Origin of the sequence: Cupriavidus sp. a3, from assembly GCF_051015765.1 — a bacterium.
Lineage (GTDB): Bacteria > Pseudomonadota > Gammaproteobacteria > Burkholderiales > Burkholderiaceae > Cupriavidus > Cupriavidus oxalaticus_A.
The window spans coordinates 2,461,155-2,517,849 of record NZ_CP170643.1; the positions used below are offsets into that span (position 1 = coordinate 2,461,155).

The window sequence follows — 56,695 nt, forward strand, 5'->3', positions numbered from 1 at the left end:
AAACACCTTCCGAAGTGTTCGGCAAACATTTATCATGAGCGCTTAACCGGTGTTGCGACGACCGGTTGAATCCGCCCAATACTGTGCTCACGGCTATCGCAGGTTGCTAGCGCAGTTCGGCATGCTGGCTTCGATGTCACGCAAGGGAAACTGCTACGACAATGCGCCCATGGAAAGCTTCTGGGGCAGCCTGAAAGCAGAGTTGGTGTACCACCATCGGTATGCCACCCGGATGGAAGCCATGGCCTCTGTCCGTGAGTACATTGAGATTTTTTACAATCGCCAACGGCGCCATTCGAAGTTGGGGTACCGAACGCCAGGCGAAGTCGCTGCAAGCTACCTCAGTCGACTAGCTGCAGCATGAACCAGACGTGTCCGCGCTGGACAGAACACCTCACTGAACTCCCTGCTCTCAGTTTGGTGGAACAGCCGGCCAGCCCATGCGCTGCTTGCATCCGGCTTCAAGGATCGCTCCTCCCTAGAGCATGACCTTTCCGGTGGCCTATTCGACTAAGCCGTTGATTTATAAAAATGTAGGGCCGTTGCGATACGCTGCCCCAATGTCGCCGACCCGCCGGTCGTTCATGGCGTCGTCGCGACCGACGCCCCGGGCCCATTCAGGCCTTGTTGCCGAAGCTAAGATCGGCGTCCAAGTCGCAGGCGGTTCGGCGCTGCGCCCGCTCGGCGACCACGAGCCGATCGGCGATCGCCACCGCCTCGGCTTGAGACCGCGCCAAACCGGGGCTGATTAAGCGGCAAAGCGGTGGTTGGCGATGGAGGGATACCACCGTTCAGAATGATCGGGGCTGGTCATTGAGCACGGCCGTACGGATCTGTAGCAGTGCGCTGCAGTTGCCAGGCCATCTGTTGCCGTTTGACGAATCGCTTGCTGATCACCTGGTTGACGGCCGATTCGACGAAACCCGATGCGGTTACGGTTCCGTTCAATATGATTTGCGCACTGCAGCTTAAGCAGTTGAGTAGACGATTCGGGATGACATTCCCGCGCAGGCGGGAATCCAGCATCTTTTTAAAGTCACTGGGTTTTTGCCTTCGCGGGAACGACAGTGGTTATCTGAACGGCATCGCCCCGGGTGGCGCAGTTGCCGTGGGCACTCGTCATTCTTGCCGGATCAGCGTGCGGCGGCCTCTCTCTGGGCCGCCCGCAGGCTTTCATAGACGGCAAATCGCCGTTGATATTCCGCGCTGTTGACATCGGGGCCGCTATCGCCGTGCCAGTACTCGGCCAGGCCTGCGCGTGTCCAGGCTTCAAGGTCGGCACGCACTTCGGCGCGCGTCAGGGGAAGGGCCGCACCGCTGGCGTCGGCGGCATGTGCCGCGACAGCGAGCGTCGAGAAGAGCAGGGCAGCGGCGAGGGAAGAGATCGTGATGGGTTTCATGTTGGTCCAGGTCCTGTTTCCTAGGCATTAAGAGGGGTTGAGCCGGGCCGGCGCAAGCGCACTTCGACATTTTCATGACGGTCCACGACGGGTTTAGACTCGGACAGACTGATTGTCTGTCCTTGGTATGTAGTGTGCGCAACAGAACTCACGCCTTTATCCGTTAAAGATCAAATTTCCGTCACGGCGCACCATTGAGCGCCTATTTGTCCCCCGCTATCGGCTATCCATGCAGAAGCGATGAAGCTAGCCGCGTCACGCTCTGATGGTTAAAGCCGACACCCCATCGAGCAACTGGTCAAGCAGCAAACCGGTTACGCTGTCATGCGACGTAAGAGCGGGACGGTGGCAAGAACAGATTCGTGATTCCTTATGTGGGCATCGCCATGCTCGATCGCGTGCGGATGGAAACGCTGCATCGGGGGGATGTCTGATCTGCTGGCGCCGCGCATCGGACCATGACGCGTCAGGCGGCGACACATGGCGTGGCCCACAAGCGGCGTTCCCGCGCCGCCCGTCGCTGCGCTACCCGGCACCGGGCGCTGCCTGCGCCCGGGTCAGGTGTTCAAGGACGGCTTTGCGCTCGATCTCGGCGGCGGCACTCCGTACGCTCCACTCGGTAGTAACGGTCGAACACACCCTGCACCTGGCTCGTGTCTATGCCCTGGCCGGTATCGCGCACGGTCAGTTCGACGCGTGTCGTTTGTCATCTCATTCGAGAGCGTTGCCAGTCACGTCAGATTCAGATTTGTTTTGAATCAATAACTTACGCGTTGCCTTCCTGCCACGACGCCGGGCAACGGGCCGGAAGAGCCCCCAGTTCACGGGGCGTCGCATCGGTAGGAAAATCTGGGCAGGAACGCCCGGCGACAGCGCTTAGCATGGGGGTTCACTAACTTTCGGATGCGAAAATGCACCCATCTGCTCAAGCCCTGACCCCGGCGCAGCAACAGGAGGTCGATGCAATCAAACGTCAGGCTCGGTTCCAGCTCAACCGTCCACCGCTCGAGATCGCAGGCCCCGGAGGCAGAAGCGCGTGGCAGCCGGCTCTCTCTTCGCATGAGCGTGAGCGCTGGCTCGCTTGGCTGCAGCTGACTGACCGGGAAATCTGGAAGCAGTCGCGGGCCGAAGGGGGAATGATGCCGTAGCGCCTGCCGGCGCTGCGCGCTGCCGATTCATAAGCCGGTGGCCTTGCGCCCAAGGGCCGGCGATGGTTTGGCGCGCGGCAGCGCGCTGGCTATCGCTTAGCCACCGGGGTCGTGCCGGTCTCGTAGCCGTTCCTGCGGCTTCCCTCCCGCAGTAGTGAAGACTGACGTTCGATACGACTGTTTCTGTGCGCAACCAAAAGGCCGTATTGACAGCGGCTCTCCGGTTGCCTCACTTCGCCACAACCGGGAACGCGCGCCCCGTAATGTCCTCCAGATCCGCCTTGGTCAGGAACTCGTTCCCGTCGAGCCACACCTCTTGGATGGTCTTGCCGTTGACTTGGCCTTCCGTCTGCGCCTGGTTGAAGGCGAGCACACCCGCTTCCATGACTGAACGCTGCTCGCTGGGCGTCTCGATAACGGTGGGCCAGCCCGGCATTTCGTAGGTCACCTCCACCGTTGCCACGCGCTCGTGTTGGGCGTCTGGCTGCGGATGCAGGTAGAAGTAGATGATCCCGCCGCCCTTGTAGAGGAAGGTGAGGGTCTGGACCGGCTTCCTGGCGTCGGACGGATAAGTGTTGTTGGCCATGCTGTCGTCTCCCCGTGAAAACCTTCGATGCTACCGGGCCACCGGCAGGAACGCCAACATCCCGGCGTATGTAGTAAACCGGCCGTCGGTCACCTTCTCGGCGCACGCGTCAGCGACGCGACGGGCAACGCCTAACCCCGGGTAGAGGTGGGGGGCCGGAGATTGGGACGTGCATCTAGAAGGATGCGCTCCTCGGGGAGAGCGTCTGGACGCCCGGAGGGATGGGGCATTCCTCTGGTATATTGACAGCGCCAGGCCCGCGAAGCCTGGTTGCGGCTACGCGAAGCCGCTCAAAGGTGAAGTGCTTGTATGGAGTGATCGTGGCGGTGCCCGTTCACCACCCTTAAGGGCACCAGCTGGCCTGCCAATGCGGCATCCCCGTGGACGACTCTATGGGGCCAAGCGGAGGTGGGTGCGCGACGCCATTCTAGATAGGCTAGTGCAGCCGCCATGCAAGGGCGGGATATAAGTTCTCCAGGCTAACTGCCTGTGGCCACAGGCTTTCTCCTGATTGCCAAATCATGAAGAAAGTAACTGTGACGGTGGATGTAAAGGTGGACGTGGCGGCGTGTCTTCGGGCTCTCTGCTGCTTGCTCTGGATCATCGTGACCTGACAATGACGGGCCGGCGCACGCTGGCCCGTTCAGTCGAACCCTCTCAGGGGCGCGCAGCGCGCCGCCTCACCGTTTTGCTGCCGGGTCTACGGATAGCGGCTCGAGTGCCAGCCTGGCCCCATCACACCATCATCGAGGAATCCCAGCTTTTCCCGCTGGCTGCCTCGCGCGACATATACGCAACCGCAGTAGTTGCACCGCATGCCTCCCCCGGCAGACTCTATGACGACCTGCGCGGCAGCAGAAATCCCCTCGAGCTGCCCAGTTGAGAGATCATGTTGGCGACTTGCTTGTTTGCCGTTGCATGCGGCAGGACATTCGCGTTGCACGTTCAGTTCTCCATTTTTCCGCCACCGTGGGGACGCTTCGTCAGGGCCTGTGCAGGCGCTGGTCGCTCAGCTAGCCCGATGCTGGACAACCAGCGCGCCGGCGTTTCGACCATAGAACCATCCTCGCTCAGCCATCTATCCATGATGTTACCGGATCGGATCTGCGACGAGTCGGGCGCCACAGGCCCCAAATGAAGTGGTAAGGGGCGAAGTTAGAGGACGAACATGGCCGCGGCATCGAGGCCAGGAATCTCGTCCTGTCGCATCACCAAGCCGAGGCGTTCTAGCACTGCGTCTGCCATCTCGTCCTTATGGTTCCGCTCCGGCTGCGGATTGAGCCGACGATTAGCCGCGCCGGCGATCAAATCGGCCAACTGCACCAGCGGACTCTTCCGCGACGAAATGGTGGCGATCTCGGAGATGGTTGCCTGCTCCGGGAAGTCTCGCTGGAAGTGTGCAGCGAGGGCATTCTTCATCTCCGCCAGCGCAATACCGTCAAGCGACTGTTCCTCATCAAGCGTCACGCGCACATCGCGGGGTAGGGCAACGCGTCGATTCTCAACTTCATGTCGGAGACCCTGCGACAGCATGTGCTCGTGCAATTTCGCGACCACTTCTTCGATGCTTCGTCTCGTGCGCGCTCGCTCAAAGGCTATGAGTTTGAAGCTGAGGAATTCTCGGTGGGCCTGAATGGTGTCGAGGTATTCGAGAAGCGTGGCCATGTCACCCTTGCCGAACCGGGCAAAGTGGATTTCCCGCGTCGCCCATGCCGAGGTCTTGCGCCACTTCTCAATGGCGTCGGTCACCTCCCAAACCGCGCGCCCATTGAGGACCCAGACCGCGCCAACAATAACGTACGCCGCATTTTTCCCAGTCTCATCGGCATAGACGTTGATCGTCGGCGTTGGAGCCACGTCGTTGATCACCGCCGCGAACATCTCTTCCTCGCGGTTCTTGCGACGTTTTCGCACGCCGTCGTCGGCCTGAAATAAGCCATACTCGTTCTGGATCTTCGCACGTGCGCGGGCGAGGAGCGGGATGCGTTCAAGCTTGAACAAGTCAGCTGGCAGGATGCCGGCTGGGTTGTAGACGTCCGCGTTGAAGGTTTCCCAATACTTTAGTGCCAGTACGACATCGCTGTTTCTTGACTGCGGGTACAGGTTCAGAATCATCGCCACCCGCGTGCGCTGGTCGGAGAAGTCGCCACCAGCCAACGAGGCGAGGAGGCTCTTCTTCTCATTCTCCAGTTTGAGGCGCTTTTTCTCCGCAGGGTCCATCTCTGCAGGGGCGGCGTCCTTTTCTCCGTGGAGGGCATCGACTAGGTGCAGGGTGTTATCGGCCATACCGACATCTTCCAATGGTTTGCAGGGGAAAGACACACTGTATCTGTAAGGAATGGGCGCGCATAGTGTTGCGGCTGTTCATCATCACCTTCGAGCAGCGAGCGCCTGCATCTGCTGCGCAGCAATCCAGCAAAAGCGCACGTAGTCCAGCTAAATCCGGCTTCCTACACTGGGGTGGCGCCATAGGTGCGTTGAAGACGAACCCACGTCGACTTGGAGACTTGAAACGCGTTGTCGGCGCGCATGGTCGCGATCATCCGCAGTTCACCCAATAAGTCCCGCGCTCCGTCCTCGACGACGATCAGCACTTCATTGCTGGCGACAAATCGGATCCAGAGTGAGCCGTCAGGGGTTCTAAAACGCGTCGCGTCTGCAGGCACAGTTCGCACGAGCTGCGCAACGGGAGACCGGGCGACACGTTTCGCCTCTTCACACTCGGCGTATTCGCGCACCTGCTCCTGGAACGCGGTCTCGCACGCCTGCTCGAGTCGCTCGCGCTCCAGATCGAGCTTGCCGTTGACCAGCCACTGCTTTCGGGAATCATCATCGAAAAGGATGGCTGCGAGATCGCCGACGGTCTCAGGCCGGTCCCGTGTCAGGTCAATTTCGACTGCTGCATACCCGCGTGCTGTCAGTTGCGCCCGTTTTTCGCTGCTGACCTTGTTTCGAACGGCGATCTCGACCAACAGGCGGCGCTCTCCGATCCGCAGAACAATGTCCGGGCGATGCTTGAAGAGGATGTTTTCGAGCCCCACTGAATCGGGTCTTACGATTGCGGCGGCGCTCCTCGTCTCTTGGACGATTGGCCGGATGGGGCCTTCGCGACGCACGACTACGTGGCGCGGAGGTACCGCAAACACGCCCCCTTTTTCGATTAGGTGTTTGGCGATGTGATGAAGGATCGCCTCATGCGCCCACCGGCACTCAGCGCCGGAATCATGGGCGAAGGAGTGAGCCAGGATCTGCCCATGCCGCGCTATCAATGGTTCTCTGCACGCCGGGCAGAAGCAGCCGCACGCTTTGCCATTGGGGACGTGGTCGACGTAGCGAAGCCCGCTGCTTCCATCAAGCGCCCACACCAGCATGTCGCCGCGATGCAGGAAGAGTTCGGGCGGGTATGCCAGATTGTCTTGCAATGCAGAGGGTCGGGTCGGTTCGGATTCCATGCGGCAGAGGCTTTGTCAGTGCAAAGATTCTATTGGCTTGCGGGCATGTCTAGCAGCAAGCGCGCTGGCAAACAAGTTGAAGAACTCACCCCACCAAAGTGGGGTAGTCTCCGCCTCTGCCCGGCAGACAGTATGGGGCGAAGACAAAAATGCCTTCTCGGAACCACCAGGGACTGAGGGAGGTGTCAACCACCGCTTATGAGCATTTCGACCCTCTTCGACATCGCCCGTCACTTCTGCGTGAGCGACATCGCCGGCGCGACCATCCCGGCAACCCGCCTCAGCAATATCCTAAACAGCATGCATCATGGGCGACCGCTCACGGAACTGTCCCTGAAGTTCCTGCAGGACCAGAACCTTATCGGGCTGCACCTATTGGCGACCGGCCAGATCACCTATGAGGCCTTCATTGCGGCCTCAAGCCTCGAACTGCAAGCCCGGATGCAAGCCGCCGAAGCAGCGCGCGAGACAAAGGAAGCCGAACTTGTGGCTCGAGAGGCGGAGTGGGCGGCGCGATACAAGCGCCAGTGCGAGGCAGCGGAACTCGCCCGCAAAGTCCGCGAGAGCGATCCCAAATACATAGCTAGGATGGAGAACCAAGCCCTACGGAGAAGGTACGGGATGGACTTCATTGAACAGCCACTGTTCGGACGCATGATGGACATCCTCAAGCGTATCGACTCTGGCAATCGCCTGACCGTCGACGACTTTATCTGGCTCACTACCGCGGCAAAGGAGCACTTTACGGAAGAGTTGCAGTTTGCCCACCACCTGCGCGAGGCCGAGTTCTTCGCTGACGAGTACCGTCGCACCCAAGACCCTTGGAACGCGGTCAATGCCAGCGGCCACTATCGTAAATGTAATCAGACGGATGCGGCGCTCGAACTGCTCGACAGCGTGCCGGCCAACCGTCTCAAAAACCCCAAGACCAAGGCAGCCATGTGCACCACGCGTGGCGGCGTCATGCGCGACATGGGCCGGCTGAACGACGCTTGCCAGCTGGGCGAGCAGGGACATGCGTTACAGCCGCAGGACTTCCGTCCATGCACCCTGCTCGGCGCCGTGCATATGGAAATGGGTAACTTTGGCGAAGCCCGCAACTGGTATGCCCAGGCTGAGGAGCGCGGCGCTAGCGAGCGAACCATCGACTCGGATCTGCGAGGCATCTTCCTAAGAGGGGACAAGGCGAAGCGCGAAGCCATGAAGGCTTTCCTGCTGACGGAAGATCCGAACCGATACCGCTGGGTGAATGACAAACGGTACCGGAGCACTCAGTGATTCGCGGTCAGCTTGAAAGCTGTTGCACTGGCGAGCATCAGCATTACGTAAAAACATGGCGCTTAACCCCGCTCCCTTCTGTCGCTGGACCCTTAGCCGGCAATCCAGCTCGGGCCGGTTATCTCTACGTTGGTCCTCATGATGACTACTGATCCCGTCCTCGCAATTTTGGCGGAGGCAAAGAAACTCGCGCAGCGCTATCGGCTGCTTACGGGCAAGCCGTTGGGCATCACCGGTGAAGTCGCCGAATATGAGGCCGCACGTATTCTCGGTGTAGAACTCACTGCCGCGCGCCAAGCTGGCTACGATGCCATCGAAGTTCGCGATGGTCAGCCGGTCCGGCTTCAAATCAAAGGACGGTGCGTGCTTGAAGGTAGTAAGCCCGGCCAACGAATGGGGGCCATCGACGTCGAGAAAGATTTCGACGCTGTCTTGCTTGTTCTCCTCGATGGGGATTTCGAGGCCACTGCAATTTATGAGGCACCTCGTGACGCCGTAGTCTCCGCGCTCACCGAACCCGGCTCCAAGTCACGCAATGAGAGAGGGGCTCTTGGGGTGTCGAAGTTTAAGTCCATCGGGTCGCTACGCTGGAAACGTCCAGTCGAGGCCCTACCCATCAGTGCACCGGGCCTGTCGCGGCAAGCCGCGCCAGGCCGGTGAATTCAGACGTTGAGTGCCAGCAGCATCGCCTTCCGACACTGCCTCAGGGGCGTTTTCCCAGTCATTGCGCGAGTTGGCCCGGATAGCAGCCGACTAGGCCAAACAGCGCGCTGAATTCATAGTGGCAATCCTCGCACACATACTCCTGGTGCACGGTCAGCGCCCCCACAGCGCAAGCGCCCATGGTCAAATTGTGTGACCGGCACGCCGGGCACAACGTCACGCCGCTCGCCACCACCTGCGCTTTCCACTCTTCTCCGTCGAGCATTCCGACCTCCTGATAGCGGTCCAAGGTGGCCATTGGCTGGCATTGCGCACAGCAATTTTGGCGCTGCCATAGAAAGTCTCTACACGACTTCGTAAACCAGCATAGAGCTTTCTTGTAGTGCAGCATGTACCGTAGGTGTTTCGACTTCCCCGCCGTACCATTCCAACTGGACCGGCATTGGCACGAGCGACTGGATGGAGGCTCGCAGTCCGTCTTTTTCGAAAATGAAGGTTGTCCACGCAGACGTGTCGCCTGGCTGCCTCCGAACCTCAACCGCGATGTCGATATCGCTATCCGGGCGTTCTGTCCCCCGGACACGGCTTCCAAATAGCCAAACCTTGACCACGAGCGGCTGCGTCTCGGCCCAGGCGGCAACTATGCTGCGAATCTCGTCAATGTCCATGGATGTACTTTACCGAAACGGGGAAGAGTTGCGGCAACACCCTCCTCGATGGCCGGACGGACGGCTGAATCAGCAAAGTCGCTATTTGAGCACGGTGCCTGGGGTAACGTAGCGGCTCGGATCGCGGACATTCTTGACATCAATATCTGCCTGGCAAGTACATCGTGCTATTTGCGTCCGCAGCTTCGCAGGATCATTCCAGCCATACTCCCAAGGCTTGAGCTTTTGGCCTTCGACGCTGGCATAACACACGCAGTTTTCCACACGACTGATTGCGGAGTCTCCGGCAAGCTGCGTGTCGACTGGCTGCGTTTGGCATCCCATTAGCCAGAGTATCGAAAGCAATGCTGTGATTCGTTTCATGCGGCTCCCATCCTGAGGTGTAATGTTGTCGACTCTTGCTGCTTGTCAGTCGGCATTCTGATATCAGAACGCCTTGGTTCGGATATCAGAAGCTCACCTCAGCGCGGGTCGCGCAGGATGACGTAGCCCCGGTCGCAGTGGTCCTGCGCCGCCATTTCTGCCTCCTCGCGAGAATCGAAGGCACCGGCCTCGCTCAGCTCGGTGGTGAAGCCGACGTCGCCCCCAGCGGGGTACAGATAGGCATTGCCATCGCGCACGATCCAACCACGTTTCTGGCCCATCGGCTCCGTTTCCTTTCGGCTGCCGGCCGGTGCGGGGCGCGTGGTGCGCCTGGTGCCCATGTGGGCGTTTTCTTTCAAGCTATTTGCCGTTCGGGCTCGCGGCCCTGAAAGCCAACCAGCCACTGGGTGCCGTGATCAAAGAGGTAGGCGACGACCGTTCGATGTTTCTGGATGCCGTCAGCAATCTTGAGCGCCGCGCGGTGATGAGGATAGACCTTGGCAAGGCCCGGGGTGACCGCGTACTCGTAGAACATGACACCGGGCCGTGGCTCGCTGGCACTGGCGACAAATTCGTCGCTGTCGGGAAGGTGCACAACATATCCCACGAACTTGCACGACTCCGGGAAGCCCATGCTGGCCCGTATGGTTTCAGGCGTGGGCTGCGATGACACAGCGGCACCCACACGCTGATCGCGACTACCACGACGTCTGGCTTCACCCATGTTCCCTCCGAAAATGCCATAAGGCGTTTTGCTCTTGGCGGATTTCCGCACGGCTGCGTGCTCCCTGTGCACCCCCCATCGGTAGGGTGCCGGTCATGTGGCTTCGAGCACTCTAGGACGAGTTGGCAAACAATAGGAGAAGTCTGGGACTTTGTGGCGAACGGCTGCCGGGCGAGATGGCGAGAGTTTTGGTAAGTCGTTGAAGCAAAAGGACTTCGACTCTACGTTGTGGTGGCAAACGACAGGGGCCGCCGGGCGCCGTCGTTTGCCAGATGGTCCGAGATGTAGGAAACCGGAATTAGCCGAACTACGCGCGCTTTCGCTAGACCTAGAAATCCGGAATTAGCTGGACTGCCGTGCAGCTGATGTGGGCGCGGCTGCTTCAGGGTGACAGACATAGTCGTTCGCCAGCTGTCTTCTAACGACGCCCCTCAGAGTCGCAGCGTGAGACGCAAGATTCAGTGGGGCTCAGCCGGCATGTTCCACTGCAGCGCAGTGTAGTCGTCGGCGGTCTGTGCGAAGCCCTCTGTTGGCCAACCTCTACCTGCACGAGCTTGACGCAGAAATGCGGCAGGCGGTGCGCTACGCGGATGACGCCGTGGTGTTATGCCGCACGCGCGAGGAGGCAGTAGTTGCGTTACCCGCCTGCGGGCTTGGGTGGAGGCGAACGGATTGATGCGATAGGGGGAGGAAACGGCGAGCGCCGTCTCCTCCCTCCGAACCCGGTGTGCGGTTTTCCCGCGGGCCGGCCCATGGAGGCGGAAGTGCCCTGCTGGCCTGGCGGGACTGCCGCAGGTGTCGCTGCCGTGGATTGGGTGGCAGGGCGCGCAACTCTCAGAGTCGTTGCGTCACGTAAGGATGGCCGTCGCCGCGGGCATTTCGCCTACTGGGGTGAAACGGTCGCGCCCCTACGCGGGCAACCAGCCTATGTCGTCTTCGGAGCTCGCAGGCGACGACCGAGCCTCAACGAGGCATTGACTGTTGCCGACCCTTCCATCAATGGCACATCTCCGCCATTAGCGTGGTCACCTTGCAGTCGCATCTCGCTTCACGGCCACACACTTGATCTCAACCAGCAAGCCCGGATGCGCGAGCTCGGACACGCCAATCGAAGTCCATGCGCACGTGCCGCGTGGGAAAACCCGATTCTTCACTTCACGGAATACGTGCATCTGCGCGCTCATATGCACGTGGTACGTCGTCATATCGACAACGTCCTCAAAAGTGCAGCCAGCTTCTTCTAGCACCACGCGCAGATTTTCCCAGCACGCCAGAAATTGCGCCTCGGGATCCGCGACCACTTCGAGGTCGGCGGTACGCCCGATCTGTCCGGCACAAAATACGGTGGCGCCGACTTTCACTGCCGGTACATAGCCAGTACGTTCGACGATACGTTGCATCGTCGGTGGGACGATCAGTTCGCGGTCTGTCATGTGTTCTTCCGTCACTAAATTGAAGCCCGGATGCAGTCGCGGTAGCGCCAGTGCTGATTCCATCAGCAACTAGCCATTCTGGCTGCCACGCCAGCGCCCGCTCGAATGGCCAGCAGCAGTAATCATCAGCCCAAACGCCGTGAGGCCACAGCCGCTCACAGCAGCTAGCCCCATAGCTGAAGGCGCAGCACGACGAGGTGGTGCAGCTTCGGGCGAACTGGCCTGACTTGTAAGCGCGACGCGGACGCTGTCGGCCGAGCCCGCCAGCGTCCGTTTTTTATGCCACGCCGCCCCGCGGCAGCCTCAATCCAGCGTGATGTTCGCCTTCCGGATCACCTCGCTCCAGCGCTGCGTCTCGACGCGCACCAGCGCGGCATAGTCTGCGCTGGTGCCGGGCTTCGGGATAGCCCCCTGGGCCGCGAGGCTCTCGGCAGTTTTCTTCTCTTTCGCGATCTTGTTGATCTCGATCGACAGCCGGTCGACGATGGCCTTGGGCGTTCCCGCCGGCGCCAGCACGCCGGACCAGGAGTCGACTACCAAGTCAGGGATGCCGGCCTCCGCCATGGTGGGAACGTCCGGCAACGAAGCCACCCGCCGCGAACTCGCGACTGCCAGGGCGCGCATCTTCCCGCCCTGGATTTGCGGCAGGACATTGGGCAGGTTGACGAACATCAGGTCGATCTGCCCCGCCATGAGGTCAACCGCCGCCGGGCCCGCGCCCTTGAACGGCACATGCTCGAAGCTGGTGCCGGTCTTGTGCTGGAACAGCTCGCCGACCATCTGGTTGACGCTGCCGTTGCCGGCGGAGCCCATGAACAGCGGCTTGCCGCCGGATTTGGCATAGGCGACGAAATCCTTGACGGTCTTCGCCGGCACCTTGTTCGAGACCACCAGAACGTTCGGCACGGCGGCAAACAGTGCCACCTGCACAAAGTCCTTGTTCGCGTCGTACGGCAGCCTCTTGTAGATCAGCGGGTGGATGGACTGGTGGCCCGAAGACGCGAGCAGCAGCGTATAGCCGTCAGGCGGCGACTTGGCGACCAGGTCCGCACCCAGCGTGCCGCCCGCACCGGGCTTGTTCTCCACGATGACCTGCTGGCCCAGCGTCTCGGAAAGGCGCTGCGCCAGCACTCGGCCGATCAGGTTGACGGTGCCTCCCGCCGGGAACGGAACGATGAGGCGGACCGGCTTGTCCGGATACGCGGCGGACGCGCCTGGGGCAACGCAAGCAGCGCTAACGGCCGCAATCAGTAACTTGGCGATGAGCTTCATGGTGTTTGGGCAGGAAGAGGATGGATGGATCAGGCCGCTGCCAGCGCGGCGATATCGCGCTTCATCTGGCCCCGCGCCGCATCGAGGCACCGCCGTGTCGACGTCACCGAAGCCAGCACGGCTTCAAGATGAGCGCGTTGGCGCTCGATGGCAAGGGCCACCTCCGCCGGCGCAGGACCGCCGTTGCCGCGCGAGTTGATGCTCTCGACGGGGTCCAGGTACTGGCGCAGCTTGGCTTCCGGCCATTCGATCGCGCGACCGATGACGTCCACCGCCGCGCGGTCGAGCATGGTGCTGGTCACTTCGCCGGCGGACTGGCCGGCATCCAGGGCCATGCGCACCAGGCCACCCACGACGTGGTGGGCGTCGCGGAACGACAGTCCCGCGTCGGCAACGAGCCCGTCGGCCAGGTCGGTGGCCACGGAAAAGTCGAACCTGACCCGCTGCAGCATGGATTGCCGCTTCGGCTCGACGCTGCCGACGACCAGCTTGAACAGCGCGAGGCAGCGCGCCGTTTCTTCGCAGCACTCCCAGAAGCTGCGGATGCTCTCGCGGCTGCTGTCGCCGGTGTGCGTGAAGTGGGTGCCCTTGACCGCAATCAGCGCGGTCGTCAGCAGCCCGACGACATGGGCGCTCTTGCCGCGCAGGTATTCGAGCACGGCGGGGTTCTTCTTCTGCGGCATGATGCTCGAGGTACTCGCCACGCGGTCGGGGAAGGACAGCAGGCCGAACTCCGGCGTGGACCACACGTAGAAGTCCTGCGCCACCCGCCCCCATGTCAGTGCGACGATGGTCATGGCGGACATGGCCTCCCATGCGAAGTCGCGTGACGCCACTGCATCCAGCGTGTTGTGGACCAGCGAACCGAAGCCGAGCGCGGTCGCGGTGACTTGCCTGTCGATCGGGAACCGCGTACCGGCCAGCGCGCCTGCACCCAGCGGCATGGCGTCGATCCGCGCCAAAACCGCATGCAGCCGGTCCATGTCCCGGCCCAGCGTCTCGGCCACAGCGCTCAGGTAGAAGCCGAACGTGATGGGCTGCGCGGGCTGCAGGTGCGTGTAGCCCGGCATGACGGCATCGGCGAATTCACCTGCGCGTTGCAGCGCCACCCTGCGAACGCTGCCCAGCGCCTCGATGGTGTCGAGGACGATGTTGCGGGCGCGCATCCGGTCGATGGTGGCGGCGATGTCGTTCCGGCTGCGCGCCATGTGCAGGCGTCCGCCGATGTCCCGGCCGCTCACTTCCATTAGCCGGGCTTCATAGTTGAAGTACGGATCCTCGCGGGCGGGATCCAGCGTCACCGCGTCGGGCCCCTCGGCCTCCATCTGCTGCAGGCCGCCTGCCAGCTGCCGTGCGACTTCCGGAGACACCAGGCCGGTCTTGTGCAGCATCAACAGGTGCGCCTGGTTCACCTCGGTGAGGTAGGCGAATTGTCTCGTGAAGTCGCGCGCAAGGCGCGGACCGTAGATGTGCTCGCAGATTTCCTGGGCAAGCGGCTCGTTGAGCCGGCGGCTGACTTTCGATTCCATGGTTTCGGATACTTTGTGTGGTGAACCCAGTATGGAAGCCAGCGACATACCGGTCAAATGACAGTTTCACGGGGGTGCATGCATTTTTGATATGGGCATCCAGGAATGCCTGTACCATTGCCGGCATGAACTTCAAGCAGATCGAAACCTTCCGCACCGTTATGCTGACCGGCTCCATGACCGTCGCGGCCAAGCAGCTGCATACGTCACAACCGAACGTGAGCCGCGTCATCGGCAAGCTTGAAGCGGAGCTCGGCTTCGAGCTGTTCGACCGGCTGCCGGGACGCGTGGTGGCGACCAAGGGTGGCGAGGCGTTGTTCAAGGAAGTGGAGCGTGCCTTCGTCGGACTGGACAGCCTGAGCGACTCGGCGCGCGCCATCCGCGACGTCGGCGTCGGCACGCTGCGCGTGGCGGCCGCCGCGTCGATATCGCTGAGCGTGTTGCCGCAGGCAGTCCGGCGCTTCAGCGAAAAATACCCACACGTACGCATCGTCTGCGACACCAGCGAGTCCTATGTGATCGCCAACTGGATCGCCACGCAGCACTGCGACATCGGCTTTGTTTCCAACATCTCCGACAAGCCGGGTGTCGTGGCGTCGGTCATACACACCGAAAGCGCCGTGTGTGTCGTGCCGGCGCGTCACCGGCTGGCGAAGAAGAAGCAGCTCGTCCCGGAAGACTTGGCCGGCGAGCGCTTTATTTCCCTGCCCGGCGGAAATACGTCACGGCGTGCGATCGATGCCGTGTTCCGTGACGGCGACCGCATCATGGCGCTCGAAACGCCCTTCGCCGCGACGATCTGCAGAATGGTCAGCGAAGGCCTTGGCGTGAGCCTGGTGAACCCCATCGTCAGCCGGACGATGAAGTTCCCGGGCGTGGTCGCCATCCTGTTCAAGCCCGATATCCCGTTCAGGAGCTACATGCTGCGCGCGCAACTGGCACCACGCGACACGCACGTCAACTATTTCGCCGCCTGCATGCGAGCAGCCTTCGACGCCGTGTGACCGAGGGCGGCTTGCTGCAGCCGACCGTCGCATCGACGCGATACACCGCACCACTGGCCGCCGACGTCCCGCCGTCCGCCAGCACATAAAGCGCCTGCGCGGCAATCCAGGCCAAGGGAATACACGTTGCCGGGGCGTTGGCGGTGAGTGCTTCGGCCTCGTTGAACAGCCCGAGCTAGCCCGCATCACGCGCTTCGTTCTTGGCGCCGAACAGTTCGCGCCGATATCCTGAAGCAGGAGACGCATAGCAAAAGGCGCGTGCAGCGCAGTCCAGCTAATTCGTGCTTCTCGTCAGGGCAGTCCAGCAAATTCCGGTTTTAAGACGGCCGAGCGGCGACGGAATTAGCTGTTAAGTCATTGATTTTTCGGAAAACGCAGTCTGACGAATTCCGGCTCCTCACACGAGAGCTTTGCCATCGTGCTCAGAGCCCAAGTTGTTTCCTTTCAGGTACTTAGTCTTACTGTGTCATAAAAATTTGTGCATTATATGGACTTCTTCATTCAATGTGGAAGTGCATGAGCACACGTGACCGATTTGCGGATTACATGAGCTACTTGGCTGAGGGATTGGGACACGCAGATCGCCGGGCCGGCTTGGAGAGCTACTGCACTGGCCTGATGCTGCCGTTGTCGCGCAAGAGCGTCGAACCGATGGCAGCGCGGGTTGACCCACTACATGCCAGTGCCCGGCATCAAGCACTGCACCACTTTGTCTCCAAATCCGATTGGTCGGATGCGGCGTTGTTAAGCCGTGTCCGGGACTGGGTCCAGCCTTTCCTGGAAGCACCCAGCGGTCGCTATTGGATCATCGATGACACGGGTTTCCCCAAGAAGGGCAAACATTCGGTTGGCGTGGCGCGCCAATATTGCGGCCAGCTTGGCAAACAGGACAATTGCCAGGTGGCGGTCAGCCTGTCGCTGACCACAGAGCAAGGCAGCCTTCCGATTGCCTATCAGCTTTATTTGCCCAAGGAATGGGCCGACGATGCGACTCGCCGCGAAAAAGCCGGCGTGCCAGACGATATCGCGTTCGCCACCAAGCCGGAGATTGCGCTGGCACAAGTTCGTGAGGCGATCGCAGCCGGCGTGCCCGCCGGTGTCGTGCTGGCCGATGCTGCATATGGCGACGAAACCGGCTTTCGCGAAAGCCTAACCGAGCTGGGTCTCCTCTACGCCGTCGGGATTCGATCCGCGACGACGGTGTGGCCGCAGGGAGTCTCGCCACTGCCGGCCAAACCAGCAAGCGGTCCGGGTAGGCCGCCGAAGTTGCTGCGTCGCGCACCAGGCCATGAACCGGTTTCGGCGAAGACTCTGGCGATGGCATTACCCGCGAGCGCGTACCAGGTGGTGACTTGGCGGGAAGGCACCAATACGGCCCTTTCATCGCGATTTGCGGCCGTGCGGGTTCGCCCGGCGCATCGAGACTATTGGCGCAGCACCTTGCGTGACGAAGAGTGGTTGCTGGTTGAGTGGCCGCAGGGCGAAGCGGAGCCAACCAAATACTTCTTGTCCACGGCACCAGCCGAAGCGCTGATAGAACAACTGGTGTTCGTGACCAAAATGCGTTGGCGTATTGAGCGCGATTACCAGGACTTGAAACAAGACCTCGGCCTTGGTCACTACGAAGGCCGGGGCTGGCGCGGATTCCACCATCATGCAACGCTGAGTATCGCGGCCTATGGCTTCCTGATGGCCGAACGACTCGCTGCAGACAAGTCCGAAGGGAATAAAAAAAACTTCCTCGAACGCCAGATACCTGCGCTTCCCGCGGATTACATCCCCCGTGGCAGCCCAGCGCGCGCAGCGACACGTGACGAATTCAATCACAACACTCCGTCATCAACTTAGCTTCTACCTGATGCGCAGCCTTGGGCTCTGCCCGTGTTGCGCGTCCGGCTGATCGATCACATTTGTGACACAGTAAGATTAGCGATGCAGGCGCCTATCCCCCGCAAGCGGAACAATGATTGGGCCAGCCATCTGTCATCAGGAGCAAAGCGGAACACACTGGCTGTGATGATCGACGGCCTCGCTTCGGCGCCAAGGACAAGGCGCGCCCGATCCTGGGCTCTAGCGCAGTCGATGCGATAATGAGCATATTGGTGAACCCGGCCAGCACCTATGCCGACCTTCCACAAGCGCGATATTGCGCGCATACAGCTTGAAACCGCTGTAGACACATTCCTTCGCGGTCTTTGCTACCACGCGGTCATCACCCTCGCAGGCGCGGCGAGCGGGATTTTGGACGGTCTTCTGCGGGCAGAAGCCGACAAGGAAGCATTCGTGGACTATGCACGGCGGGTTCATGAAGGCTTGCAAGGGCAAACGCCCAGTCGCGATTCATACTTCCATCACATTGAACAGTTTCTCGGCATCTCAGCGCACAAGCACCTCTCGGAGACTGATAGCGAGACGGTTGAGCTGGATCTGTACGAGTTGGCGGAGAAGGCGCTGACCAGAGCAATCATTGACTACGTCAACTTGAACGAGCGAGCGGAGCCGACCATGAACGCCTTCATGCGGCTCCTGTGGCTGAAGAACGAAGGGCCGCGCATGATGGAGGCTTATAAGGATGTGCCCGCACGCATGAGGCCGAGAAGATGACGGTCAAGACCTACACACGCCTCCAACTTGCGGCGGACCAGCTTGAGGCAGCAATCGGCCTCTTTCTTGCGCGCCGCGACCTCTTCTCAGTCATCACTCTCGCGGGCGCGGCGGACGTCATCCTCTCTCGTCTCGTCCTCAATACCGGCCAGGAGAACTTCACCGACGAGATAATCAGAATGGAGGTGGAGAATGGCGGACCTGAGCGGACGCGAGGGGTAGCCGGGAAGGCGGTCAACGACATGCTCCTCATCAACGCGCTCAAGCACTTCGATAAGGGCGAGACCGGCATCGTTGAAGTTGATGATCTTGAGGGATGCGCGCTCGCGGCGATCCTGAAGGCGTTGGTCAACTACGTCACGCTTGCCGGCAAAGGCGAGGGCTTCGTACAAGCATTCCTCTTGTGGGTAAGTGAGAATCTCGACCCGAAGAAGTACAACGTGAATTGCGATCCCAACTGGGTAGCGCCAGAGCAGAGGGGAGCCTAGCTTGCTGCAGTCCTGCCCGGATCTAGGCAGCGATCCGGCGCAAGTCGGCCTGTTCAATCGAACTCTCTCAGGCGCGAGCAGCGCGCCGGCCTTATCAGTCCTCCTTCTTGCTTCGGCGCATCTGCTCAAAAGCAGCGGCAATTCTTAAAATCTTTGCATCTTCTCCTGCTTTGCCGAGGAATGACACGCCGACCGGAATGTTGCTGGCTGATCTACCGCCGTTCACGGTGATTTCCGGGAAACCGGTGGCGGAGGCGATCTTCGGTGCGGCGTATGCGTAAGACTTGCACACAAATGTCGGGTCGATCTTGCCAGGTACGACCGGAGCGCTGCAACCGATGGTCGGAAAGAAGAGCGCGTCATAACGACCGTGGGCCATCAGTTCCAACAGTTCCCGCCTCAACGACGGAATGACTACACTCAACATCCGTATGTACGCAGGCGAATCGGTGGACCGGCTCTCCAGGTTCTCCACCAATGCTTTGTATCGGCCCGGGTTGATCATTCGGGTACCCTTGTCCGTGTACCCGTCGAGCCGGCGCATGAACTCTCGCAGATCCTGCGGCTGGCCGACCGGCAAGCCGGCTAAATACGCCTCAAATTGAGGACGGAACTCGGCAGAACCGATGGGGCCAAGAAGGGCGGGCTGCAGCGTTTCATACACTTGGGGCAACCGGATATGGACGATGCGTGCCCCCGCCTTCTCCATTGCCGCCACGGAGCGTCGCTTGATGTCGTCGACCTCATAATTCGCGCCGTCGAAGTTATCCACTACAGCGATCGTCTTGCCGGCGAGACTTTCAGTGCCCAATCCCGTCGCCAGAGACTCTTGCGGGCGCACCACGTCTTCGGTTGCAGCATCGCTCTTATCCTGGCCCTGAATGACGTCGAGAACAATGGCCTGGTCCTCAACGGTCCGCGTGATTGCGCCAGCAACATCTGCCGTCAGCGACAGCGGGATAATCCCTGAGCGGCTGACTAGTCCCAGTGTCGTCCGCATGCCTACAGTGCCGGTAACGCTGGCCGGGGAACGAATGGAGCCTGTGGTATCGGTGCCCAGAGCAAAAGGCGCAAACCTGGCCGCTACAGCGGCTGCCGAGCCGCTGCTCGAGCCGCTTGCTGTCCTCAAGCGATTGAACGGATTGAGCGTCTGGCCACCCACTGAGCTGTAACCGTACCACCCATAGGATGCAGCCAACTCCGACATATTGGTCTTGCCAAGCAAGATGGCACCCTGATCCAGGAGCTTTTGCACGATGAAGGCATTGGTTGCCGGTATCGAGCCATTCAGAGCGAGGGAGCCGCCAGTGTTGGGCATCCCCGCTACGTCAAAATTGTCCTTCACAAGGAACGGTATGCCGGCCAGTGGCGCGTTACGCTGGTTCGCGCACTGTTGAGCCCGCCAGGCGTCCCACGCAGTCGCCTGTTCCATGGCTTTTTCATTAATGGCTAGCACCGCATGGATGCCGTCGACAGGACGGTCGTAGGTCTCGATCTGCTTCAAGTAGGCGCCGACCAGTTCAGCGGAGGTGATTGCCCCACTGTCCAGCGCCGATCGCAGTTCGGGAAGGTCCATGTCAATGATCTTGTTGGCCGGCATGCCCGCGGAAGCCCATGTAGGCGCTGTGATCGTGGCCGCAATGAGGACAGTTCTGGCGCGCTGATAAGCCTTACGGTGCGCGGAATGATGAAATAGCTTGGGATTCATGGCTGGTGGCCCATTGCGATAATGTGTAGCGCTGCGCTGCGCTGCGCGGCCGTCCCGGTACCGTCGCCTTCGCAGATTCCTTGCTAGTCAACAGTTGATGACTGCCGCCCCACTTTGTGTTACCGGTTCGTCGCGCCAGTCCTCTTGATGACATCGCGCCACTTCTCTTGCTCTTTCAGAACGAATGTCCGAGCGTCGGCGCTGCTTCCACCGTGAGGAACCGTCCCACGTTCCACAAGAAATTTTCTGAATTCAGGACTGGACAAGGCGGCGTTGATCGCGCGGTTGAGACGGTCAGAAACCGGTGTCGGAATCCCAGCGGGCGCGAGCACCACTGTCCATACCGTTGCCTCAAAGTCCTTGATGCCGGCTTCCTTCATGGTGGGGATCTTGGGGAAGCGGCCAAGACGATCCGACGACGTCACAGCCAGCGGACGGACACTGCCTTCGGCGAGATACGATTCGATTGTCGATGTGTTTTCAAAAATGAAGTCGACGCGCCCACCAACGAGGTCCTGAATAGCCTGGGGCCCGCCACGATACGGGACATGGACGAAGTCTGCGCCCGTCATTGCTTTGTAGATTTCGCCGCTGAGGTGTCCGGTGCTGCCGATTCCCTGCGAGCCCATGGAAAGCTTACCGGGATTCTTCTTCGCATAGGCGGTTAGTTCCTCGACCGTCTTTACCGGCAACGATTTGTGGACCACCAGGACATTTGCTTGGCTGGTGAACCTGCTGATATACGAGAAAGATTTGCCCGTGTCGTAGGCTACTTTGGCGCCCAGTTCCGGCGTGATTGCCAGCGACGGAGTATTCCCAATTCCAATCGTGTATCCGTCTGGATTGGCACGAGCAACACTCGTCATGGCAATTGCGCCACCAGCACCCGGTTTATTGTCGATTACGAGAGGCTGCCCCAACGACTTCCCAACAATCTCAGAGAGCTTTCGAATATTGATGTCGAAAGAACTGCCCGCGACCGTAGGCAGAACAACGGTAATGGGACGGTCAGGCCACGCTGCATGGGCGGCTGAATGCGCAATGCAAAAAACGCCCAAAATACTGAACGCAATATACGCTGCTGTCTTCGAAGAATTCATTGCCTATCTCCAGGCCTATTAGGTCCATCTCAAAATGTGACAAAACGAAGCCGGTCACTGGAGTGACGGGGCATGTCAACACGATAGAACCATATTTGCATCTAACTTAATTCATCCCACGTGGGCACCTGATCAAGAGGCCGCTGCCATCTGAGAGATATTCCGGACCACGCAATCATCTCCGATAACTTGGGGCGGCCTCGCGACCGTTGCTCAATCAAACACGGTTCTTCGGTGCCATTTTCTCCGGCCCCGCCTCACCGAGGTCCCAGAACAGCCCGGCCATGATCCGCAGCCCTTCGTTCATCAGTTGCCCAAGCACGTGTTCGTTTGGCCCGTGCTGCTTGCACCCCGTGTAGGAATGTGGCACCCATACGGTTGGCACCCCGAGGTGCCGTGCGAAAACTTCGCTTGGAAGGGAGCCCGCGCCATTGGGCACAACAATGGGCTTGGCGCCCATTGTCGATGCGATCGAATCAACGGCCCATCTAACCCACTGATTCTCTGGGTCGGTACGGGACGCAGGGTGAAAGCCTGTTTCTCGCTGCATGATCTCCACTTGCTCGAAACCCTCTTCATCGAGGTGCTTACGCAATGCCGGTAGAAAGTCCTTTGGATTCATGTCGGCGGAGAAGCGAAGCTGGCAGGATGCGCGTGCCCAAGGCTGAACCCCATTGACCGGTTCATCAGGTTGCCCAGTTAGGAAGGCGAGGACGATGAAGCTGGTCCAACCGAACATCTTCTCAGCGCGGCTTAGACCAGGCTCTCCCCAGTCAGCTGCAATATGCGGGAAATCTGGACCAGGGTCCACATAGCAGTCAGTAAGCGCTGCCTTAATAGCGGGCGGAATTCCAGAAGCGGGGCACCAATTTGGCACCAAAATCTTGCCCCTTTTGTCCGCTATACGAGCAAGGGCGTTTGCCAAGATGATGCCAGGATCTTCAAGGACCCCTCCCCAATGGCCTGAGTGACGGCTTCCATCTCGAAGATCGACTACTAAGTCGAACGCCATCATTCCGCGATTGCCCAACTTGATATCGGGTCGCTCGACTTTTAGTCGCGGGCCGTCGGAAGCGATGAAAATATCGGCTTGAAGATCCCGAGCATGATTTTCAACCACCTCGGTAAGGCCAGGAGAGCCAATTTCCTCGCCCATGTCGATCAGAATTTTCGAATTGAACCCGTGGTTGCCCCGAACCTTCAATACGGCCTCCAAAGCCCCAATCACGATGCTGTGCTGTGCCTTGTTGTCAGCCGTGCCTCGGCCGTAGAAGCGGTCACCAACCTTTCGAAGTTCCCAAGGCGAAAGCCCTTCATCCCACAGTTCCGCCAGTCCCCGTACCACGTCTCCGTGGCCATAGGTGAGCAAAGTAGGGAGTTCGGGGCCCTCTTCTCGCGAGGCGAGCAGAAACGGAATTTCCTTGTCAACTGGGTTGTCGAGTATGCGAGAGGTATATCCCAGGGATGCGAGGGTGGGGACCATCTCCTTGAGAAGGTAGTCGCGCAGTACCGGGCGTCGTTCTAATAGAGGGCTCTCGGTCGGGTAAGCGATCCGGCGCGCAAGATCGTCAGTGAATCTGCCACTTTCGTAGTAGTGATTCGCGTACTGTAGGACGGTTTGACGGCTCATCGATTTTCTCCTCGTGAATGCGATGAGTCCATCGTAGTTGCCTACGCTGTTTGTTGGCAACGTATAATATCTTGGCCTTAGGCTAAATTTTATTTACCCTTACATGCCCACCATAGCCAAGCTGCCGCCACTTAACACGCTTAGAGCATTCGAGGCCGCCGCGCGTCACTGTAGTTTTGCCTTGGCGGCAGGTGAGCTAAGCGTTACATCGAACGCCATCAGTCATCAAATCAAGAACCTTGAAACGCACTTGGGTGTCACGTTGTTTGAAAGACTACCCCGGGGCTTGGTACTCACGGAGGCAGCGAAGAAGTTTTACCCTCGGGTCCACTCAGCACTGGAGGATATTCGGTCCGCCGCTTCCCAACTGGAGCTTTCGGGAGACCGTCAGCTTGTCTCCGTCACAGCGCCGGCCGCGTTCGCGATTGGCTGGCTACTGCCGCGACTGCAACGCTTCCACTTGGAAAACCCCGATGTAGAACTACGGATCTCGACGCTACGTGGAGAGATTGATCTTTCGAATGGCGAGATTGATGGCGCCATCTTTCATGGACACGGCGAACGGCGAGACCTTGAGCAGGACTATTTGTTCGGTGATGTCGTCATACCAGTTTGCAGCCCGACATACCTAGCCTCGCGGACCCAACAGCAGTCGTCTCAAACCTTGCTTCTGAACGAAACGTTGCTGTTCTCCACATTGCAGCCAGACGACTGGAGCGACTGGTTCGCTCACGCGAGCGTCAAGCCGTTGCAGGCGCCTCGGTACATGCTCAGCTTCGGCAACACGACTTTGCCAATTCAGGCCGCGATCAAGGGGTTAGGGTATGCACTTGCAGATGTCAACCTTATCGAAGAAGAGCTTCGGGAGGCTCGACTAGTTGCTCCCCTTAAAGAACCTGGGATGGTTCGCGGGACGGGGTGGTACTTGAGCTATCTGAATAGTGCGGAAGCATCCCATGCCTTTGAGAACTTTCGTCGTTGGATTCAACGAGAAAGTCGAAAGCAATAGCAATTTCAGTACACGGTTGAACAGGTCTACTAGGGTACCGGTCACGGGACTTCAAGAACTCTGGGACTACTTGGCAAGCAATTGAGGAACTCTCGAACCTTGTGGCGAACAGCTGCCATTCTGAGATGGCAAGAGTCATCGTAAGGTATTGACGCAAAGGGACTTTGACTCTAGGTCGTTGTGGCAAACGACAACGCGCTCCCCGGCGGCCTGGACGTCGACGCTGATTTCTCCGCCGGCAGGCGTATAGCGCATGGCGTTCTCGATCAGGTTCTCCAGCACCCGCTCGATCATGCCGATATCGGCGCTCACCGGCGGACAACCGGGACCTGACATGGCCAGCAGGGCCAGCCCGCGCTTGTTCGCCGCCAGGGCGAACTTCTGGACCACGTCCTGCGCCAGTTCCGACAACGGGAAGCTCTCCAGCCGCGGCTGGACCTCCCGCGCTTCGAGCTTGGTCAGGTCAAACAGGTCCTGCACCAGCTTGCCGAGCCGTTCGCAATGCCTGGTCGCCACCTGCAGGTAGCGATTGCGGTCCTCGGGCGTCATCTCTTCGGCTTTCAGCAGCAGCATTTCCAGGTAACCCTGCATCAATGCGAGCGGCGTACGCAGGTCGTTGCTGGCAAAGTAGAGAAGCAGCTGGAATTCCTTGGCAGTGAGGAAGATAGGCGTGCCGCGCACGGTTACTTCTCACTTGTCGATATCGATGTGCAAGGCCTTGACCTGCACCGTCCTGGGGCCATCGGATGGCGGGTTGGCCAGGGTGTCGACCAGCCGGAAGATCGCCTTGACCCGCGCGGTCAGCTCAAGGACGCTGAACGGCTTGTCCTGGCGCGACATGGCTTTACCTCATCTTGAAACATGTGGGATGTCGGCAAGACCGTCCTTGCATGCCCGATTTGCGGCCGGGGAGCCACTAGAACGCATTTCATGGATGGCAAGCCATTCGCCGGTTTCGCTGATGCCCCGGCCCGTCGACACCTGCGCACTCGTGATGGAAATTTGAAATTTGAGCGAAACAAGCGTGAGCTCGCCTTTCCATACTGCCATCCAGAGACAGGTATCCCTCCCCTCCTGTCCTGAACCCAACCGAAGACGGAGTGTGCATCATGAACAGCGATCAAATCATCCGCGGCGCCGTTGCAGGCATGCTGGCGCTTGGCATTGCCGGCGCCACCTCGCAGGCCATGGCAGCGGCAGGCAACAACGAAAAATGCGCGGGCATTGCCAAGGCCGGCAAGAACGACTGCGGCACCAGCAAGAGCTCTTGCGCCGCCACAGCGAAGGTCGATCGTGACGCGGAGGCCTGGATCCTCGTGCCCAAGGGCACTTGCGAAAAAATCGCGGGCGGCCGGCTGCAGATGTCCGAGTTCGCCAAGCCAGGTGGCAAGAGCGGCGAATTCAGCCCGGCCGCCAAGGCGGCCCACCCGGCCTGAGCGGCACCCGAGCCTGCAGCGGAATGCCGTGCCACGAACCGCGTCACGGCTGACCAGCGCGCCCCAAGTCCTTGACCGCTTCGCGAGGTAGCCCAAATGAAATGCACCACCCCTCTGTCGTCTGCGCCGCTGGATGTGGCCGGCGCAAAGCCTTCGCACATCATCGCCGCTGGGCAGGCGGCGATCCGCCTGCTGGAAATGCTGGCTCCTGTGCTCGATCTCGGCATTCGCGTACTGATCGGCCTGGTGTTCTTCCAGTCCGGGCTGACCAAGCTCGCCAGCTGGTCCAGCACGCTTGTGCTCTTCGAAAGCGAATACGCCGTGCCGCTTTTGAACCCGACCCTGGCCGCCTATCTTGGTACCGCAGCGGAGCTGTGCCTGCCGGTGCTGCTCATGCTCGGGCTCGGTACGCGGGCAGCCGCGCTGGCCTTGTTCGTCTTCAACATCGTCGCGGTGATCTCGTATCCGGGATTGGGCGAAGTCGGCCTGAAGGACCACCAGTACTGGGGGCTCCTGCTGCTGGTCACGATGCTGCACGGCCCGGGCCGGCTGTCGCTGGACCACCTGATCGACCGCTTCCTGCTGCGCGGCAAGGGCAGCCACTAGCTCGAAAGCCCAGGGCGCCATGCCAGGGGCAAAAGGAACCGTCATGCTTGCAGAGAACAACATCGTCATCATCGGTGGTGGATTCGCCGGCACCACGCTGGCCCAGGCGCTGGAGAAGCTGCTGCCGACGACTCACCGGCTGATGCTCGTCAGCAACGAAAGCTACACCACCTTCAACCCGATGCTCGCCGAGGTGGTGGGTGCCTCGGTCTTCCCTGAACACGTGATTGTGCCGATCCGCCAGATGCTCAGGCGGACCCAGTTCATCATGGGCACCGTGCAGGACGTCAACTACGCCCAGGGCAAGCTGTCCTGCACGACCCTGGCGGGCCTGCGCGAGATTCCCTTCGACCATCTGGTGTTTGCCTTCGGCACCCGTGCGAATCTCGACCTGGTGCCCGGCATGGCCGAGCACGCCCTGCCCCTGAAGCTTGTGGGTGACGCCCTGTTTATCCGCAACCGCGTGTTGCGCCAACTGGCCCGCATGGAACTGGAGTCGGACCCGGTCCTGCGCCGCCGGCTGGGCCATTTCATCGTGGTGGGCGGGGGCTTTTCGGGCGTGGAGGTTGCCGGGGAACTCGCCGATTATCTTTGCAGCATCCGGCGCTTCTACCCGCGCGTGCAGCGCGAAGAGCTGGCGGTAACGCTGCTCCATGACACCGGGCAACTGCTTCCCGAGTTGCCCGCCTCGCTTGGCATGGCCGCGGCACGCCACATGGCCGCGCGCGGCATCCGGCTCAGGCTCGGTACCCGGGCCGTCCGCTTCGAAGCCGACACGGTGGTGCTGGCTGACGGCGAAATGATCGAAGGTGCAACGGTGGTCTGCACCGTCGGCACCAAGCCGAATCCGCTGGTCGCCACCCTGGAGCGCAATCTCGCATTAGCCACCCGGCGCGGACGCATCGAGACCAACCCGGATATGTCGGTGCGCGGCATGCCCGGACTGTGGGCCATCGGCGATTGCGCACGGGTCGCCAACGCCGCCACCGAAGAGGATTCGCTGCCAACCGCGCAGTTTGCCGTGGCTCAGGCGCGCCAGCTTGCCCACAACCTCGCCGGCCACCTGGAACAGCGTGAAAGCAAACCGTTTTCGTACCAGAGCAAGGGCGCGATGGCCAGCATCGGGCATATGAAGGGCGTTGCCCAGGTGTATGGCTTCAGCTTCTCGGGCTTGCCGGCCTGGCTGGCCTGGCGTGCGCTGTACCTGATGCGCATGCCGACGCTCGGGCGCAAGCTGCGCCTCTGGGCGGAATGGACGTTGTCCATGTTCTTCCCGACTGACATCACCCACCTGCGCTTTACACGCACCAGCGAGGCAGACGAATCGCCACCCGATGGGCTGCCACCCCACCGCCCACAAGCGCCGGGTGCATCGGCAACCCGCATTGCAACGCATGACCTTTCCGGGATACCGCGGGCGCCCTACGCCACCCCCGCCGCCCCCACGCTAACAGGAGATCAACATGCTTGAAGGAAAATCAGCCATCGTTACCGGCTCCAGCAGCGGTATCGGGCTTGGCATTGCGCGCGCCTTTGCCGCCCATGGCGCCGATGTACTGCTGAACGGCTTCGGCGATGCCGAGCAAATTGAAGCCACGCGTGCAGGGCTGGAGGGCGAGTATGGCGTGCGCGTGCGCTATTCGCCGGCGGACATGAGCCAACCTTGCCAGGTTCGCGAAATGGCCGAATTTGCTGCATCCGAGTTCGGCAAGGTTGACGTCATCGTGAATAACGCGGGCATCCAGCATGTTGCCCCGACCGAAGAGATGCCGGACGACAAGTGGGACGCCATCGTTGCCATCAACCTGTCCTCGGCGTTCCACTTGATCAAGGCCGTCCTGCCCGGCATGAAGGCCAGGCGCTGGGGCCGCATCATCAATATCGCCTCCGCCCATGGCCTGGTGGCTTCGCCGTTCAAGGCGCCCTATGTCGCCGCCAAGCACGGGCTGATCGGCCTGTCCAAGGCTGTGGCGCTGGAGACGGCCGAGTTTGGCATTACCAGCAATACGATCTGCCCCGGCTATGTCAAGACGCCGTTGGTGGAACAGCAGATCGCCGACCAGGCGCGCGCGCACCGGATCTCGCCCGCCGACGTCGTGCGCGATGTCCTGCTGGTGCACCAGGCGCGCAAGGAGTTCGTGCGGATTGACGAACTTGCTGCCCTGGCCCTGTTCTTGGCCTCGGACAATTCAGCCTCGATGACCGCCACTGCGCTCGCAATGGATGGTGGCTGGACCCAGCACTGAGGGCGAGCCATGTCGACCAATCCTGGAATGCGAGATGCCGGAGAAACCGGCCAAGCCGTGAAGCCGATCACGCTGGCGTTGCAAGGCGGGGGTGCCCATGGTGCCTTTGCCTGGGGCGTGCTGGACCGCCTGCTCGAAGACGGCCGGCTTACAATCGAGGGCGTCAGCGCCACCAGCGCCGGCGCGATGAATGCCGCGGTGCTCGCGTACGGCCTGCTCCAGGGCGGGCCGCCACGCGCCCGCACCGCCCTGCACGACTTCTGGCGCGACGTTGCCAACGCCGCGCGCGCCAGCAACCCGTTCCGCAAGCTGCCATGGGAGACCTTGCTGCACAACGGCTACGGGCTCGATTACTCGCCGATGTACCTGCTGACGGACATGATGCTGCGTGTGCTGTCGCCCTACCAGTTCAACCCACTCAACTTCAACCCGCTGCGCGACGTGCTGGCCCGCCATGTCGACTTTGACGCGCTTAACCAGCACTGCCCGATCCACCTTTACCTGTGTGCGACCAATGTCGAGACCGGCAAGGTACGCGTGTTCTCGCGCGACGACATCAGCCTGAAGGCTGTGCTGGCTTCTGCCTGCCTGCCGTTCCTGTTCCAGGCGGTGGAAATTGGCGGCGAACACTACTGGGACGGCGGCTATGTCGGCAACCCCGCCATTTTCCCGTTGATCTACAACTGTGGCGCGCGGGATGTGGTGATCGTCCATATCAATCCCATCGTGCGCAAGGGTGTGCCGAAGACTGCCGCGGAGATCCTCAATCGCATCAACGAGGTCAGCTTCAACTCCTCGTTGATCCGCGAACTGCGCGCCATCAGCTTCGTCACCAGGCTCATCCAGGATGGCAAGGTCAACCGCGGGGAAATGAAGGAGATGCTGATCCACTCGATCCGCTCGGACCAGACCATGATGGCGCTCGGCGTCTCCAGCAAGCTCAATGCCGACTGGGACTTCCTTTGCTATCTGCGCGATCAGGGCCGGGACGAGGCCGGGCGCTGGTTGCAGCAGAACTACAGCGCAATCGGTGAACGGTGCAGCGTCGACTTGCACCAGGAATTTCTTTGATCCACCACGTAGCGCCACCGAAGCGGTCGGCGCGGATTCCTCAACCCACGGAGTTTAGGACCATGACTACCACCAAGCAAGCCGTACCCGTCTGGCATCGCGTGATGCGCGGCGCGATCGTCACCGTCACCCTGTCCCTCGTCTCAGTGATGGCCTACGCCGGCCAGTGCCCCGCCGACAAGCGCGTCGCGGATGGCCAGGGGCAGCGGCCTGGCGCGACAGAACCCAAGGGCGTCACCGATACAGTGCGCGCCTCGACCGACCTTTCGAAGGAGCCGGCAGCCGTAGCGGGACGCCTGCTGCGGCTGCGCCAGCTCGACGTGCAGCCCGGTGGCATCGTGCCATGGCACAGCCACAACAACCGCCCGGCAATCATCTATATCGTCTCCGGCGAGATCGTGGAGTATGCGAGCAACTGCGCGGTTCCGATCGTACACCGCGCCGGCGACGTGACCGCGGAGAGGAACGGGACTTCCCACTGGTGGAAGAATGAAGGCGGCAGCCCCGCAGTCTTGCTGTCGTCCGATCTCTTCCCGGTCGAAATGAAGATGGACCCGCATACTATGTGAACAGGTGCGGGGACGGCTACCTGCGCATGCCCGAGGATGATGCGCCCATGAAACTCATGCTGCTGAGTCTGTCCTTTGCGGGCGCCCTGCTTTGCGCCGCCGTGATGGGATTCGCCATCCAGCGCGGCGCAACCTGTGCGGTCGCCGCGGTCAGCGAGATCACGTCATCGCGCAGTTGCTCGCACCTCCGTGCCATGGCAGAAGCGTCGCTGTACGTGTGTGGCGGACTGCTGATCGCGCAGCGGTTGCATCTGCTTCCGGCCATGCCGTCCGGCTATCCGGTCGATGGCCTGACCGTCCTGGGAGGTGCCCTGCTCGGGCTGGGCGCCTTCATCAATGGCGCATGCGTATTCGGCGCCATCGCCCGGCTGGGCAGCGGGCAATGGGCGTATGCTGCCACACCCCTCGGATATTACGCAGGCTGCGTGGGGCTGCTTGCGCTGTGGCCGCAAGCCGAGCGCCCGGCGCTCGCAGCCACCTCGCCGGTATGGGGTGCTGCGCCGCTGCTGACAGTGCTTTTCCTTCTGTTCGTCGGATGGCGCCTGCTCCGTCTGTGGCAGCGGGCGCGACGCCATGGCGCTCCTGCACCCTTGGAGCAAACGTGGCATGCACGCGTTGGCGCCCGGATCTGGTCACCGCACCATGCCACCACGGTGATCGGTGTCACCTTCTTGCTGCTCCTGTTGCTGGCAGGCGCGTGGTCATACACCGAGGTGCTGGCCGAACTGGCACGTGGCAGCGCTGCCATGCTGCCGGCACGGGCATTGCTGTCGCTGGGGCTGCTCGCTGGTGCCATCCTCGGCGGGATGAGCGCTGGCCGCCGCGAAGGTCCCGCGACTTCCAGTGCGCAGTGTCTCCGGTGCTTCGCAGGCGGTGCCTTCATGGGCTGGGGTGGCATGCTGATTCCGGGCGGCAACGATGGACTGCTGCTGGTCGGCATGCCCCTGCTGTGGCCGTATGCATGGGTCGCATTCGGCACGATGTGCGTCACCATCGCGCTCGCGCAATGGCTTCAGCGTCGGCTTGGCCAGCCGCTGCGACCCCGGGCGCCCCGCAATCCTAGGCCAGACTAGCACGACCAGTCGTGTTGCACTGCTGACAATCTGAAGGAGTAAGCATGAGCCACCGTATCGGGAACGCGCTGGTGATCGCGACCGCGCTCACTGCCGTCGGGCTTGCGATCAAGCAGAACACGCATCTGCTGGCCAGTTCCCCGGCACACTTTGCCCTGGACCGTGAACGGTGCCTCGGCGTAGCCAGGGCAGGCAGGAACGACTGCGGCACCGCGTTGCACGCTTGCGCGGGCCGCGCCCGCCACGACGCCGCCGGCGATGAATGGCTGATGCTGCCCGCCGGCACCTGCGCCCGGATCGCGGGTGGCAGCCTCAGGTCTGCCGCACCCTGAACGGTGGCTGCGGGACAGCGCGATGAAACAGGAAGAACAGACACTGACGGCACCGCACCGGCAGAAGTCGGAACGTATTGCGGCAAGCATGGCACGGAAAATCGCTGCGGGGCTAGCAGCGAAGCTCGCTGCGTTGGGCCAGGGCATGCAGTTGCCGCCACGAGTACGGCGGGAGTTGGAGCGTGAACAGTATCTGAGCGAGTTGCTGGTGACCTCACTGCAACTGCTGGTGCTGCTCCTGTTCGCGGTCCTTTATCTCGGAACGCCCCCGGGCTTTTCACCCGACGCGCCCGTACGCGCGGTACCGCTCGGCGTCTCGCTGTTCGCGGTGCTGGCGTTGGTCCGGCTCTACCTTGCCATGACCCGGCAACTGGCCAACTGGATGGTGGGACTGAGCGTGGTGGCCGAAATGGCAGTCCTGATCTTCGTCATCTGGGCCTACCACCTGCAGTACGAGCAGCCAGCCCAGATGTACCTGAAAACCACCGAATTCGCCTATATCTTCGGCTTAATCGCCTTGCGTGCCTTGCGCTTCGAGCCGCTCTGGGTGGCGCTGTCGGGCCTCACAGCGACCTTGGGCTGGCTGCTGTTGCTGCACTACGCGCTGACACACGCGAGCGGCAACCCTGTCACCTGGGACTATGTCACCGCATTGCGCTCGACCCAGATCCACTACGGAGCGGAGTTCGACAAGCTGCTTTCCATCCTGATCGTCAGCGCCACGCTGGCATTGGCCCTGGCCAGGGCGCGCGGCTTTGTGGTCAAGGCCGTCAAGGGCCAACTGGCGGTCGCGGACCTGTCGCTATTCTTTGACGATTCCGTGGCCCATCGCATCACCGACTCCGAAGCAAGCGTCATGGTCGGCCACGCCGAACTGCGCGAGGCGTCGGTCGTGTTCCTCGACATGCGCGGCTTCACTCAGGCGTCTGCCATGTTGCAGCCCTCCGCACTGATCCAATTACTGGGCGAATACCAAAGCCTGGTTGTGCCGATTGTGAAAGCGCATGGCGGCAGCATAGACAAATTCATGGGCGACGGCATCCTTGCCAGCTTTGGCGCCGTCACTGCCGACGATTGCCATGCAGCAAATGCCTTGCGTGCCATCGATGCCATCCTGGAAGCGGTTGACCAATGGCGGATTCGGCGGCAGTCCAGCGGTCAGCCTGCACCTGACGTTGGCGCCGGGATGGCAAGCGGGCCGGTGCTGTTCGGCATACTCGGGCATGACAGCCGTCTTGAGTACACGGTGATTGGCGACACGGTCAATCTGGCGGCCAAGCTTGAGAAGCAGAACAAGATCCAGGGGACGCGAGGCCTCGCCACGCGAGCCAGCTATCAGCGGGCTCGCGTGCAGGGCTATCTTGGCGAGAAGCACGTCCTTCCCCAGCAGTCTGTAGGCGGCGTAAGCGGCACGATGCAGCTGGTGGCCCTGGCGAGGCCACAGAGCATGTTGTGAACGCTATCCGCGAGGTGCTGGCAGGCAATATCTACCTGAGGCCTCAATGCATGAAAAGCTGGCGCGGACTCTGACGGCTTCCAGGAAGATGCCGACGGGTCTGATTTCGCGGCTGTCGGAGCGGGAATTCGAAGTCCTGCACCTGATCGGACTCGGCTTCAGCACCCGGGAAATCGCCGAGAAACTGAATCGGAGCATCAAGACCATCGACGCACACCGGGCCAACATCAAAGAGAAGCTGGATATCCCGAACGGCAAGGAGCTGATGCGCTTCGCCATTCAGTGGATCGAGAGCCAATAGGGCGGAGCCCGCCCACCGAATAAGGCAATCCCCTAGCCTCTTTTTGGGGCGATACCTTATCCATACGCTCACCGTCATTGCGTACAGTGCATTCGTACCTGCCGGCGTGCCGCGATTCGTGGACGGGGTGGGCAAGCCCAACCCGACAGCTCCATGAGGATCGCCGCCATGAATGCCAATATCCAGCATACCGTCTTAGTCCTGATCACCGCACTCATTGCCGGAACGGCCATTGCGGGCCCGGATTTTACCGTTATTGAGGGTGCCCGCCAGGCCGCAAGAGCGGCACAGCTCGCCGCTCAGACCGCAGCTCCTCCCGCACCCCGGAACTACGGCCCTCGTCCTCAGCACGTCGGGCAGCCCGCGAAGCCGAACCCCGCCCTGCTTGAAGCGCAGCGCACGCGCTAAGCGGTTGCGGCAGCCCAGCGAACAGAACGCCATTCACCAGCAGCGCCTTCACAGACGTGGGCTCGACCATCGCATCGCGCTATCGATGATGCGCGCATTGTAGGTATCTCATTGGCCTCTCAGTAGCGGTCCGGACGTCAGCCCCCGTTTTGGCGCGCTCTCCTGTCCGACGCCTTGTCTCTGCCCACCGCGATGGCGGTCATGCCCGCTTTCTCACTGCTGGCGGCGCTGGGCTTTCTGATCGCAGCGCGCAGCTATGAACAGGACATATGGCGCATCCAGGAGCAAATGGCTGCTGAAAGCGCTGCAGCGGACTCCATCCCGGGTGTTGACATTCTCAAAAGCTCTTGAGTTCAGCGATCAGCGCGTGCGCGCTTCCATCTGCGCGGGTTTGTTGGCGTAGCGGAGCGGTGCAGGCTATGTACCCGGACCAGCCCCAGCAATGCTGTAACTTTCCGCTCGACAATTACCCAAAATCAGCATCGTTCTGCATCCAGCCCGCAACAGGCACCCCGAACTCGTCGCGGAACCAGCGCGTGAAAGGCCGGGGAGCGCTGAAGCCCAGCAGCATTGCCAGTTCGTTGCGCGAGCGCGGCGGGCCAGCCAGGTAGCGCTGAGCGAGTTCGCGCCGGACTTCGCGCATCAGGGTATTGAACGAAGTGGCCTCGCTATCCAGGTGGCGGCGGATGGTTCTCACATTGATGCCTAACTGCGCGGCAAATCGCATCCTTGAAGCTTGTCTTGGTCGTGAACACGCGCCGGATAGCCCGCAGATCCTGAGGAGCCTCATGCATGAAGCACACGCGAATAGGCACCCAACTTTCGGACAGCGCTTGTTTGAGAAAACGATACCCCATGGTGATCGACTGATCCAGCGCTTGGCGCGCAGGCGATCTGCGCCCCAGGTACTCAAAGCACAAGCACGCCTGCAGTGCGTCCTCTTCCAGCCAGAGCTGAAGGGCTTCGCTGTGCAAATGGATGTAGTTGGAGAGCACCTGCAACGACGCACGCACGTTGCGCTGTTCCCGCACCAGAAAAGCCAGCGGCCCCAGCACGAGAAACGGCCTGGATTCGGCCAGCCGTATGCCGAAATCCTCCCAGCCCGATCGCTGGGCCGAGTGCTCCAGCAGCAGGCCGACGGCCTCGGAAGATACCTTGAGGTCCGGATTCTTGAGGAGGGCCGGATCGATTCCGACTTCGCGCAGCATCGCCTCGGGGTCGAGTCCGGCGGCTTGTGCCAATGCAGCGTAATTGGTCAAGGAAGCACTACCGTGCATGGATCCATGCACGACTGCTGCAAATTCAGTGCAGGTCAGTATTAAGTTTCATGCAATTGCTCATTGAAGGCGATCTTCTACGATCCATGCATTGCCGGACAGTCCGCGGTCGGCCTTCCGCGCAACAAAAAGAGGCAATGCGAGGGGGCGCCTGCGATGACGTCATGCATATCTACAGGTCAGGTCTTAGGCCAGCCCAGGAGACGGCATCTACCGCGCTTGCGGTATTGCGTACCGTCCCCGGAGGTAAGTCGAGCTCTACGACCGGGACGCAATTCACGCCAAAGCGCCCAACCGCTCACGTCTATTGCATCCACATGCCCCTGGCGCCTGCCCCCCGGGCCGCCAAGCCAGAATTGGTTCCGTCTGGAAAGGGCCTCATCAACCGTTGGTTGGTACCTCTATTGAAGCTCGGCAGGCGCTACCCTTCGCTGTGAGTCGATGGTCATTCACGTTGAAAGAAGGAGAAATCCAAATATGGCGACGATCAACCATTTCGGACCCTACTACGTTACGCCTGCCGGAGGCTTGGCTCCCGGCGCCGCGTATAACGTGGTCTGGGGCCCCAGCGATGTATTCAAGGGTTCCACGATTAATGTGACGGCTCACCCTGGTGGCAACCGCAGAGCTAGGTATGCGGCTTGGATCAGCGACATGTCGATCGAGAACGTCATTAGCGGCACAGGGGACATCAGCTTTGTGGAAACAAACGCGTATGCCACGTTCGCCAACGACGGACAGGAGACCATTGACTATGTTTCTTTGTATCTGACCGTGACAACGGCTTAGGGGATTTCCATGCGATTGACGGTTATTCATGACAGCAGCGGGAACATCGTTTCCATGGTTGCTTATCCCGAAGGTTCGCCTCCGATGTACCCCGAGACAAAGCCCGGGCAGCATATGACTGAGATGGAAGCGCCTGCACATATCAGGCTTGATCTGGATGCCAGACAGTTACATGAGCGCCTGTCCGAAGTGATGCAGAATTACCGGGTGGACATGGGATCGATGAAGTGCAGCCTGACGAGAAAGTCCTGAGCTTCAGCGCCTGGGTTAGCGGGGGCGGGCATACGCTGTAGCGGGACGAACTGCCGCTAAACCCAGGCTCGTTGATCGAAACACAGTTCTCGCTTCAGCCTCTCCTGCGCGAAGGTTTCGTGCTGGCCATGCGAGCCATGAAACTATTCATTGGGGATTCGGAGCTGAACACCTGTGCGTCGACTGCCGACGGCAGGCGGCACCGCCGATGTCGGCCTTCCTGAGCCACCGGCTAGGCTTCTTCCGCCGTACCAAGCCAATTCAATTATTTTGAATCGGCAACTTACCGCTACCGCAAACTTCGAAGCGATCTGGTGCCGCGGCCGGCTGACCAGGCGGCCGTCGGACGGGGTGGTGATGGAATGGCAGCGAGCGGGATGGCTGCTTCTACAGAAGAATCGGAGCTGCCTTTGATGGCAGTCTAATATACGTGGATGCTGCGAACCAAGTCTCTCTGCGGGCGCGGACCCAATGCGGAAAGCTCGGAGGCCAGGCAATGAACGCGACCACCAGACTCCTTCTCCCCGAAGATGTAGCGTTAGCTCCAGTCGCTAATCTTCCCTCAGAGTTGGGGCGTCGTGTTTCCAATGATTCTGGCGACTTCTATGTGACGCGCGCGCGTACCCGCTCGGGATCAATCATCGTCGATGCACAGACTGCTGCGCTATTGACGCACTTCCGTTCGCCGTCGACGGTCGTGGATGCAATCCTGGCCTATTGTCATGCAAACGAACTGGATCCGATGCGCACGCTTGTCGCCGCGTTCGCTATGCTGAGCGAGTTGGTCGCCGCAAGGGTGCTAGTACCGGCCGAGTCGATTCTGGCTCAGCCCATTGCATCGTCATTGTCCGTCGGTGAATTTGTAGGAGACGTCGAGATTCTCGAGGCCATCCATCTTCTTGATGACACCGAGGTCTACCGTGGACGTTCCGCTGACGGAACTGCTGTTGCGCTCAAGATCGTGGGAGCCAACATCAGGCGGACTACCACCGCCACCATTCATAATGAAGCCAATGTCCTGTCATGCCTGGATGGGAAGGTTAGCCCTCGCCTGCTGGCGGCCGGCCGACTTGATGGGCGCTCGTTCATCGTGACGACATGGCATTCTGGGGTAGATTTGTACCGTGCTGTGGCGGAGGCCCATGTATTACCTGAACCGGAACGCAGCGACACACTACTGAAGCTTGCCGAGCACGTCCTTCGATCGTATGCGCAACTTCATTCACAAGGCGTATTGCATGGCGACGTTCACCCTCGCAATATCGTTGTTGACGAAAGCGACAAGATTACTGTCCTCGATTTTGGCCTTGCGGTCATGCCGGCCGCCGGCACAATGGGCTTGCACGGTGGTATCGATCTATTCCTTGCACCTGAAATCGCCCGCGCGAATCTTGCATCGGTAGAGGTTCCGCTTGCCTCCCTCGCCTCGGAGCAATACTCGATTGGAGCATTGCTTTACTTTCTTTTTACCGGCGCCCACACGCATTCATTTTCGCTGCAGCAAGATGCCATGCTAAGCCAGGTGGTCAACGAGCCACCACAGCCTTTCTCTCATCACCGCGCCGACAGGTTCTTCTGCCTGGAAGGCTGCCTCAACCGTGCGTTGGAAAAAGACCCGGCCGACCGTTTCTCGTCCTTAGACGAAATGCTGCAATCGTTCCTGCAGGCTTCGCCGCGAAGACAGCTCGTAGGGGCGACATATTCCGTCAGCCACAGCACGGACGTGCAGTCTCAGCTAGTGCTGGACAATGTGCTAAGCCGTCTCCGCGTACCAGAGCGCTTGTACCGCGACGGGTTGGAAGCGCCCACGGGATCGATCACTTATGGCGCCGCTGGGATCGCCTATTTCTTGCTCAGAATCGCGCGTAGCAGGGACGACGAGACCTTACTCGCCGCCGCCGACCAGTGGCTGACCCGCGCGGCGTCCGCAATCTCGAGCGACGCTACCTTTTGGAATGCCGAACGTAGCATTGTCCCGGAAGTCCTCGGGCAGAGCTCCTTGTTCCATCACGCCTGCGGCATTCATTGCGTGCAGGCCCTCATTGCTCATGCGCGCGGCGATGATGTCGCACAGCAGCACGCGCTGGAAGCTTACGCCGCCGCTTGCGCACTATGTGATCAGCTCGACGTTGCGTTTGGTCGGTCGGGATTGTTGATTGGTTGTGCCATGCTGTTGGACATAGCGCCCCAACATCTCGAGTGCGATGCTTTACTCGCATTGGGGCAGAGACTGCTGCATGGCATCTGGGTACAACTGGATGCTTACCCTCCGTTGGAGCGAGTGTCGCAGGCGACGTTGGGCGCGGCTCATGGATGGTGTGGGTACCTTTTTGCCACCATGCGATGGTGTGAGGCGTCCGGCGCCGCCGTGCCGCCGCGCCTGGTCGAACGACTGCAGCAACTTGCGGCGCTCGGACAACCTTCAGGCCGCGGCATGCTGTGGCCACGAAAGATCCAACATACGGCCACTACTGGAATACTCTCAGCCAGTTGGTGTAATGGTGCCGCAGGGTACGTCCATCTTTGGACGACGGCGTATGAACTGCTCGGCTCCGACTTCCAATTTGAGCGTCTTGCCCGCATGGCTGCCTGGCATTCCTACGATGGATCGTCCGATGCCCCAGGCGATTTGTGCTGTGGATTGGCCGGACGAGCCTATGCGTTGTTGCGGCTCCATGGGTCTACTGGGGAATCGGTGTGGCTGGCTCGCGCCAGGGTAATGGCGGAACGTGCCGCCGCGAGTCCCGGCTTGACATCGAATCGGCTGAATAGTCTCTTCCATGGCGACCTCGGCATTGCGCTGCTCGTTGCGGATCTAGCCGCACCGGAGTTCGCCTGTATGCCATTCTTTGACAGCGAGCATTGGTCGAAGCGGGCGCCATCGTTGGCTACCGGAGAGGCCCCGGGCCAGTCAGCCAGATAACGAGCGTCCAGCGAACACCGCTGGTAATCATCGCTGCTCGATGCATGACGAATGACGGAAACACGACGACATCTCCTATGTCGGCATGCAACTGGTTGTCGATCGCATCACCGTAAAATATCTCGGTGCCACCGCCCTTCATGTCTTTGTTTGCACTAAGTTGCAGAACCATCGAGATCTTGCGAACGCTCGCATCCTTGGCGCCGAGATCCATATGCCAGTTGTATTGCTGCCCTGGTGTATAACGAGTGAGCTGCGCCATCCCCATTTCTGGCAGTAGCTCGAATTGATATGCCTCGTTGAAGCGCTGTGCTGCCGCCCATAGCCGAGAAAAAATCCATTCAGTGCTTGCACTTCTCGGGATCCAAAACAGGTGGCAGTCTCTGACGGGATCACCCGATTGATAATTTATTCTGCTTGCCACCATGCTGTATTCATTGTGCAGGGAAACGATCGATTGGCAGTCCTCCTCGCTGAACAGTCTTCTGTAGATTTCGTAGTAACGATAGGTCTGCCATTCGATGTGAATGCGCCGAACGGGCAGCGCTAAATGCGCTTCAGCGGGGACGAGCATCGTTGCGGCAACCAGGTCCGCTAGCACGGCGAACGCATCTTCCAGCGTGCGCATCGGATCCAATTCGTTCCTTGCACAGAAGTTGGCGATGGCATCCACCACAGTCGTCGGTGAACGGAAGTGCGCTAATAGCGCTGCGGTGTCTTCATCGACAACAAAGGATTCAGCCCCGGCGGCGGCTCGCGTCACAATGAAGTCGTCGGGCTCATGTGCAACGCCACGTCTAAGATATGAAGGAAGGTTGGCGACCGGCGCCACAATCACATCCTCTGGGAGAAGAAGCGTTGTGGTCGCGTTCATGCCCTTTCCAACGCCGCCGGCCACATCCCGTCGGACGGAATCCATGTGTCGGTATCGATCTCTGCCAAGCTCAGACGTTCGAGCGCATATTGCCAAGGCTCCATCGTGTTCAGCGCGGCGGTCCTGGCTGAGACAAGATATTCGGCAAGGCGCCAAGTCACCCACATTCGCCAGCTTGTCGTTCGCTCGCCTTTGACGGCGCCACGCGGCGGATCGGCTCCCCAGGAGAGGAGACCGTTCTCCGAAGCCGCGGCGCTAAATGGAACACCGTGCGGCGCGCAGCCGGCAAGTCTCGTCCGAAGAAGGTCGGCAAATTGATAGAGATCATCTAAATGAGTGAAATAGACTAAGGTCTTGTCCGGCCGGGAAATCCCCCAAAGTCCGACGCCAACCTTGAATCCCGTGACCCCATGTGCATGAGCCAGTGCGCCGATGAGAGTCTCCAGCGCTTCAGGCATGTCATTTACAACAGGACTCAAATAGAGCTTGAAGCTGGCCCTCTGTGCGGTCCCGCGCGGCGGCTCTGATGTGGAAAGCCACTGCCACCAGAATTCCCGAGCACCTTGCGATACCGGCACATGCGTCCAATGACGATGGAGCGAGCGAACCAGGATACCGTCCTCAGCGATTCCGAGGAAGCGGGCTACTGCCGCAGGACCAGTGAGACGCCGTTGAAGTTTGGGAGACACCGGCTTCCGGCCATAGGAGTACAAGCGATGCGCAAGTTCGGTTTCGGGAAGGCAGTTCAACTCCTGGCCATACCGAAGCGCGGACACGGAAAGATCGAAGTTGCAACCGCGGCTCGACCAACCAGGCAGCGATCCGGAAAGTCCCGCCACCTGCGGACCACTGATGAAATCATCGTTGAGCAATATCTGCAGGACTCCATCCAGCAGAAGCCTCTTTATGGTGGACTCAAGGTCGTGACCGAGGCGACGCAGCACATAGCGTGGTAGCGGACCGGCTTCGACAAGCGCCACGAAGAGCAGAGCAGTTTCACAAGATACTGCGCGCCAGCCTTGCGCGCTGCCACCTTGCGGCACGAGAGCGCCATACAGGTCTTCCGAGCAATCGGCTTCCTGAAGTTGGCGTCGCTCTTGCTCGCTGAGCCGATCGACCAGCACCAACTGGTAGTCCGGATTCGATCGAAATATGGAAGTTTCAAGCAGGCGACCGTCCATATCTCTCTGCTTTCGCCGATCCGCACCGTTAGTTGTTCTTGCCCTTCTTTTTCAGTTCCTTTTCGACGCGCTCAACGTCTGCCAATTTTGATTGGACTCGTTTCTTCGCCAAAGTGGTGGCGTCATCCGCAAGCTCCAGCAACTTCATCTTTAATTCAAGCTCTTCCTTGAACAAGGGAAGATCTTCGGGCGACAGAAGCGCCTGCTCGGTCGGGTTGATGACCTCATCCCATGGATTGAGTCCGAAGAAATTGCTCGGCATCCCACAGGGCGGAGCGCCTTGCGGACGAATCGGGGGAGGCGGCGGGCAGACAGCAGATTGCGGTGAGTCGCTGCACCCTGCATCACAGCCCGCGGCGATATCAAGCGGGTCGCCGGGGTTTAGAAGCGAGCCGGAGATTCCACAAGGAATTTGGATCCTTACGCGCTTCGCTCTAAAAGCCATGTGTGACACTCCGCTTGGTTGACTAGCAAAGTGCGATTTGCCGCCGTTAAAAGCTTATCAGATGAGCCTGTTTTTTCAAGGCGATTCAGTTCCACCGCTACGCGTGACGCGTCAGTTGTCGCCAGCCTGGCAGTTCGAGGATACCCGCCGTGCCATCTCGCCCGCATAGTGTCGCGCGAGCAGGTCGTACAGGGCCAGCTCATAGGTGTTCGCACAATCCCGAAAAATTCGGTTTGCCCACATGTGCAGATAGCTCTGGACAAGCGCTACGCGGCTACATCCAAGCAGCCCATCAGCATCCAGGGCAACTAGTTTGTTGATTGTGGGTGCGATGCTCGCGGAGCGGGTCCGGATGGCGAGATCGGCTTCGCCGCAGTCATGCGTTTGCGTGGAGAGCAAGCTTCCCACGACACTCTTCACTTCGCGGTATTTGGCTGCCAGAGCCACCAATGTCTCTTGGTGCGCGCGGCCTTTCAGAAGGAGACTTCGGCAGGTGGTCATGACCCGTCGGCGCTCATCCATGCCCAGACAAAAATCATCGAGCAAGGTGTGCATGCCGAGCAAGGCGGCACGCCATCTCGCTTCATTGTCTGCGCGATACCGGGCAATAATCGAAATTGCAGCCACGCTGTCGCTTTCGAAGATTGCATGCGCAAGCTCCATCGCTTGAAAGCCGCCGTAGCGCTCCATCTCGGGCGCGTATGTGTCTACGGCGTGCTTGTAAAGGCTGTTGCGCCACGGCGCCAATGCAGAGAATACCCGGGGCACCACGTGCCGCCATAGGATCGATGCGTCGCCATGCATGCGCCATCGTAAATGCCAGTCCGGATCCGCGTAGCGTATGAAGAACCAGGTATCGATGACCCCTTCTGCCCGCAGCGCTGCGGCCAAGGGGCCCACGCACTCGGTCAACAAGCGGTCTAGCGTGGACGGGCCGGCGTACAGACGAAAATAGAGCCAGTCTTCTCCCGGCCTGCTGTCTTGGCCGGACGGCATGGCGCGGGCTGGCCGCAATGTTTCACGGACGCGGCGAGCGCGAACCAATGGCACGACCAGTTCATGATGAAAGCTGCCTTCCTCGCCGTTCGCCAACAGCTGATCGGGCAATGGGAAGACTTCGGTTACGGCGACCGAGATGCGTCGCCTGGCCGTGGCCAGGAAGCTGTCGACTGACAGCGCATTGTCGAAGTCGACCAACAGCGTCTTGTCGTTTTCCGGAAGCCACACGAATCGAGGCAGCCGATGCTTCTCCCTTAGCGCCTCGATCGCTGTCATCCGATCGTGCTCGGAAAGCAAGTGGATCGCCGCCAGTTCTTTGCCACTGAGCTGCCAGCGCGCAAGCGACAATACGAACCGACCGGACACCAGCCGCGGAAGAAAGGGGGCGCTGGACAAAGTCCCCCAAGAGAATCTGGACTCGGCGGCATGCCCGCCGGCGGCCAGGCTGGCGAGGAAGCGATACAGTATGGGACCTCCGCGCTGGTGGGCGTGTGCGCATCCCAAATGTGGCACGACGCGGCGCTCCATTGCGGCAGAGCGTAGAACCACCTTGCCCTCGCACAGGGACACAAGCAGGTCACTGACGGCGATTTGTTGCGAAGGCGGAGCCCCGGATGACGCGCATAGCGAAATTTCGTAGGCGCGCAGTATTGGCCGACAGACCACATTGGCAGCCTTGCCCGGCGGCAAATAGGCGATTTCCGCATGAATCGCATCCGGGTCGCTGGCCTCCTCCTGCCGAAGGGCGCCACGCACCAGCGCAGTGAGTTCCGGTGACGCATGGCAAAAGCGGCCCAGCAGGGTGGCGCTTGAGCCGCCAATCACCTTCTGAAGGTAGATCTGGTAGTCGCCCCGGGCCATCGCTGGCGCATCTGCCGCGGCTATCGAGACAATTGCCGTGCTGCCATGGGGAGCAGTCCACGGTGTATCTTCGACAAGCGCCTCAATATCAACGTGGTCAAGCTCAACCTGTGCCGATTGATGCATGAGCGCTTGCGCAAGACGCTGCAGCAGACGTTGATCGCCGCCATGCCATACGTGCTTGGTGGGCTCGCGAGTGGATGGCAAACCGTCCAGCAAGGATGAGGGACTTGCGCCAATGTATGAATTCGCTTCGAAGCCGATGCCGTCTTCTTCGTCCAACGCTTGCAATAGGGGCACTTCACGCTGGCCGAAGCGGCTCTCAAAGCGCCGCGCGAATTCGTCCAGCACGTCTGGCTCGCGCTGCGCTGCCAGCTTGCACAGTAGCTCTGCCCCGCGGGCTATCTCGTTGGCCATGTGCTGGCTCAAGGAGAGCGACGCCGCGGGCTTCTCCAGATCGACATAGAACTTGTGTCCAGCGCAATCGCTTTCGGCAAGTGCTTGCAGCAGGGCCGTCGACTCCGGTTCGGGGTACTCCCCAGGGCACGCTATCTGGTCCGTCGCAGCGAATATTGTGCTGAGGACAGAGGGGGGCGAATGACTGGTAGCCACATTGCGCAGCCATGCCACAGTCGCCCTGCCCGGCTCGGGGCCTGTCGCAAAAGGAGGCAACACGGGGCGAAGCAGACCTACGTCGATCAGTTCCTCTAGAAATGCGAGCCCGTCGGCTTCCTCAAGATCCGGCAATGGCACCGTCAACTGCTCGGCGATCGCGCTCAAAGTGGCGCCATCCTCCCCTGCAGCTGCCGCCAGCACCCATCGTAAGTAGTGACTGTCCTTTACTTCCACCAAGTGATAGGTCGGCTGCGGAGTGCAGAGGCGCATCTCGTGGTAGCGTAACCGGTCGCCGGCCTGGTATAGGGTCTGCTCTGCGCGATAGTGCAGGTGGCGCCGGACGCAAGCGTCTTTTGCCAATGATCGTGACACTTCTTGCAGGTAACCGGCATCTAGACGGATGTGGCGACGATGATCAGCCCGGGGTGCGACCGTGAGACGGGTGACGTCACCGATCGGACCCGAGGCCCAGCCGGCGAATAGGCCGAACGGCGTCGCGCGGCTGGCCATACGCTGCAGGTAGCGCACAGCTACCCGCTCGATTGCGAGAGCATCCTTGTTCTCGCACCCGTTCAACCAGGGGGCCATGCGTCGAGAGAATCCAGGGGAAGCCAGCTCGATTGCCTCACGCACTTGTGGGCGCTCGACAATTTCGCGTAAGCGCGCTCGCAACAGCGCTGCCCCAGCCGGCCGGGCCAGATCTGCACACCAGTTCAGCAGCACCTCCCACGGCAGCGCAGGCGTGCGCATCAGGAAAAATCCCGTGTCCGCCAACTCATCCTTTATTAGTGCCATCGCCACTACTCTTTGTCCTTGCCCGTTAAAGCAGGCTGTTGCTCTTTAGGAGCCAGGCGACGCAGGTCGGCGTAAGCCCGCCACAGGCTACCCCAGCCCCGTTGCACCAGTTGGCCCCACAGCTGCGGAGTTGCCAGCCCTTGGGGGAACGGTCGTGGCCAGAAGAAATTGACATTGATGGCCCACGGCGAGGCCACCGTCACCTGGTGATACCAGCCAACTGGGATATAGAGAGATTCCCCGGCGTGCAGAGTGCATTTCCAACCAACCGCCCGGCGCGCCAGGGGAAACCGCTCGAAATCTGGCACGTTGGGATCGAAGCGGCAATGGGTCATGCGCGGCACGGGGTATAGCCAACGTGCTTGCGACGGCGCAAACATAATGAAGGTCTTGTTGCCAAATACCTGCACATTGCAGTTCGGCTTGATATCTGCGTGCAGGCCGGAGGAGGTTCCCAGTATGCCGCACCAGAAGATGGTGTCCACCGGGGGCAGAGCAAACCACGGCGGTACGGCGGTGTCGGCAAGCAGCAGTGGCGACAACGCGCCTAGGCTCACGTCAAGATAATAGGTGCTTTCGAACCCGCAAGCCCCGATGGCCCGGGTTAGCTGCGCCGTGTCCGCGCCGGCGGCCGCGATGGCGCGGATATCCTCCGCGCCGGCGATCTCGACAACCCAGTCTAGATAGTCGGAAAACAGGATCTTGCCCCCAGCCAGCATGTTCTGGTAGACGTTTCGGGGCGCCCCGCTTATCTCGCGCACGGCCACCTTGCGCGCCCCAACGGCGGTCTTCAGGTATGCGGGCTGCCACCGCTGCAATGCCGGCCAGGCGTCCACGTTGCCGGTCACGACACAAGGCGCACGCGCCAGGCGCGCAGGCCTGAAGCTGCAAGCGGCAATGCGAGGAACAGGATTGAGTTCCATGGCTCTGATCGCCGGTCACGCCGCTAAACCACGATGATATCGGTTCCGTGCGCTCAGATGCCCAGACAGCGGTGCAGGCTCCTCCAACTATGATTTGGCGGGATTGATGACGTCAGCGCCCGGATCCGGCAGTCCGGGGCAAGTCCACAGACTCTCGCTTCGAGGGGCCAGCAGCCGTTCCCAGACATTGAGATTGCGAATGGTTTCGCGCTCTAGCGTCAACTTCCTTTTTTTGGCTTGGTCAGGTTGACTGCCGGCGGGATCCGGCACCGTCTGCGTGCCCAGGGACTTCTCCGCCAGTGACAGGATTCCCAACAGAACCGTCGCTTCCTTTTCGTCGAGCTTCGCGCCTAATTCGTTAAGTTTTTCCGCGAGGGCGTTCACATCGACCTGGGTTACCTCTACATAATCAGACATGCTGCCTCCCGCAGTCGGAGATCGAAACTTCAGGTTACCATCGCTTTCTGCGTAGACCAGCAAAAGGGCGCATGGCACGGTTATGCCTTAAAGATCGCATACCAGATGTGAATCCACGATTTTGGCGTCGGGATTGAAAATAAAAATAGACGGCCAGCGATCAGAGAGGTAGGAGTATCTTGACGCTAGCCTTCAAATCTTTTTAAATCTGTATTTAGTCAAATTTAATATGTAGCAAATTTGAATCAATTCGCGCAGCGAATGTGCTCGCATGGCTCCATGCCGATCTTCGGCTTACAGAGAGGCGGCTCTTGATCCTTCAATCGAAATTGGCTCTGCGTGCGCATTTACGACTATCGCCTTTAATCCGCGACCGTCCGCACTGCGCATTTCAATCTCATCTGCACAAATATTAATGTCAGACAGACTCTCTTCACCTAACCTAAATCCACAATCAAAGAATCAAGAGTCATTCAGGGGGAGCCTTATGGACACGCACCACAGTGCCGACCTCCGGCGACAAGTGGCAACAGTCCTTCGAGTGGACCCGCTGTCCAGCACCACGTCGACCGACAATCTGCAGCACCTACAGTTCATCAGCAACGCGGCCCAGACCGTGTTCGACCTAACGGATCCGTTCACCCGCGAACCCTTCACACGAAGCGGCATGTCAACTTGTACGCCCGTCGCGGTATCCATTGAAGAAATGTTGGGCTTCGCCCGCGCCTACTTAAGGGTTACTCTCGAGGCACTGACCCGCTACATGATCCGACTGGAGAAGAAAGGCGGGCTGTAGCCTGGCAGGCTCGGATTGATGTTCGGCTGAATATGGGCGCACGGCAGCGCGTGGCCGTAAGCAAGTCGACTCTGATCGCATCACCAGCACTTTGGAAAGGAGCTTTCCATGGATGCCAATACCCTCACTTCCCACCTGCAGACCCGCACCACGCATGTGGTAACGCTAGGCGGCGCTGGATCCGCCATGCTGACCTTCGACCTGGCATCGGTCAGCATGACGCCCGAGCAGGAAGTGGTCGTTCGCAAGCTGTTCAGCCAGCGCCCCGCTCTAGTGGCAACCGAAGGACCGCACTCCGCCCGTGACGAAACCAACAAGCCTGGCCCGGCAAGCCAATACCTCACCCCAGCGGAGTTTGAGAGTATCCGGAAACTTGGCGTAAGACTGGGCACTCAGGGCGTACTGGCAGCAACCGCCTGCGACTTTTGTCTGCACTGCGTCAAGCTGGAGGCATTGCCGTCAGCTGGACCGCTACAAAACGGATGAAACGGGATGCAAATGCCACGTTCCGACGAGGCTGTCGACGTTGCTACTCAGGCCGCAGCTGATAGCCTGATTCTTGGTGGCGCCAACACGCATGAGACCAAGGCCTTCCTCGCTGGCTTGCCGCCGGGCCGTAGCACCGATGCCATTGCAGCGGTGCTTCGCCCCTGCTGCGAAGCACCGCGCCGCTTCCTCGCGGACTCGTCGCTGATACTCGGCAGCTGGCTTTTGGCTCGCCTATCAGCCCGAGGTTACACGCCCACTGCCGAACCATGCGCGGCCATGTATGCGCTGGCAGATGCAGCCAGGATGCTGTCCCTGGTGGAATTGCTGCGCTGGCAGACCGTGGTGGCGGCTTTGCCCGCGCCGCCTCATCTCGAAACCGTGCGTGACAGGCTCCTTTCCCAAAGCCGCACAATGTTGCGAACGCTCGCTCGCCTTTCGGACACCGACGACCTGCGGCATGAACACCGTGTGCTGAAATGTCTGAGGGACAAGCCTTGACACCGCGGCTGAGCCCAAGAACCGCCGGGATCGCCCGGCGCGGCCTGTTGTTGGGGATGGCCTGGCTCAATGAGAACCTGCAGCATTTCGCGGTGCGCACAGTCACCAGCCAGCGGTTTGACAAACACCACGTGGCACAATTGAAGCCACTCACCGAACTTGCGCTGACAGTCTGGATGCTGAAGCGATGCGGTCTTGAACTGCCCCTCCTCGATGCGACGGCCAGCTGGATTTGGCAACAATGCGAACATGGCCGCAAACTGGTGGCACTTCTGCTGGCGCGGCATGATTTCCTGCCTTGTTGTGCACTCTATGCTTCGTTGCGCCAGCTCGGTTTCCGAGACCCAGCGCTAGACCGCGTACTACGCTTACTTGCGCGCGCGGACATCGAGGCAGCGCTTCCCCTGCAACCTTGGTCACGCTTGGCGATGCGCTATAACTTGTGGCAACTTGGCCTGACGAAGTGGCCAGGCCAAGAGGGTGGGCTCTATATAGCAACACGGCCCGAACCATGGGTGGTCTCGGGGGAGGTGGCCTACGCGATTACGCACGAGGTGTTCTACCTAACTGACTTTGGGGCACGCGAGCTGGAAGATGTTTGTGTGACAGATTACCTGCGCGCTTGGCTCCCATACTGGACACGTGCTTTTGTTGACGCCAACGATAATGACCTTGCGGCGGAACTGGCCATGGTTGCTGCCTGTTTACAAGCCAGCCATGATCCCGCGAGTACTCAGGGACTGCATAGCGCGCTTGCTGTCCAGCGCGAGGATGGAGCCGTGCCGGGACCCGACGGCGCAGGTAGCTTCCTTTTCGCTGAAGGCGACACAGCCGCACACCGGGACTTCCTTGGCTGCTACCACACTACCCTTGTTACCCTGATGGCGGCAGCAATGACATTGCGGAATTCCACAATCTGAGCGCTTGGATCGGGAGTCGGTTGACGAAGCATCTGCAGCCACAAGCAGCTCATGTTGACATAAGTGAAGCTTGTCAAAGACCGTGGAGGGCGCCAAGTGTGTCCATTTCTGCTGAGGAAGCGGAGGACAGGCGGCACCTCATACACCTGCGGAGGCATCACATGGACTATCAGGGGACCGCGCTACTCTCGCTGACCACCAAAAGGCCGCCCGATGCCGAACGTGGGGTCGGGCTCGTTCATGTGACTGTCACGCTTCCGGAGAATATCGCCAAGGAAATCAAACTCTCCGAAGATGGCAGCCGCCCTGCGCTCGATCCGATGGAGGCGGCTAACCTGCTGTGGAACACGCCGGTCGCAGCCTATCTCAACGGCCGGTCGGATGCGTGGCTCAGTGTGCCGGGCGTCCGATTGCTGCTGCCCGGGCTCGAAGCGCTCGCCAAGGCGGACTCGGGCCAGTGGCCGCATGACCAGGCGAATCTGAAGAGCTTCCTTGCCGCGGCGGCGCCGGGCGGACCGACTGTGGCTGCTTGGTCGGCGGAACTGGAGCGCGGGGGCACGACCGCGTTGCTCAATGACCTACTCCTCATCTTCAAGTATGCAGCCCTGCATCGTACGAGGCCTCTGGACATCGTTGCAGGTCTCTACCGCCTCGCAGTCGCCGCCACCACACAGTCGAACGCACCGGCCAACCGCGAGCAGTTAGTCACGTGGTTGACGGCGCCATTCGTCGTGCCGCGCGTGTTCGTCGCGCGTCCGACCGAGGCGCCGAGAAAGCCACCGGCCCCGGGCGGTGGAGGATCGGGCGGAGGCCGGCCTGGCCCGCGTTTCCCGGCTGTATCGTTTGAGACGGCCAGCGGGCGAGAGATACTGCGTCGCTTGGAAGACGAGATCGCAAACCTGGAACGCGGGGCGCGCGCATCGGCGCTGACCGAAGCGCTGCGGGCCGAAGGCATCCGTGATTCGGCCGTACTTGCACGACTTACGCGTGTCCTGGACAGCGCGGCTATGGGACCGCGGCCGGCGGGTACCGAGCGATCCTGGCATCCGCCGCGACGCGCGGGCATCACCCGGACGTACATCGGCGGGTATCCGGTGCTTGTCGACCTCTCCGAGTTCGAACGGCGCACGACGATTTATCGGCGGGCGCTTGCAGAACACCTGATGGCGGCACTACCGGCCAACCTGCGCGACCGGTTGACACGTTTGGGCACATCGATCGATATGCTAGTGGAATTGCCGATGGTGATGGCCAACGCGGCGCAGTTGCCAAGCTATCTGGAGCCGGCCGGGCGTAGCGACCTACTGGTCGTGCGGCAGACAACCACCGGCTACAGGCAATCGGAAATCGCATATCTTGAGAATATCCTGGTGGGCGAGACCCGCTTGCGCGAGCATACCCAGCGCCTGATGACGCGGCGCGAGCTGTTCGAGCAGGTGATCAAGGAGGAAGAGGAAACTCACGACCTGCAAGTCACCGATCGGGCTGAACTCAGCCGTGAGATCAGCGACGTGATCAAGGAAGACCTACGGGCCGAGGGTAGCATCCAGGTCACCAGCCGTGGGCCGACAAAGGTTGTCGCCTCCGCCAGCGCTTCGTACAGCCGCTCCACGGAGGAAGCCGCCAAGATCGCCGAAGAATATTCGCGTGAGACCGTGGAGCGTGCCGTCAAGCGCACCATGGAGCGTGTAACGCGAGAGGTCCGCTCGGTGATCGAAGAGGAAATAACTGAGCTGAACCGCCATGGGTTCAACCGCGATACCACTGCGCCGGACCACATATCTGGCATATATCAATATCTTGAGCGCGTCAGCCGGGCCAAAATTTTCTGCTACGGCGAGCGTGAACTCTATGACCTGCTAATTCCGGAGCCTGCCGCCCTCATCTGGCAGATGGCGGTGTCGCGCGTTGAAATGCACAATCCCCTCCAACGGCCAGACGCCGAGTTGTTCGAGTCGTTGACGCTCGCCAACATCGCGGACAAGCGGGCAGAGGTGATTCGGGCTTATCAGGTCAGCGACCTGCCGGACTTTCCAGAGGAGCATAAGCAAGTCTCAATGGCAATATCCAACACCGGTAGCGGAGGCAGCGCGAAGCATGCGCAGAACAAGGACCTGCAGATACCGGAAGGATATGTCGCTGTTGACGGCTCTTTCGTCCTTTCAGTGGAAGTTGAGGATTCAAATAGCAAACCTAATGGCGGCTGGATTGCGGGAAATCTTGTCAACACCTGGATCATCAATAATCTGACCGACAACAAGGGAAAGGCGGCCGAGGATTTCACGTTCGTCACTCCGCAGCCCGGACCTTCCGTTGCGGCCGCCTTCAACGCAGACAATTTCACCAGTATCGTAGGTGCCATTACCCTCAATCTCGAACTGACCGAGGACGCGCGACGCGATTGGGCGATCGAAGCCTACGCGAGAGTGTCGGCGCGCTACGAGCAACTGCGCCTCGAATACGAGCAGACGATCATCCAGCTTACGTCCACCCAGCAAGCGGAGAGCACAAAATTGCCAGAAGGGTCGCGGTTGGAACTCCAGCGAATGGTTCGGTTTGAGCTGCAACGATCCGCGATTGACATCATGCGCAATGCCCCCGTCGATTTCGCTTTGATGGGCGAGTACGATTTCAGCCAAGCCGACGGCTCTCTTAGCAGCCATCCGACGGTGGACACAGACGCAGTGCGGACGTCGGAGCCGGAGATTCGCTTCCTGCAGCAAGCGTTCGAGTGGGAGCATATGGTCTGGGTTCTTTATCCCTATTTTTGGGGCCGCCGCCAGCAATGGGATCGCACGGTCGTACAGACCCATCCCGATCCTGATTTCGCAGCCTTCTTGAATGCGGGCGCGGCGCGCGTGCAGATCTCAGTGCGGCCAGGCTTCGAGAATGCGGTGAAGCATTACATGGAGACCGGCGAGGTCTATGGCGGGCTCGGGCTGCCCAAGATAGGCGATCCGAACTACGTCTCATTCATCGATGAGCAGATGACTTCGCTGGGCGGACCGGGCGAAGAGATTGCCTGGCCACCCGACTCTCCGAAGGAATGGACGGTCTTGGCGCCGACGCCGTTGGTGCTGGCGCGTAGCGTCACCAAGCCGCAACTGCCGACCTGGGATCCACAGACCGGCGAAGAGGTGTAGGCGGGGGAGTCGCTCTGCTGTTATTACCTGGCCAGAGACGATGGATCTATCCCCTATCCCATGCACCTGCACTGCGGTCGACGTCTCACCAATGCCGTCACGACCCGTTGGAGGTCCGAGTGCCAACGTCGCTGATCCTCCTCTACAACTCCGATCTCCCGCGGTGGGAGCGAATCGGCCCCGACAATGGGCGTGACAACCATTGGCCGTCTGGACGACTCGTAATCACCAAGAGCTAGGGCAGTCGCTATGGTCTACCTGTTTGCATTGCCACCAAAAGTCGAGGTCGTTGAGGATCCCTCGACAGGCAGTGCCACAATTACTTGGTACGAGTCCTCGCTTCAATGGCGGACCAGCAACCGTACCATTCTGGCGCTGAATAGCCCGCCGTGGCACCAGATTGGGGTGCGGCCCTTCGCTTGGGACTACTTCGAGCTTGAGTGGGCGCACCTCCGACTCGCTGTGGCGCGCGGGGTGACAGTGACGCAGCGGACGGGACCGCCCGGCCGTGAGCAAAACGTCCCCATCGGATGGAACGCATTGGATCCGAAGCGCTATCCGCAGGTCCATCTGCACCGGTGCCAGGACGAAGGGCTGCTAGGCGATCCCGACGAAACACTGGACTGGTACAGCATCATCGGCCAGCCTCAGAGGATCGAACAGGAGAAATTCCTCTTATCACTTACTTCCAATGATGACGCGATTGAAGACTGGAAAAAGCAGCAGAAGGCTGTGCAGGTCACGCCCGGCGAAAACGCCGTCACGTTCCAGCAGATCGATGGCTTCGCCAAGGTGGACGTGACGCTTTCGAACCCGGGCAACCCGTCGGCGTACTGCTACGACGTCCGTCCGGAAGAGTGGATGGAAGAGCTCAAGGAACACGAGTTCATCGACGTGGACCCATCGAGCACAGTTATCAGAATTGTGCATACGCGCGACGTCAAGATACGCCTTCGCGCGCACGAGGATCAAAAAGACGCGCTGATCGTAGAGGCATGCGAGGTCTCGAGGTTGAGCGACGTGCCACCTCAGGGCGCTGCGCTCGGGAAAGCGGACTTCCCTCACCTGCGCTTCCGTCGCCACGCCATCGACGAGCTCATCCCCAGCAACCGCCAACCTTGGGTGATCGCCTTATTCGAGCTTGCCATCAATTTCATCCCTGTCGTCGGCGTCGTCTACGACCTTGGTCAGCTCGCCTATGCCGCGGCCACCGGTAAGACTTTTTTCGGCTACAACGTCAGCGAAGAAGAGCTCTTGCTGATGGGCATCACGACGGCAATTGGGCTCGGAGTCTCGGCTGCAGGTGTTCGCTCGCTGCGCAAGATCGTCCAAGGAACAAGGCTGGAGGCGGCGACCGAGGACGCAACCTTGAGCCAGATCAGGCGAATTGCCGACGCCGGCTACGTAGAGGCAGTCGGCCACCTCCCACCTCGCCAGTGGGACGACCTGCTCAGTGCGTTCGACCGGCACCTTCGCGACCCGATTGCGTTCCCGCTGCCGAAGCTGGTCGACAAGTTCACCAACGTCGTAAACGACGCTTACCTCGTCGCCGTCGAGCGGCGAGTAATGAGAAAAGTGTTCAAACCGGACTTCACCGGATTCCGCGACGCCGACCTAGCCGCCGCGTACAACCGGTATCTGCAACCGAAGTTGCGCAAGAAGTTACCTGCACTCGATCCCGCATCTTGGGCCAAAAAGGCTAATCGCGGACTTCCGAAACAGTTGCTGAGGCGCGCGCTCGGGGACGAATTCGTGGAAGTCATCAATCGTGCCGAGAGGGCTGATGTGCTGCCGCGGCGACTGACCAAGAAACACATCGACGCCTACGACTTCCTCGTGGCTCGGGGTGTCGAGGACTACGGGACACTACGAAACCTGCGGAACAACCTGAAAAACAAGGTGCCAGATGTTGGCAAAATTTTCGAGATCGATCACCTGCTTGAGCAGCGGTTTTGGCGCAACAACCCAAATCTGACGACGGCTTTCGACGAGAAAGGCCTTGGCATGGCTTTCGTGGTGCCAAAGAACCCAGCCGTATCACGGGAGATGTTCATCATGGCCGGTGGCCAGCGAATCCGGTACGTGCACAACGTCAAGACGAACATGCTGAAGGAACTGATTCCGAACGGGGCAGAGACATTGGTGACGGTGCAGGAAATGTGGGATGCGCATGTGCATGTGTTGCGGTCACTCGGCACCCACGAATCCCTTATAAAGGGCCGCCTCGTCAAGGACTTCAGGCTGATGGCCAAGCAACTCGGCCAGAGTTTGGACACCCGGTTTCCGCGCCCCGGGGCCATGCGGCATACCGGCGGTTGGCCGAGATTCGTGGAGGACCCCACTACGGGTGCATGGACAAGGTTGTGAGTCCCCGACTGCTGCTCACCTCTCATCTTGATGACCCTACCGTCAGTTTCCTGTGCGGCGTCATAGCCTGTCGAGGCTGATTGGCTTGCAGAAATATCCAATATCTGCGTAAGTCGTTTAAGAATTTGGACGGAGCCGTTCTTGAATTCGTGGACACGAAGCGCGGACCTCCTTCAGAATCTTGCGACTTGGGGGTGCTGTCATTGTGTCCGAAAGGCGGCAACCCGACATTGGCTCTTTGCGTGGCCGAGCGGCAGGGGTTGGTCGCCAGGATGAGTTCGAGTTTTGGCAAGCTGCCCGTGGACCGAAGTTCCATTCAATGGCCGGTCACGACTTCGGACCGGCCGCTGGGCGCGAGCCGGGTCAATGTCGGCTCCAGCCGGCCTGCTGCCGGCGCCAAGGTGCGCACAACTACTGCTGAACCTAGCGTTGAACGGCGAGCGGGTCGAGCAGACTCCTTTGAGGTCGAGAAGAGACGACCGGTATATGCCCTCGCCGGCGACAAGGTCAGCGATGCGGCAACCCGGTTCGACATAGCGGGCATAGAAAGCGGTGTTCGAAGCGTGGGAGTCGGCGCGTGCTAAGGCCGCAGAAGTCCGCGGCGGCATGCTTTGCAACCGCCGAAGGCCGCGAGTACCTCATTATAACTAGAAGGGCCGTCCGCCTGCGGCGCACCCGAGGGCACGGAGAATTGTCGTTCAGGTTGTACAGGCAGGCCTCAGTGGTCTTCGAGAGCCAGAGATCAGCAGGTAACGAGATTCGTATGCCCAAAGCCCTTGGAATAGTCGAGCACGGAAATGACCATCGGTGTCACCCTGAATAATCGGACGTCTTCCGCGCTTGGCAGCGGCACAGGGAACTCGCTCAGCTCTGGATACTTCAGTGGAAACATCCGCAAGATTCTCTCCGCTACGGCCACATCGACCACCAGTTGCGCGTGCGCCGCCATGGACAGGCCGATAATCGCCATAAGATCGTGAGTATCGTGATCAATTGTCAGCGAGACACGATCGTCCAGTGCCCGTCCATGTTTGATCACCATGGTTGCACTAGTACAAAAGAATCCTCAAGGGACCAACATAACTGCCGCCTCGTTTTTGGCTTTTGGTCTTCTCCAAGGTAAGGGTTGACAGGGCAGCCGTATTGATGAACGTCAACGAAGAACTAAGTTCGCCAAGGCCGGCCGCTAGCCCTTTCTCTGTTGTGCATTAACCGATCTACCCAGTGCATACCTTACCTTGAGGCGCTTGACTGCACCGCTCAGCGCTGCCACGTAATCCATGTGGACTCCGCCGGCAGAAACGCCTCTTCATGCCAAGCGCGTATTCTGGCCGTGTAATGTTCGACTGGACGGGAAGCCCGCACAGATGCGGAGTAGATATAGCCTTCTATCGCGCCCGCAATCGGGCCTTCGGAGGTCATTGACCTCCGTTCTGCGGGAAACTCGCCATTGGCCGCAGCATAGAGTTCGACCCTTACCGACTCTGGCTTGATTTCGCCCAAGTACACGGGCAGCCTGAAATACCACTGATCTGCTACCTGCTTTGCGTCGGCGGTCCCGAAATGGATCTGATGCCAGCCTGTAGCAAGCGACGTGTCCCATGCGTGCAGGGCTCTCGCGAGACGCGCGCCGCTTTCGCTACGTCGCCGGTATGCGCGAGCGGCGGGCCGGTAGAAATGCTCCAAGTACTCGAGGAACATCCGATTGCTACTGAAACGGGGGGCCAAATGCGACATGCTGGCACGCATTCGTCGCACCCAGCCGCGCGGAATGCCCATAGCGTCCCGTTCATAGAAGGTGGGCACTACTTCTTCCTCAAGCAGGCGATACAGACTTTCCGCGTCCGACTCGTCGCCCTTGCCGCCCTCACCGCTCCCAATCGCCCAGCCATATTCCAGTTGATATGCTTCTGCCCACCAGCCGTCGAGCGTCGATAGGTTCAGCCCGCCGTTGCACAACGCTTTCATGCCGCTAGTGCCGCAAGCCTCGCGCGGCCTTCGCGGTGTGTTGATCCACACATCGACACCCTGCAATAGACACTGCGCAAGAGCCAGATCGTAATCTTCCAAGAACACCACATGCCTGCGCAATTCCGGGCGATGCGTGAACTCGAACCATTCACGAATCAGCGCCTTGCCTTCCGTATCATCGGGATGCGCCTTTCCCGCGATGATGAGTTGCAAAGGATGCTGGGCGTCTGTGAGCAGACGCGCCAGACGCGCCGGATCTCTCAGCAACAAATTCGGCCGCTTGTATTCAACGAATCGGCGTGCAAGCCCAAGCGTCAGGGCATTGGGGTCGAGTACCTGTGCTGAGTCTGAAACCAGTTGCGGCGAGGCGCCGCGCTGGCCCAACTGCCATGCGAGACGTTCCCGCGCGTAGCGCACCAGATCGTGTCGTTGCGCGCCAGCCAGGGTCCACAGGGCTTCGTCGTCACTTGTAAACATCGCTTCAGGAAGATGGTCTACAGTCCCGAGCCAGCGATCCTTCCCACAAGCGCAGGTCCATGAATGGTCCGACCTAGCCGAATCCCATGACGGCACGTGCACTCCGTTGGTCACATGGCCCACGGG

At 60.3% G+C, this 56,695-nt stretch carries 55 protein-coding genes and 2 pseudogenes (1 of these 57 running past the window's edge); 29 read left to right on the plus strand and 28 right to left on the minus strand.

Going from position 1 to position 56,695, the window contains the following annotated elements; all coding sequences use genetic code 11:
- Positions 1-73: 73 nt before the first annotated feature.
- Positions 74-364: pseudogene (locus ACAD63_RS11960) on the plus strand (integrase core domain-containing protein); the annotation flags it as partial.
- A 384-nt stretch (positions 365-748) separates the two neighbouring features.
- Here the strand turns inward: ACAD63_RS11960 and ACAD63_RS11965 are convergent.
- The 5 genes and pseudogenes from ACAD63_RS11965 to ACAD63_RS11985 form a co-directional block, all read right to left on the minus strand.
- Positions 749-930 (minus strand): annotated as a pseudogene (locus ACAD63_RS11965) (ISKra4-like element ISBte1 family transposase); the annotation flags it as partial.
- 203 nt (positions 931-1,133) lie between these two features.
- The gene (locus ACAD63_RS11970; protein ID WP_133096763.1) at positions 1,134-1,400 is read right to left on the minus strand and encodes a DUF4148 domain-containing protein; all 267 of its coding nucleotides are present in this window, start codon (positions 1,398-1,400) and stop codon (positions 1,134-1,136) included.
- 1,377 nt (positions 1,401-2,777) lie between these two features.
- Positions 2,778-3,134, minus strand: coding sequence for a hypothetical protein (locus ACAD63_RS11975; RefSeq protein ID WP_434032694.1), 357 nt, complete (start codon positions 3,132-3,134; stop codon positions 2,778-2,780).
- Between the two features lie 1,155 nt (positions 3,135-4,289).
- Complete coding sequence (locus ACAD63_RS11980) at positions 4,290-5,420, minus strand: DUF3800 domain-containing protein (RefSeq protein ID WP_434032695.1); 1,131 nt, start codon at positions 5,418-5,420, stop codon at positions 4,290-4,292.
- Positions 5,421-5,584: 164 nt separating this feature from the next.
- Positions 5,585-6,586: a competence protein CoiA family protein gene (locus ACAD63_RS11985; protein WP_434032696.1), complete on the minus strand. Its 1,002-nt coding sequence runs from the start codon at positions 6,584-6,586 to the stop codon at positions 5,585-5,587.
- Between the two features lie 198 nt (positions 6,587-6,784).
- On the opposite strand from ACAD63_RS11985, the gene ACAD63_RS11990 reads away from it, so the two are divergent.
- Positions 6,785-7,864 carry a hypothetical protein gene (locus tag ACAD63_RS11990; protein WP_434032697.1) on the plus strand — a complete coding sequence of 360 codons (1,080 nt, stop codon included), beginning with the start codon at positions 6,785-6,787 and terminating at the stop codon, positions 7,862-7,864.
- 138 nt (positions 7,865-8,002) lie between these two features.
- Positions 8,003-8,524: a DUF6998 domain-containing protein gene (locus ACAD63_RS11995; RefSeq protein ID WP_434032698.1), complete on the plus strand. Its 522-nt coding sequence runs from the start codon at positions 8,003-8,005 to the stop codon at positions 8,522-8,524.
- 61 nt (positions 8,525-8,585) lie between these two features.
- Here ACAD63_RS11995 and ACAD63_RS12000 read toward each other — a convergent pair whose 3' ends face one another.
- The 8 genes from ACAD63_RS12000 to argH all read right to left on the minus strand — a co-directional run bounded on the left by ACAD63_RS12000 (position 8,586) and on the right by argH (position 14,516).
- Positions 8,586-8,825, minus strand: a complete 240-nt coding sequence (locus ACAD63_RS12000) for a hypothetical protein (RefSeq protein WP_434032699.1) — start codon at positions 8,823-8,825, stop codon at positions 8,586-8,588.
- Positions 8,826-8,871: 46 nt separating this feature from the next.
- Positions 8,872-9,195 carry a nucleotidyltransferase family protein gene (locus ACAD63_RS12005; protein WP_434032700.1) on the minus strand — a complete coding sequence of 108 codons (324 nt, stop codon included), beginning with the start codon at positions 9,193-9,195 and terminating at the stop codon, positions 8,872-8,874.
- 81 nt (positions 9,196-9,276) lie between these two features.
- A complete protein-coding gene (locus tag ACAD63_RS12010; RefSeq protein ID WP_434032701.1) occupies positions 9,277-9,558 on the minus strand; it encodes a hypothetical protein in 282 nt (93 codons plus the stop codon).
- Positions 9,559-9,656: 98 nt separating this feature from the next.
- Positions 9,657-9,917, minus strand: a complete 261-nt coding sequence (locus ACAD63_RS12015) for a hypothetical protein (protein WP_434032702.1) — start codon at positions 9,915-9,917, stop codon at positions 9,657-9,659.
- On the minus strand, positions 9,914-10,282 hold the full coding sequence (locus ACAD63_RS12020) for a hypothetical protein (RefSeq protein WP_434032703.1): 369 nt from the start codon (positions 10,280-10,282) through the stop codon (positions 9,914-9,916). Before ACAD63_RS12020 ends, ACAD63_RS12015 begins: the two co-directional genes overlap by 4 nt.
- 1,025 nt (positions 10,283-11,307) lie before the next feature.
- On the minus strand, positions 11,308-11,778 hold the full coding sequence (locus ACAD63_RS12025) for a RidA family protein (RefSeq protein WP_434032704.1): 471 nt from the start codon (positions 11,776-11,778) through the stop codon (positions 11,308-11,310).
- Between the two features lie 240 nt (positions 11,779-12,018).
- Entirely contained in the window at positions 12,019-12,987 is a 969-nt protein-coding gene (locus ACAD63_RS12030; protein ID WP_434032705.1) for a Bug family tripartite tricarboxylate transporter substrate binding protein, read from the minus strand.
- A 29-nt stretch (positions 12,988-13,016) separates the two neighbouring features.
- On the minus strand, positions 13,017-14,516 hold the full coding sequence (gene argH, locus ACAD63_RS12035) for an argininosuccinate lyase (protein ID WP_434032706.1): 1,500 nt from the start codon (positions 14,514-14,516) through the stop codon (positions 13,017-13,019).
- Positions 14,517-14,641: 125 nt separating this feature from the next.
- Here argH and ACAD63_RS12040 point away from each other — a divergent pair, with 125 nt between their 5' ends.
- From ACAD63_RS12040 to ACAD63_RS12055, 4 genes are all read left to right on the plus strand, one after another.
- A complete protein-coding gene (locus ACAD63_RS12040; RefSeq protein WP_434032707.1) occupies positions 14,642-15,520 on the plus strand; it encodes a LysR substrate-binding domain-containing protein in 879 nt (292 codons plus the stop codon).
- A 516-nt stretch (positions 15,521-16,036) separates the two neighbouring features.
- A complete protein-coding gene (locus ACAD63_RS12045) occupies positions 16,037-17,368 on the plus strand; it encodes an IS701 family transposase (protein ID WP_434032708.1) in 1,332 nt (443 codons plus the stop codon).
- Positions 17,369-17,641: 273 nt separating this feature from the next.
- Positions 17,642-18,124, plus strand: coding sequence for a hypothetical protein (locus ACAD63_RS12050; protein WP_434032709.1), 483 nt, complete (start codon positions 17,642-17,644; stop codon positions 18,122-18,124).
- The gene (locus ACAD63_RS12055; protein WP_434032710.1) at positions 18,121-18,612 is read left to right on the plus strand and encodes a hypothetical protein; all 492 of its coding nucleotides are present in this window, start codon (positions 18,121-18,123) and stop codon (positions 18,610-18,612) included. Before ACAD63_RS12050 ends, ACAD63_RS12055 begins: the two co-directional genes overlap by 4 nt.
- A gap of 94 nt (positions 18,613-18,706) precedes the next feature.
- Here ACAD63_RS12055 and ACAD63_RS12060 read toward each other — a convergent pair whose 3' ends face one another.
- The 3 genes from ACAD63_RS12060 to ACAD63_RS12070 form a co-directional block, all read right to left on the minus strand.
- Positions 18,707-20,320 carry an amidase gene (locus ACAD63_RS12060; protein ID WP_434032711.1) on the minus strand — a complete coding sequence of 538 codons (1,614 nt, stop codon included), beginning with the start codon at positions 20,318-20,320 and terminating at the stop codon, positions 18,707-18,709.
- Positions 20,321-20,439: 119 nt separating this feature from the next.
- The gene (locus ACAD63_RS12065) at positions 20,440-21,420 is read right to left on the minus strand and encodes a Bug family tripartite tricarboxylate transporter substrate binding protein (protein WP_434032712.1); all 981 of its coding nucleotides are present in this window, start codon (positions 21,418-21,420) and stop codon (positions 20,440-20,442) included.
- 217 nt (positions 21,421-21,637) lie between these two features.
- Positions 21,638-23,050 carry a M20 family metallopeptidase gene (locus tag ACAD63_RS12070; protein WP_434032713.1) on the minus strand — a complete coding sequence of 471 codons (1,413 nt, stop codon included), beginning with the start codon at positions 23,048-23,050 and terminating at the stop codon, positions 21,638-21,640.
- Positions 23,051-23,153: 103 nt separating this feature from the next.
- Here ACAD63_RS12070 and ACAD63_RS12075 point away from each other — a divergent pair, with 103 nt between their 5' ends.
- Positions 23,154-24,059 (plus strand): LysR substrate-binding domain-containing protein, encoded by a 906-nt coding sequence (locus tag ACAD63_RS12075; RefSeq protein ID WP_434032714.1) that lies wholly within the window; start codon positions 23,154-23,156, stop codon positions 24,057-24,059.
- 135 nt (positions 24,060-24,194) lie between these two features.
- Here ACAD63_RS12075 and ACAD63_RS12080 read toward each other — a convergent pair whose 3' ends face one another.
- Both ACAD63_RS12080 and ACAD63_RS12085 read right to left on the minus strand, forming a co-directional pair.
- Positions 24,195-24,740, minus strand: a complete 546-nt coding sequence (locus tag ACAD63_RS12080; RefSeq protein ID WP_434032715.1) for a histidine kinase dimerization/phospho-acceptor domain-containing protein — start codon at positions 24,738-24,740, stop codon at positions 24,195-24,197.
- Positions 24,741-24,749: 9 nt separating this feature from the next.
- Positions 24,750-24,899: a hypothetical protein gene (locus tag ACAD63_RS12085; protein ID WP_167884636.1), complete on the minus strand. Its 150-nt coding sequence runs from the start codon at positions 24,897-24,899 to the stop codon at positions 24,750-24,752.
- A gap of 269 nt (positions 24,900-25,168) precedes the next feature.
- Here ACAD63_RS12085 and ACAD63_RS12090 point away from each other — a divergent pair, with 269 nt between their 5' ends.
- The 12 genes from ACAD63_RS12090 to ACAD63_RS12145 all read left to right on the plus strand — a co-directional run bounded on the left by ACAD63_RS12090 (position 25,169) and on the right by ACAD63_RS12145 (position 33,908).
- Entirely contained in the window at positions 25,169-25,495 is a 327-nt protein-coding gene (locus ACAD63_RS12090) for a BufA1 family periplasmic bufferin-type metallophore (protein ID WP_135706548.1), read from the plus strand.
- 96 nt (positions 25,496-25,591) lie between these two features.
- The gene (locus tag ACAD63_RS12095; protein ID WP_218959589.1) at positions 25,592-26,101 is read left to right on the plus strand and encodes a DoxX family protein; all 510 of its coding nucleotides are present in this window, start codon (positions 25,592-25,594) and stop codon (positions 26,099-26,101) included.
- 43 nt (positions 26,102-26,144) lie between these two features.
- Positions 26,145-27,572 carry an NAD(P)/FAD-dependent oxidoreductase gene (locus tag ACAD63_RS12100; protein ID WP_434032716.1) on the plus strand — a complete coding sequence of 476 codons (1,428 nt, stop codon included), beginning with the start codon at positions 26,145-26,147 and terminating at the stop codon, positions 27,570-27,572.
- Entirely contained in the window at positions 27,565-28,347 is a 783-nt protein-coding gene (locus ACAD63_RS12105) for a 3-hydroxybutyrate dehydrogenase (protein WP_133096766.1), read from the plus strand. The genes ACAD63_RS12100 and ACAD63_RS12105 overlap by 8 nt, the downstream gene beginning before the upstream one ends.
- Positions 28,348-28,356: 9 nt before the next feature.
- Positions 28,357-29,418, plus strand: coding sequence for a patatin-like phospholipase family protein (locus ACAD63_RS12110; protein ID WP_434032717.1), 1,062 nt, complete (start codon positions 28,357-28,359; stop codon positions 29,416-29,418).
- 62 nt (positions 29,419-29,480) lie between these two features.
- Positions 29,481-29,987, plus strand: a complete 507-nt coding sequence (locus ACAD63_RS12115) for a cupin domain-containing protein (protein ID WP_135706546.1) — start codon at positions 29,481-29,483, stop codon at positions 29,985-29,987.
- Positions 29,988-30,034: 47 nt separating this feature from the next.
- Positions 30,035-31,060 carry a YeeE/YedE thiosulfate transporter family protein gene (locus ACAD63_RS12120; RefSeq protein ID WP_240746080.1) on the plus strand — a complete coding sequence of 342 codons (1,026 nt, stop codon included), beginning with the start codon at positions 30,035-30,037 and terminating at the stop codon, positions 31,058-31,060.
- Positions 31,061-31,104: 44 nt separating this feature from the next.
- The gene (locus tag ACAD63_RS12125; protein ID WP_434032718.1) at positions 31,105-31,392 is read left to right on the plus strand and encodes a BufA1 family periplasmic bufferin-type metallophore; all 288 of its coding nucleotides are present in this window, start codon (positions 31,105-31,107) and stop codon (positions 31,390-31,392) included.
- A gap of 22 nt (positions 31,393-31,414) precedes the next feature.
- A complete protein-coding gene (locus ACAD63_RS12130; protein ID WP_135706544.1) occupies positions 31,415-32,848 on the plus strand; it encodes an adenylate/guanylate cyclase domain-containing protein in 1,434 nt (477 codons plus the stop codon).
- A 46-nt stretch (positions 32,849-32,894) separates the two neighbouring features.
- Entirely contained in the window at positions 32,895-33,149 is a 255-nt protein-coding gene (locus ACAD63_RS12135; protein WP_434032719.1) for a response regulator transcription factor, read from the plus strand.
- A gap of 168 nt (positions 33,150-33,317) precedes the next feature.
- Positions 33,318-33,557: a hypothetical protein gene (locus ACAD63_RS12140; RefSeq protein ID WP_135706543.1), complete on the plus strand. Its 240-nt coding sequence runs from the start codon at positions 33,318-33,320 to the stop codon at positions 33,555-33,557.
- A 201-nt stretch (positions 33,558-33,758) separates the two neighbouring features.
- Complete coding sequence (locus tag ACAD63_RS12145; protein WP_165971540.1) at positions 33,759-33,908, plus strand: hypothetical protein; 150 nt, start codon at positions 33,759-33,761, stop codon at positions 33,906-33,908.
- 115 nt (positions 33,909-34,023) lie between these two features.
- On the opposite strand, the gene ACAD63_RS12150 is transcribed toward ACAD63_RS12145, so the two are convergent.
- A complete protein-coding gene (locus tag ACAD63_RS12150; RefSeq protein WP_434032720.1) occupies positions 34,024-34,254 on the minus strand; it encodes a helix-turn-helix domain-containing protein in 231 nt (76 codons plus the stop codon).
- On the minus strand, positions 34,226-34,816 hold the full coding sequence (locus ACAD63_RS12155; protein ID WP_434032721.1) for an AraC family transcriptional regulator ligand-binding domain-containing protein: 591 nt from the start codon (positions 34,814-34,816) through the stop codon (positions 34,226-34,228). The genes ACAD63_RS12150 and ACAD63_RS12155 overlap by 29 nt, the downstream gene beginning before the upstream one ends.
- 495 nt (positions 34,817-35,311) lie before the next feature.
- Between ACAD63_RS12155 and ACAD63_RS12160 the strand changes: the two genes are divergently transcribed.
- From ACAD63_RS12160 to ACAD63_RS12170, 3 genes are all read left to right on the plus strand, one after another.
- Positions 35,312-35,623 carry a hypothetical protein gene (locus ACAD63_RS12160; RefSeq protein WP_135706541.1) on the plus strand — a complete coding sequence of 104 codons (312 nt, stop codon included), beginning with the start codon at positions 35,312-35,314 and terminating at the stop codon, positions 35,621-35,623.
- 9 nt (positions 35,624-35,632) lie between these two features.
- Positions 35,633-35,875 carry a hypothetical protein gene (locus ACAD63_RS12165; protein ID WP_133096773.1) on the plus strand — a complete coding sequence of 81 codons (243 nt, stop codon included), beginning with the start codon at positions 35,633-35,635 and terminating at the stop codon, positions 35,873-35,875.
- 496 nt (positions 35,876-36,371) lie between these two features.
- Entirely contained in the window at positions 36,372-38,798 is a 2,427-nt protein-coding gene (locus ACAD63_RS12170; protein WP_434032722.1) for a lanthionine synthetase LanC family protein, read from the plus strand.
- Here ACAD63_RS12170 and ACAD63_RS12175 read toward each other — a convergent pair.
- From ACAD63_RS12175 to ACAD63_RS12200, 6 genes are all read right to left on the minus strand, one after another.
- Entirely contained in the window at positions 38,764-39,672 is a 909-nt protein-coding gene (locus ACAD63_RS12175; protein ID WP_434032723.1) for a 2OG-Fe(II) oxygenase, read from the minus strand. The genes ACAD63_RS12170 and ACAD63_RS12175 overlap by 35 nt on opposite strands.
- On the minus strand, positions 39,669-40,853 hold the full coding sequence (locus ACAD63_RS12180; RefSeq protein WP_135706538.1) for a hypothetical protein: 1,185 nt from the start codon (positions 40,851-40,853) through the stop codon (positions 39,669-39,671). The genes ACAD63_RS12175 and ACAD63_RS12180 overlap by 4 nt, the downstream gene beginning before the upstream one ends.
- Positions 40,854-40,881: 28 nt before the next feature.
- Positions 40,882-41,298 carry a hypothetical protein gene (locus ACAD63_RS12185; RefSeq protein ID WP_434032724.1) on the minus strand — a complete coding sequence of 139 codons (417 nt, stop codon included), beginning with the start codon at positions 41,296-41,298 and terminating at the stop codon, positions 40,882-40,884.
- A gap of 111 nt (positions 41,299-41,409) precedes the next feature.
- Positions 41,410-44,568: a lantibiotic dehydratase gene (locus tag ACAD63_RS12190; protein WP_434033983.1), complete on the minus strand. Its 3,159-nt coding sequence runs from the start codon at positions 44,566-44,568 to the stop codon at positions 41,410-41,412.
- 5 nt (positions 44,569-44,573) lie between these two features.
- Positions 44,574-45,491, minus strand: a complete 918-nt coding sequence (locus tag ACAD63_RS12195) for a cupin-like domain-containing protein (protein ID WP_135706536.1) — start codon at positions 45,489-45,491, stop codon at positions 44,574-44,576.
- Positions 45,492-45,578: 87 nt separating this feature from the next.
- Entirely contained in the window at positions 45,579-45,908 is a 330-nt protein-coding gene (locus tag ACAD63_RS12200) for a hypothetical protein (protein ID WP_135706535.1), read from the minus strand.
- A 541-nt stretch (positions 45,909-46,449) separates the two neighbouring features.
- Between ACAD63_RS12200 and ACAD63_RS12205 the strand changes: the two genes are divergently transcribed.
- The 6 genes from ACAD63_RS12205 (at position 46,450) to ACAD63_RS12230 (ending at position 54,121) form a co-directional block, all read left to right on the plus strand.
- Positions 46,450-46,704, plus strand: coding sequence for a hypothetical protein (locus ACAD63_RS12205; protein ID WP_135706534.1), 255 nt, complete (start codon positions 46,450-46,452; stop codon positions 46,702-46,704).
- 108 nt (positions 46,705-46,812) lie between these two features.
- A complete protein-coding gene (locus tag ACAD63_RS12210; RefSeq protein ID WP_133096782.1) occupies positions 46,813-47,190 on the plus strand; it encodes a hypothetical protein in 378 nt (125 codons plus the stop codon).
- Between the two features lie 12 nt (positions 47,191-47,202).
- Positions 47,203-47,691, plus strand: coding sequence for a hypothetical protein (locus tag ACAD63_RS12215; protein ID WP_135706533.1), 489 nt, complete (start codon positions 47,203-47,205; stop codon positions 47,689-47,691).
- The gene (locus ACAD63_RS12220; RefSeq protein ID WP_135706532.1) at positions 47,688-48,611 is read left to right on the plus strand and encodes a DUF6895 family protein; all 924 of its coding nucleotides are present in this window, start codon (positions 47,688-47,690) and stop codon (positions 48,609-48,611) included. The genes ACAD63_RS12215 and ACAD63_RS12220 overlap by 4 nt, the downstream gene beginning before the upstream one ends.
- Positions 48,612-48,772: 161 nt before the next feature.
- Complete coding sequence (locus ACAD63_RS12225; protein WP_434032725.1) at positions 48,773-51,754, plus strand: hypothetical protein; 2,982 nt, start codon at positions 48,773-48,775, stop codon at positions 51,752-51,754.
- 249 nt (positions 51,755-52,003) lie between these two features.
- Positions 52,004-54,121, plus strand: a complete 2,118-nt coding sequence (locus tag ACAD63_RS12230; RefSeq protein WP_434032726.1) for a hypothetical protein — start codon at positions 52,004-52,006, stop codon at positions 54,119-54,121.
- Positions 54,122-54,863: 742 nt separating this feature from the next.
- Here the strand turns inward: ACAD63_RS12230 and ACAD63_RS12235 are convergent.
- Together ACAD63_RS12235 and glgP are read right to left on the minus strand one after the other, a co-directional pair.
- Positions 54,864-55,163 (minus strand): hypothetical protein, encoded by a 300-nt coding sequence (locus tag ACAD63_RS12235; RefSeq protein WP_434032727.1) that lies wholly within the window; start codon positions 55,161-55,163, stop codon positions 54,864-54,866.
- A 218-nt stretch (positions 55,164-55,381) separates the two neighbouring features.
- On the minus strand, positions 55,382-56,695 hold the 3' portion of the coding sequence (gene glgP / locus ACAD63_RS12240) for an alpha-glucan family phosphorylase (protein WP_434032728.1). Its footprint extends 1,197 nt past the window's final position; only the last 1,314 of its 2,511 coding nucleotides appear in the window; its start codon lies beyond the right edge, outside the window; the stop codon is at positions 55,382-55,384.

Bases quoted from the DNA above. Each gene is read 5' to 3' on its own strand.
- ACAD63_RS12235 (WP_434032727.1), bottom strand. From the start codon at position 55,163: ATGGTGATCAAACATGGACGGGCACTGGACGATCGTGTCTCGCTGACA.
- ACAD63_RS12115 (WP_135706546.1), top strand. From the start codon at position 29,481: ATGACTACCACCAAGCAAGCCGTACCCGTCTGGCATCGCGTGATGCGC.
- ACAD63_RS12125 (WP_434032718.1), top strand. From the start codon at position 31,105: ATGAGCCACCGTATCGGGAACGCGCTGGTGATCGCGACCGCGCTCACT.
- ACAD63_RS12010 (WP_434032701.1), bottom strand. From the start codon at position 9,558: ATGAAACGAATCACAGCATTGCTTTCGATACTCTGGCTAATGGGATGC.
- ACAD63_RS12140 (WP_135706543.1), top strand. From the start codon at position 33,318: ATGAATGCCAATATCCAGCATACCGTCTTAGTCCTGATCACCGCACTC.
- ACAD63_RS12175 (WP_434032723.1), bottom strand. From the start codon at position 39,672: ATGAACGCGACCACAACGCTTCTTCTCCCAGAGGATGTGATTGTGGCG.
- ACAD63_RS12070 (WP_434032713.1), bottom strand. From the start codon at position 23,050: ATGAGCCGTCAAACCGTCCTACAGTACGCGAATCACTACTACGAAAGT.
- ACAD63_RS12145 (WP_165971540.1), top strand. From the start codon at position 33,759: ATGCCCGCTTTCTCACTGCTGGCGGCGCTGGGCTTTCTGATCGCAGCG.
- ACAD63_RS12135 (WP_434032719.1), top strand. From the start codon at position 32,895: ATGCATGAAAAGCTGGCGCGGACTCTGACGGCTTCCAGGAAGATGCCG.
- ACAD63_RS12095 (WP_218959589.1), top strand. From the start codon at position 25,592: ATGAAATGCACCACCCCTCTGTCGTCTGCGCCGCTGGATGTGGCCGGC.
- ACAD63_RS12000 (WP_434032699.1), bottom strand. From the start codon at position 8,825: ATGGCCACCTTGGACCGCTATCAGGAGGTCGGAATGCTCGACGGAGAA.
- ACAD63_RS12180 (WP_135706538.1), bottom strand. From the start codon at position 40,853: ATGGACGGTCGCCTGCTTGAAACTTCCATATTTCGATCGAATCCGGAC.
- ACAD63_RS11985 (WP_434032696.1), bottom strand. From the start codon at position 6,586: ATGGAATCCGAACCGACCCGACCCTCTGCATTGCAAGACAATCTGGCA.
- ACAD63_RS12060 (WP_434032711.1), bottom strand. From the start codon at position 20,320: ATGAATCCCAAGCTATTTCATCATTCCGCGCACCGTAAGGCTTATCAG.
- ACAD63_RS11970 (WP_133096763.1), bottom strand. From the start codon at position 1,400: ATGAAACCCATCACGATCTCTTCCCTCGCCGCTGCCCTGCTCTTCTCG.
- ACAD63_RS12230 (WP_434032726.1), top strand. From the start codon at position 52,004: ATGGTCTACCTGTTTGCATTGCCACCAAAAGTCGAGGTCGTTGAGGAT.
- ACAD63_RS12130 (WP_135706544.1), top strand. From the start codon at position 31,415: ATGAAACAGGAAGAACAGACACTGACGGCACCGCACCGGCAGAAGTCG.
- ACAD63_RS12110 (WP_434032717.1), top strand. From the start codon at position 28,357: ATGTCGACCAATCCTGGAATGCGAGATGCCGGAGAAACCGGCCAAGCC.
- ACAD63_RS12090 (WP_135706548.1), top strand. From the start codon at position 25,169: ATGAACAGCGATCAAATCATCCGCGGCGCCGTTGCAGGCATGCTGGCG.
- argH (WP_434032706.1), bottom strand. From the start codon at position 14,516: ATGGAATCGAAAGTCAGCCGCCGGCTCAACGAGCCGCTTGCCCAGGAA.
- ACAD63_RS12085 (WP_167884636.1), bottom strand. From the start codon at position 24,899: ATGTCGCGCCAGGACAAGCCGTTCAGCGTCCTTGAGCTGACCGCGCGG.
- ACAD63_RS11995 (WP_434032698.1), top strand. From the start codon at position 8,003: ATGATGACTACTGATCCCGTCCTCGCAATTTTGGCGGAGGCAAAGAAA.
- ACAD63_RS12025 (WP_434032704.1), bottom strand. From the start codon at position 11,778: ATGGAATCAGCACTGGCGCTACCGCGACTGCATCCGGGCTTCAATTTA.
- ACAD63_RS12055 (WP_434032710.1), top strand. From the start codon at position 18,121: ATGACGGTCAAGACCTACACACGCCTCCAACTTGCGGCGGACCAGCTT.
- ACAD63_RS12065 (WP_434032712.1), bottom strand. From the start codon at position 21,420: ATGAATTCTTCGAAGACAGCAGCGTATATTGCGTTCAGTATTTTGGGC.
- ACAD63_RS11990 (WP_434032697.1), top strand. From the start codon at position 6,785: ATGAGCATTTCGACCCTCTTCGACATCGCCCGTCACTTCTGCGTGAGC.
- ACAD63_RS12165 (WP_133096773.1), top strand. From the start codon at position 35,633: ATGCGATTGACGGTTATTCATGACAGCAGCGGGAACATCGTTTCCATG.
- ACAD63_RS12020 (WP_434032703.1), bottom strand. From the start codon at position 10,282: ATGGGTGAAGCCAGACGTCGTGGTAGTCGCGATCAGCGTGTGGGTGCC.
- ACAD63_RS12160 (WP_135706541.1), top strand. From the start codon at position 35,312: ATGGCGACGATCAACCATTTCGGACCCTACTACGTTACGCCTGCCGGA.
- ACAD63_RS12195 (WP_135706536.1), bottom strand. From the start codon at position 45,491: ATGGAACTCAATCCTGTTCCTCGCATTGCCGCTTGCAGCTTCAGGCCT.
- ACAD63_RS12105 (WP_133096766.1), top strand. From the start codon at position 27,565: ATGCTTGAAGGAAAATCAGCCATCGTTACCGGCTCCAGCAGCGGTATC.
- ACAD63_RS11980 (WP_434032695.1), bottom strand. From the start codon at position 5,420: ATGGCCGATAACACCCTGCACCTAGTCGATGCCCTCCACGGAGAAAAG.
- ACAD63_RS12075 (WP_434032714.1), top strand. From the start codon at position 23,154: ATGCCCACCATAGCCAAGCTGCCGCCACTTAACACGCTTAGAGCATTC.
- ACAD63_RS12225 (WP_434032725.1), top strand. From the start codon at position 48,773: ATGGACTATCAGGGGACCGCGCTACTCTCGCTGACCACCAAAAGGCCG.
- ACAD63_RS12120 (WP_240746080.1), top strand. From the start codon at position 30,035: ATGAAACTCATGCTGCTGAGTCTGTCCTTTGCGGGCGCCCTGCTTTGC.
- ACAD63_RS12030 (WP_434032705.1), bottom strand. From the start codon at position 12,987: ATGAAGCTCATCGCCAAGTTACTGATTGCGGCCGTTAGCGCTGCTTGC.
- ACAD63_RS12185 (WP_434032724.1), bottom strand. From the start codon at position 41,298: ATGGCTTTTAGAGCGAAGCGCGTAAGGATCCAAATTCCTTGTGGAATC.
- ACAD63_RS12200 (WP_135706535.1), bottom strand. From the start codon at position 45,908: ATGTCTGATTATGTAGAGGTAACCCAGGTCGATGTGAACGCCCTCGCG.
- ACAD63_RS12100 (WP_434032716.1), top strand. From the start codon at position 26,145: ATGCTTGCAGAGAACAACATCGTCATCATCGGTGGTGGATTCGCCGGC.
- ACAD63_RS12045 (WP_434032708.1), top strand. From the start codon at position 16,037: ATGAGCACACGTGACCGATTTGCGGATTACATGAGCTACTTGGCTGAG.
- ACAD63_RS12005 (WP_434032700.1), bottom strand. From the start codon at position 9,195: ATGGACATTGACGAGATTCGCAGCATAGTTGCCGCCTGGGCCGAGACG.
- ACAD63_RS12040 (WP_434032707.1), top strand. From the start codon at position 14,642: ATGAACTTCAAGCAGATCGAAACCTTCCGCACCGTTATGCTGACCGGC.
- ACAD63_RS12210 (WP_133096782.1), top strand. From the start codon at position 46,813: ATGGATGCCAATACCCTCACTTCCCACCTGCAGACCCGCACCACGCAT.
- ACAD63_RS12050 (WP_434032709.1), top strand. From the start codon at position 17,642: ATGCCGACCTTCCACAAGCGCGATATTGCGCGCATACAGCTTGAAACC.
- ACAD63_RS12170 (WP_434032722.1), top strand. From the start codon at position 36,372: ATGAACGCGACCACCAGACTCCTTCTCCCCGAAGATGTAGCGTTAGCT.
- ACAD63_RS12190 (WP_434033983.1), bottom strand. From the start codon at position 44,568: ATGGCACTAATAAAGGATGAGTTGGCGGACACGGGATTTTTCCTGATG.
- ACAD63_RS11975 (WP_434032694.1), bottom strand. From the start codon at position 3,134: ATGGCCAACAACACTTATCCGTCCGACGCCAGGAAGCCGGTCCAGACC.
- ACAD63_RS12215 (WP_135706533.1), top strand. From the start codon at position 47,203: ATGCCACGTTCCGACGAGGCTGTCGACGTTGCTACTCAGGCCGCAGCT.